Here is a 57,209-nt window from a genome sequence, read left to right on the forward strand (position 1 = left end):
CCCTCCATAGATATAAGGATAGCAAAGATAATAGAATGGCGGCCATGGTAGCTGGCCTGATCACTGACGAGGGTGTGGCGGCACTGCGCCCCAGCCCTCGCGCCTCAGTCCCTTCGCCGGCTCCCCGAGCAGCTTCCAGGTGCGGCGCCGGTCGGCCGTAGCGCCGCACCTCGGCGGCGACGGTCTCCTCTCACCACCCAGTTCCGTCGTGGTGAACACCACCTCCGTCGCCCCGGCCTCGCGGCGGCCACGTAACACGTACCGGTGACGTGGCTCGAAGCGACGCAAGCGGCGGGTCACTCCACCGACGTCAGCCGCTGCAGCAGCCCCCAGGTGAACTCTGCGACGACGTTGCGCCGGGCGCCGTCGCTGTCCGGCGCCGTGAACGCGAGGCGCCAGCGCGTGGGGGCCGTGCCCTCCATCGGCCGGGCGGGCGCGAAGGCCCGGGCCACCTCGTCGACCGTGCAGGACCACGGGGGGAGGTCCGCGATCGTACGAAGGGTGGGGCCCGGAGCGCCGGGGGCCCGGACCAGCCACTCGTTCCACACCGCGCCGTTCGGGGCGACCAGCACCTCGAAGCGGAGGTCGGGCCAGAGCGGGACCGGCCACAGCAGGGCCTCGCATTCGAGGTCGCCGATCCTGCGGACCGCGGTCGACTCGGGGGTGCCGAGGACGGAGCGGTACCGGGACGCCGCGCCACGCGCGCGTGGGGAGCGGACCATCGCCTGCCAGCGCCGATTGGCCTCCCGCATGTCCGCGAGCGAGACCCCCAGCTCGCGGCGGGCGCCCTCCACGAGATCCGGATTGTGGTCCGCCATGCGGCGCAGCAGCACGAGCTGGAAGTCCCGGCGCGTGAAGGGGCTGCCTTTGGGGCGACCGGGCCGATCAGGACGATCAGGATGATCAGGGTGATCAGGACGGTCGGCGTGATCCCGGTGATCCGGGTGCTCTGACTGCGCGGGCATGCCGCCTATCGTTGCGCACGGGCGGGTCCCCCCGGGCCACTCGCCGGGACGGACACCCTGCCGCCCGCCCATTGCCCTGCCAAGAGCGCTGCGCATAACCTGTGTTCGTCATTCCGGTCGACCGTTGAAATTTCGAACATAGAGGGAGGGGTCGTGGGCCGCCTAGTACCCGCCGTGACCCGGGCGCTCGACATACTCGAGCTCTTCCTGGACGGTGACGGCACCCTGTCCGCGCCGGACATCGTCCGTAAGCTACAGCTGCCCCGCACGACGGTGCACGAGCTGGTCACCACGCTCGCCGCCCGTTCCTACATCGTCCCGGTGCAGGGCCAGCCAGGCCGCTACCGGCTCGGTGTGCGCCCGTACCAGCTCGGCAGCCGGTACGCCGAGCAGCTGGACCTCGCGGCCGAGGGCCAGCAGGTCGCCCGCACCGTCGCCGAGACCTGCGACGAGACGGTGCACGTCGCGATCCTCGAGGGCACGGACGTCATCTACATCGCCAAGGTGGACTCCACGCACGCGGTGCGCATGGTGTCCGCCGCGGGCCGCCGGCTGCCCGCGCACTGCACGTCCGTCGGCAAGATGCTGCTGGCCTCCCTTCCTGATGCCGAGCTCGCCTCCCGTGTGCCGGACGACGCGGACCTGGCCGCGATGACCCCCAACAGCATCACCGACCCGGCCGCGCTGCGCGAGGCCCTGGCCGTGATCCGCGAGCGCGGGGTCGCCGTCGAGAGCCGCGAGTCGAACCCGGACGTGAGCTGTGTCGCGGCACCGGTGCGCGACCGGACGGGGCGCGTCGTCGCCGCGCTCTCCATCTCCGTACCGATGATCCGCTGGAGCGACGACCGCCAGGGCGAGCTGGAGCAGCTCGCCGCCAAGGGTGCGGCCGACCTGTCCGAGCGTCTCGGCTACCGGGGGGTGTGATGGGCGTCGAACTTGCGGTGCGCGAGTACGCCGAGCTGGGTGAGGGTCCCACGTGGGACGCCGACGCCGGGCGGCTGATCTGGATCGACATCCTGCAGTCGCGTGTCCACACGTACGACCCGGCCGACGGCCGCCGGACGGTCATGGTCACCGAGCAGCACGTCGGCGCCGCCAAGCCCCGCGCGGGCGGCGGCCTCGTCGTGAACCTGCGGGACGGTGTCGGGCTGTACGGCCCGGACGGCGGCGACTTCCGCTGGCTTCACCGCGACCCCGTCCCCGGCCGCCGCGCCAACGACGCGGCCGTCGCATCCGACGGCTCCCTCTGGGCCGGGACCATGCGCTACGACGAGGCGCCGGGCGGCGGCACGCTGACGCGGATCACCGGCGACGGCTCCACCCAGGTCGTCCTCGACGACGTCGCCGTCAGCAACGGCACCGGCTGGAGCCCCGACGGGCGGCTGATGTACTACATCGACTCGCCGACGCGGCGGATCGACGTGTTCGACGTGGAGGGTGCCGAACGCGTCGTGAACAGGCGTCCGCTGGCCGTCGTCGAGGACGGCGCCGGCTTCCCGGACGGGCTGACCGTCGACGCGGAGGGGTGCGTCTGGGTCGCGCTGTGGGACGGTGGGGCGATCCGCCGTTACACCCCCGACGGCGAGCTGGACTGCGTCGTCGAACTGCCCGTGCGCCGTCCCACGGCGTGCGCGTTCGGCGGCGCCGACCTGACCGACCTGTACATCACCACCGCCCGTACGGGACTTGAGGCAGCGCATCCGCTGTCCGGCTCGCTGCTGGTGGTGCCGGGGGTGGGGAAGGGGCTGGCCCATCCCGTCTTCGCGGGTTAGCCGGGCAGGCATCTGTCCCGGAAGGCCCTCGCCGCGCATGTCGGCGAGGGCCTTTCTGCAGCTCTGACGGCATTTCATCGCCCTGGAAATCCAAGGACCTTGAAAGTTTTGCGCAACCCATTGACGCGAAATCTGTTCGACTCTACGGTCCGGGTTCGAAGTTACGGGCGTTATTCGGAATATCGAACAGTAAGGGTGGGGTATGGGACGACCTTCCCTGAGCCGTAGGCAACTCCTGGCCGGCCTCGGCGGGTTGGGCGTGGCTGGGAGTTTCGCCTTCGCGGCGGGTGGCACGGGCGCGGACGCGCTCGCCTCGAGTGCGAGCACCCGGGTCCGCTACTGGAACCTCTTCAGCGGCGGCGACGGCTACAACATGATCGCGATGCTGGACGCCTTCCGTAAGGCGAACCCCGCCATCGACGTGAAGGACTCCACCCTCCAGTGGGGCAACCCCTTCTACACCAAGCTCGCCATGGCGGCCGCGGGCAACCGTGCCCCCGAGCTCGGCGTCATGCACATGGGACGGGTCACCGGGTTCTCGCCCGGCCGCCTCCTGGACCCTTGGGACGTCGAGCTGCTCGCCAAGTACGGCGTGCGGCAGGAGGACTTCAACCCCGCCCTGTGGAACCGCGGCGTCATCGACGGCAAGCTCTACGCCCTCCCGCTCGACATCCACGTCCAGCTCTGCTTCTACCGCAAGGACGTGCTGAAGAAGGCGGACCTGCTCGGCGACGACGGCAAGATCCTGCCGGTCACGTCCACCGACGAGTGGTTCGACGTCCTGAAGAAGGCGAAGAAGGTCACGAAGAAGGGCCTGCAGACCATCGGCCTGTGGACCAACGACCAGAACTTCCAGTGGTGGTTCTTCGTCGCCTTCTACACCCAGCTCGGCGGCGAGTGGTTCAACGACGCCCGCACCGAGGTCCTCTTCGACGTCGACAAGGCCACCCAGGTCCTGGAGTTCTTCCGGCAGCACGTCACCGACGGCTACGTCATCCCCGGTGCTCCCACCGGCGAGCAGTTCATCAACGGCGCCCCCTTCACCTGGGAGGGCAACTGGTCCGTGCCGGTCTTCTCCGGCGCCAAGCTCGATTACGGGGCGACCCCGCTGCCGCCCGTCTTCGGCAAGCAGGCCACCCACGCCGAGTCGCACGCCTTCGTCCTGCCGCACCAGGCGGGCCGCGGCGGCGCCACCAACGAGGGCGCGCACAAGCTCGCCGCCTACGTCGTCAAGCACGCCCTCCAGTGGGCGGCCGGCGGCCACATCCCCGCCTATACGCCGACCCTGTCCACGCCCGCGTACCAGAAGCTCGAACCGCAGAACGAGTACGTGAGCGCCATGGACCACCAGGCCAACGAGCCGAAGGTCTGGTTCGCGGGCTCCACCGGCGTCCTCGCCCAGGACCTGGGCCCGATCGTCGTCTCCTCGACCATGGGCTCGGCCAAGCCTGCCGCGGCGGCGCAGACGATGAAGAACCATCTCACCAAGCTCCTCGCCTCGAAGAACCCGATGGATGGCAAGACCGCCGCGCAGGGAGGTGCGGTCGCATGACGACCAGTGCTCAGACCGTCGTCGCACCGGCGCGCGCCAAGACCGCGACCGCGACTGCGACCGTCCGCCGCAACCAGGGCTTCCAGCACGGCGGCTGGTTCGTCGCCCCGTTCCTCGTCCTGTTCACGCTCTTCGTGATCTGGCCGCTGCTGCGCGGCATCTACCTCAGCTTCACCGACGCCAACATCTCCGGCGCCGACGCGAGCTTCGTCGGCCTCGACAACTACCGCGAGGCCCTGCACGACTCGATGATGTGGGACGCGCTCGGCCACAGCGCATACTTCACGCTGCTCGTCGTGCCGTGCATCACCGTGCTCGCCTTCCTGCTCGCGATGCTCGCGCACAACATCGAGCGCGGTAAGTGGCTGTGGCGGCTGTGCTTCTTCGTACCGTTCCTGCTGCCGTCGACCGTCGCGGGCAACCTGTTCCAGTGGCTGTTCACCCAGGGCATCGGCATGTTCAACCATGTCCTCGGGATCGACACGCCCTGGCTGACCGACAAGTCGTACGCGATGCTCGCCATCGTCATCGAGACCCTGTGGTGGACGGTCGGCTTCAGCTTCCTGCTCTACCTTGCCGCGCTCCAGGGCATCCCCGACCACCTGTACGAGGCGGCCAAGCTGGACGGCGCCAATGCCTGGCACCGCATGGTCCACATCACGCTGCCGATGCTGCGCAACATCACCGGCCTGGTGATCGCGCTCCAGATCCTCGCCTCGCTCCAGCTCTTCGACCAGGCCGTCGTGATGATGGACTTCACGCCGGGACCGGAGCTCAGCACCAGGTCGTTCGTGCAGTACACCCTCGAACAGGGCTTCACCAGCTACCGCGTGGGCTACGCCTCCGCGATGTCCATCATCTTCTTCGTGATCATCGCAGTCGTCGCCCTGGCGCGGATGTGGCTGCTGCGCAACCGTGAGGAGGGCGGCCGATGACCACCGCCGCGACGACCGTACGCACCAAGTCCCGCAGGCCCTGGACGCCCAGCCAGATCGTCCTCACGCTGATCGGCGTCGTCGTCTCCGCCGTCTTCGTGGCGCCGCTCGCCGCGGCCCTGTTCACCTCGCTCAAGTCCGAGGCGGAGGCGGCCGAGATCCCGCCGCACTGGCTGCCGAAGGTCTGGACGGGCCAGGCGTGGAAGGCCCTCTTCGAGACCGGGAACATCACCAACTGGTTCGTCAACTCCCTGGTCGTCTCCGTCTGTGTGACGTCCATCGTCCTGCTCGTGAGCGCGCTCGCCGGATACGGCTTCGCCCGCACCGAGTTCCGCGGCAAGGCCGTCCTGATGGGCCTCGTGATGAGCGGCCTGATGATCTCCCCGGCCGTCCTCGGCGTCCCCCTGTTCACCACGGTCCAGCAGATGGGGATGGTCGACACCTACTGGGGCATGATCCTTCCGCAGTGCGCCCCCGCCGCGATGGTCTACATCCTCTACAAGTTCTTCCAGGGCATCCCGCGCGAACTGGAGGAGGCCGCCTTCATCGACGGCGCCGGCCGCTGGCGGGTCTTCTTCACCATCGTGGTCCCGCTCGCCCGGCCCTCGCTCGCCGCGGTCGGCATCTTCACCTTCATCGCGTCCTGGAACAACTTCCTGTGGCCGTACATGGTGACCAACAACCCGGACCTGATGACCATGCCGAACGGCATCGCGACCGTCATGAACTCCTACGGCATCCAGTGGGCCCAGCTCATGGCCGGCGGCCTGATGGCCGGACTTCCGCTGATCATCGTCTTCGTCTTCTTCCAGCGCCAGATCGTGGCGGGTGTGGCCCACACCGGCCTCGCCGGCCAGTAACGCCCGAGAGGAACAACGCAGTTGAAGCGCCTCAGATACGCGGCGGTCCTCGCCGCCGCCCTCCTCGCCCTCCTGCCCACCACCGCCCAGGCGGACACCACCTACCCCGACCCCCTGCCCATCACCGGCCAGGAGATCATCCACGACCCGTCGGTCATCCACCTCAAGAACGGCCAGTACGCGGCCTACTCGACGGGTGGCGTCATCGGCGCCCGGCTCTCGACGGACCTCAAGCACTGGGCGGACTCCGGGAACGCCTTCGCCGAGCCCCCGAGCTGGTGGTACGAGTACAACGACACCGGTGACCCGTGGGCGCCCGACATCTCGTACCGCGACGGGAAGTACTGGCTGTACTACGCCGTCTCGTCCTGGGGCTCCAACCACTCCGCGATCGGCGTCGCCACATCGCCGAGCGGCCTGCCCGGGACCTGGACCGACCACGGCAAGGCCTTCAGCTCCGAGCGGACCGACAGCTGGAACGCCATCGACCCGGCGCTGATCAGGGCCGACGGCAGGCTGTGGATGTCCTTCGGCTCGTACTGGACCGGCATCCGCATGGTCGAGCTCGACCCGGAGACGGGCAAGGCGGTGCCCGGCGCGACCGTCCACCACCTGGCGACCCGGCCCGACGCGCCGTACGCGGTGGAGGGCCCGTACATCGTCAAGCACGGCCGCTACTACTACCTCTTCGCCTCGTACGACGCGTGCTGCGCGGGCGTGAACTCCACCTACAAGATCCGCGTCGGCCGGTCGGAGTCCGTCACCGGGCCGTACGTCGACAGCGACGGCACCCCGCTCCTCCAGGGCGGCGGCGACCTGCTGCTCGCCGGGCACGGCCGGTTCATCGGCACCGGGGGCGAGTCCGTGTTCCGCGACAAGGGCCGCGACATCCTCGCGTACCACTACTACGACGCGGACGACAACGGCACACCCAAGCTCGGCCTGAACCCCCTGAGCTGGGGCAAGGACGGGTGGCCGGCCGTTGCGGCCTGGGAGTGATACCGGCCTGGGACTGAGAGCGGCGGATCAGGCGGGCGCGACCCATTGACCAGCGGTCGCGCCCGCCTTAGCGTCTGTCCGACGTCCCGGTCAATGTACGTGATATCGAACTCCCCCAGTGCCTTAAGGGCCTGGGAGGTACCCCCAGAGGGAGAAATGACCACACCCGCACGCTTTACACTGGATCCCGCCTTCGCCGTCGGCGACGTCAACCCCCGTCTCTTCGGCTCCTTCGTCGAGCACCTGGGCCGCTGCGTCTACACCGGCATCTACGAGCCGGGTCACCCGACGGCGGACGAGGCGGGCCTCAGGACGGACGTGCTCGAGCTGATCCGCGAACTCGGCGTCACCGCAGTCCGCTACCCCGGCGGCAACTTCGTCTCCGGCTACAAGTGGGAGGACTCCGTCGGCCCCGCGGACGAGCGGCCGCGCCGTCTCGACCTGGCCTGGCGGTCGACGGAGTCCAACCGCTTCGGGCTCAGCGAGTACATCGCCTTCCTGAGGAAGATCGGGCCGCAGGCCGAGCCGATGATGGCCATCAACCTCGGTACGCGCGGTGTGGCGGAGGCCCTGGAGCTCCAGGAGTACGCCAACCACCCGTCGGGCACCGCCCTTTCGGACCTGCGCGTCACCCACGGCGACAAGGACCCGTTCGACATCCGCCTGTGGTGCCTCGGCAACGAGATGGACGGCCCCTGGCAGACGGGCCACAAGACGGCCGAGGAGTACGGCCGCCTCGCCGCCGAGACCGCCCGCGCGATGCGCCAGATCGACCCGAAGCTGGAGCTGGTCGCCTGCGGCTCGTCCAGCCAGTCCATGCCGACCTTCGCCGACTGGGAGGCGAAGGTCCTCGCCGAGGCCTACGACCTCGTCGACTACATCTCCCTGCACGCCTACTACGAGGAGACCGACGGCGACCGGGACTCGTTCCTCGCCTCCGCCGTCGACATGGAGTCCTTCATCGAGAACGTGGTCGCCACCTGCGACCACATCGGCGCCCGCCTGAAGTCGAAGAAGAAGATCAACCTCTCCTTCGACGAGTGGAACGTCTGGTACCAGAGCCGGCCCAACCCGCACCAGGTCGAGGACTGGCAGGAGGCCCCGCGCCTGCTCGAGGACAACTACAGCGTCACGGACGCCGTCGTCTTCGGCTCGCTGCTCATCGCCCTGCTGCGGCACGCGGACCGGGTGACCGTCGCCTGCCTCGCCCAGCTCGTCAACGTCATTGCGCCGATCCTGACCGAGCCCGGCGGCCCGGCCTGGAAGCAGACGACGTTCTTCCCCTTCTCGCAGGCGTCCCGGTACGGGCGCGGGCAGGTCCTCGACGTACGCGTGGACTCGCCGGCGTACGAGACGAAGAAGTTCGGCGAGGTGCCGCTGCTGCACGCGACCGCCGTCCGGGACCCGGAGACGGGCGCGGTGACGGTGTTCGCCGTCAACCGCAGCCAGACCGAGCCGCTCCCGCTCGAAGTGGCCCTGAACGGGCTCGAGCTGACCTCCGTGGTGGAGCACACCGCGCTGGCCGACGCCGACCCGGAGGCGAAGAACACGCTCGACGAGCCGGAGCGGGTGACCCCGCACGCGGTCGAGGGCACGGCCCTTCAGGACGGCACCCTGACGGCCACCCTTGAGCCGCTGTCGTGGAACGTGATCCGGCTGGCCTGACGAATCGCGGACCGGACGTAGGTATCGGATGGCCGGTCCCAGGCGCGCGCGGGCGGGAATTCCTTCGGGAACTCCCGCCCGTGATTCGCGCCCGGGACCCGGCAACCTTCCCGAGCAACGCGGCGACACGGATATGACGCTGCCTCACTTCGGAAGGGACATCCGGAAATGAGCACGAACCTCAGCAGGCGCCGCTTCATGGTCATGACCGGCGGAGCCGCCGCCGCCATGACCCTCGGCGGCCTGCCGCAAGCCGCATCCGCCGCCGAAACCGCCCCCACAGGCTTCGGCGCCGGCACCACGGGCGGCGGCAGCGCCACACCCGTCACCGTCTCCACGCTCTCCGCCTTCGCGGCAGCCGTGGAGGGCGACGCGGCCAAGGTGGTCAGGGTCTCGGGTCTGATCACACTCAGCGGTCAGGTCGACATCGGGTCCAACACCACGGTCCTGGGCGTCGGTTCCTCTTCGGGATTCACCGGCGGCGGGTTGCGGATCATCGAGGCCACCAACGTGATCGTCCGCAATCTCAACATCAGCAAGCCCCTCGCGCCGGCCGACGGCATCACCGTCCAGGAGTCCACCAGGGTCTGGATCGACCACAACGCGTTCTCCGCGGACCGGGACCACGACAAGGACTACTACGACGGTCTCCTGGACATCAACCACGCCTCCGACTACGTGACGGTGTCCTGGAACACCTTCCGGGACCACTTCAAGGGCTCACTCGTCGGGCACAGCGACAACAACGGTGACGAGGACACGGGCCATCTGCGCGTGACGTACCACCACAACCAGTTCAACAACGTGTACTCGCGCATCCCCAGCCTGCGCTTCGGCACGGGGCACTTCTACAACAACCACGTCGTCGGCGCCGACACCGCCTGCCACTCGCGGATGGGCGCGCAGCTGCTGGTCGAGAACAACGTGTTCGCCTCGACCAAGGTCGCCGTGACCACCAACCGCAGCAGCGACATCGACGGCTACGCCGTGCTCCGCGGCAACGACCTCGGCGGCGCTGCCACCGAGATCTCGCAGGTGGGCTCCTTCACCACCCCGCCGTACTCCTACACCGCGGAGGCCGCGTCGACGGTCGCCGCGTCGGTGGCGGCGGGCGCCGGGGCCGGGAGGATCTGAGGGAGACGGAGGGACGCCCGTCCCCTCACCCGGCCCGTCCCACCCCTGCCGTGGGCCAGTTCGTGGCCTGCGGCAGGGGCTGGGGCGGAGCGGCCAGGCCCGCCGACTGGGCCTGTGCCGCGAGGCCCGCCGACCGGACCTGCGCGGCCAGGCCTGCCAGGCCCGCGCCGTTCGTGGCGCTCACCAGCCGGTCCACCGCCGCCGTGCCCGAGCTGTAGTGGGACCCTTGCCCCAGCTCGGGCACGGCGGCTCCCCTCCCGCTCCCGTAGAGCACCTGTTCCAGCCCTGACACCAGGCGCAGGACGTCCGGCTGGGGGCGCACCACGAGCCGCAGGAAGCGGCTGGAGCTGCCGATCTTGTTGCCGCACTCGCGGACCAGGATCCGGTGCTCGGTCAGCAGCCGGTCCCGTACCGTCGTGCCGTCGGTGCCCACGGGAAGCCGTACGAAGAGGAAGTTGCCCTGGGACGGGTAGACGGTGAGGCCGGGCAGTGCCGCGAGCCGGCGGGACATCTCGATGCGGTCGCGGCGGACCAGGTGGAGGCTCTCCGCGTACTCGCGGCCGTGCTCCTTGAGCATGAACACCACCGTCTCCGCGAAGGAGTTGAGGTTCCACTTCGGCAGGGCGGCGCGCACCTTGCCGGCCAGCGCCGGGTTGGAGACCAGGTAGCCGAAGCGCACGCCGTGCAGCCCGAAGTTCTTGCCGAGGCTGCGCAGCACGATGACGTTCGGGCGGAGCATCGCGTCCTGTACGACGCTCGGTTCCGTCTCCGCGTCGGAGAACTCCAGGAAGGACTCGTCGACGACGATCAGGTCGAGGTCCTGCAGCGCGTCGAGGAGCGACAGGACGGCCCGGCGCGGCTGGTGGCCGCCGTCCGGGTTGTTGGGGTTGCAGAGTACGGCGACGCGGGAGCCTCTGGCGCGTATGAACTGCACGTACGCGGCCGGGTCCAGCGCGAAGCCGTCGGCCTCCGGCAGCGGGAACATGTCGACGCGCTTGCCGGTCTCCATCGGCTGGTCGGTCCAGCGGCCGAAGGTGGGGACGGGCACCGCGAGCGACTCACGGACCAGCAGGTGGTCGATCCAGGTGATGAGTTCGGTCGAGCCGTTGCCCATGGCCACGCACTGGGCGGGCAGCCTGAGCACCGAGCACAGCTCGGCGGTGATGGTGTCCGCGCTGCTCGGGTAGTACGTCAGGATCTCGCGCAGCCGCACCGACAGCTCGTCGAACATGGCGGGCGACGGGAAGTACGGGTTGCACGGGATGCAGAAGTCCGTCGGGCCGTCCCCCTCGCTCTCCCTGGTGAGCGCGGCGTACGACGGGGTGTGCGCCGTGGTGGCGCGGAACAGCGAGGTGACGTTTCCTGCCGGTGCCAAGGGGGCTGCCTCCCGTCCGTGGGCGACCCGCGGAGACGCGGGCCGCCCGTTGGTACGGATACGGAAGGGGGCGCGTTCAACGGGAGGGGCGCATGGGGCGCATCCTTCCCACACCGGTTACGCGCTGAAGGAGTGCACCGTCGTCGACCGGTACGTCTCGCCCGGGCGCAGTACCGTCGACGGGAACGACGGCTGGTTGGGGGAGTCCGGGAAGTGCTGGGTCTCCAGGCACAGGGCGTCGCCCTGCCGGTAGATGGAGCCGCCCGTGCCGACCAGCGTGCCGTCCAGGAAGTTGCCGGAGTAGAACTGCACGCCCGGCTCGGTCGTGGCGATCTTCAGGGCCCGGCCGGAGGACGGGTCCTTCAGGGTCGCGAAGTGCTCGGGCCCTGCCGTCACGCCCTTGTCCAGCACGAGGTTGTGGTCGAAGCCCTGGGCGTACAGCAGTTGCCGGTCGGCGACCCGGACGTCCTCGCCGACGGTCTTGGCGCTGCGGAAGTCGAACGGGGTGCCCGCCACGTCCGTCAGCTCACCGGTCGGGATGAGGCCGGAGTCGACCGGGGTGTAGCGGGACGCGGCCAGCTGCAGCTCGTGGTCGTGGACGGAGCCGCTGCCCTCGCCCGCGAGGTTCCAGTAGACGTGGCTGGTGAGGTTGACGACCGTGGGCCTGTCCGTGGTCGCCTCGTAGTCGATGCGCCAGTCGCCGTCCGCGGTGAGGGTGTACGTGACCTTGGACGTGAGGGTGCCGGGGTAGCCCATCTCGCCGTCGGCGCTGGTGTGGGTCAGGACGAGCCCGACATCGGAGCCCGACGCGAACGGCTCGACGTCCCACACCCGCTTGTCGAAGTCTCCGCCGCCGTGCAGGGAGTTCTCGCCGTCGTTGACGGGCAGCTCGTGTGTCTCGCCGTCGAGCGTGAAGCGGCCCTTGGCGATGCGGTTGCCGAAGCGGCCGATGAGCGCCCCGAAGTACGGGCTGGACGCCACGTAGTCGTCGAGGCCCTCGAAGCCGAGCGACACGTTCGCGTACCGGCCGTGCCGGTCCGGGAGCTCCAGCGACTGGACGATCCCGCCGTACGACAGGACCTTCATCCGCGTGCCGCCGTATCCGAGCGACCAGCGGTGGACCTCGGTGCCGTCCGCGAGCGTGCCGAAGAGTTCCTTCACCGGGATCACCGGGCTCACCGGTTCCCTCCTGTCCTCTGTCCTCGTTGCGTTGCCTTGCGTTGCGTACGTCGTGCGCGCCGCGGCGGCGGCAGCGAGTCCCGCTGCCGCCGCCGCGACGATCACTGTGCGTCTGTACCTTTCCCGTGCGGCTCAGAGGCCGCTGGAGGTCAGGAAACGCCCTTGCGCTTGTTCCACACGTCGAAGCCGACGGCCGCCAACAGGGCCAGGCCCTTGATGACCTGCTGCCAGTCGGTGCCGACGCTGAGCAGGTTCATGCCGTTGTTCAGCACGCCGAGGACGAGACCGCCGATGATCGCGCCGAGCACGGTGCCAACACCGCCGCTCATCGACGCGCCACCGATGAACGCCGAGGCGATCGCCTCGAGTTCGTAGTTCAGGCCTGCCTTCGGAGAGGCCGCGTTCAGACGGGCGGCGATCGTCAGACCCGCCAGGGCCGCGAGCACGCCCATGTTCAGGAAGACCAGGAAGGTGACCTTCTTGTCCTTCACGCCGGACAGCTTCGCCGCCGGCAGGTTGCCGCCGATCGCGTAGATGTGCCGGCCGAAGACGGCGTTGCGCATGACGTAGCCGTATCCGACCACAAGCGCGCCCAGGATCAGCAGGATGATCGGCGCGCCCTTGTAGCTGGCGAGCAGCATCGTGACCACGAGGACCGCGGCGACGATGGCGACGAGCTTGAGCAGGAAGATGTTGCGCGGCACCACGTCCAGCGCGAACTCCTGCTGGCGCCTTCGGTCGCGGACCTCCTGGAGGACCACGAAGGCGATCAGGACGAAGCCCAGCAGCAGCGTGATGTTGTGGTAGTTGGTCTCCGGGCCGACCTCGGGCAGGAAGCCGTTGCCCATCTTCTGCAGCCCGACGGGGAAGGGGCCGAGGGTCTGCCCCTCCAGGAGGATCTCCGTCACACCGCGGAAGACCAGCATCCCGGCGAGGGTGACGATGAACGACGGTATGCCGAGATACGCGATGAAGAACCCCTGCGCCGCGCCCGCCGCCGCGCCCGCCAGCAGACAGAGCACCACGGCGACCGGCCACGACACATGGTGCTGCACCGTCAGCACGGCCGCGAACGCGCCCACGAACGCCGTCAGCGAACCGACCGACAGGTCGATGTGGCCCGCGATGATCACCAGCATCATGCCGATCGCGAGGATCAGGATGTAGCTGTTCTGCAGGACCAGGTTGGAGACGTTGCGCGGCAGCAGCAGGTCGCCGTCGGTCCAGACCGCGAAGAGGGCGACGATCAGGCCGAGGGCGAGCAGCATGCCGTACTGCCGCATGTTGCGGCGCAGGCCGTCCAGCATCAGCTGCACAACGCCCCCGCCCGTACCCGATCGGGTCCCGCCCGGTGGCGCCGGGGCCGGGCTCTTGGCGGTCAGTTCCGTGCTCATCGCGTTACCTCTTTGTCCTTCGTCATCTGGCGCATCAGCGATTCCTGCGTGGCCTCGGCACGCGGGAGCTCACCGGTCAGCCGTCCCGCGGCCATCGTGTAGATGCGGTCACACATGCCGAGCAGCTCCGGCAGCTCGGAGGAGATGAAGACGACCGCCTTGCCCTCGGCCGCCAGTTGGTCGATGACCGTGTAGATCTCGTACTTGGCGCCGACATCGATCCCGCGCGTCGGCTCGTCCAGGATCAGCACGTCCGGACCCGCGAAGATCCACTTGCTGAGGACGACCTTCTGCTGGTTGCCGCCGGACAGCTTGCCCACCGGCTCGAACACGGTCGGCGCCTTGATGTTCATGGACTTGCGGAACCGCTCGGCGACCTGCCGCTCCTCGTGCTCGTCGACGACACCCCGCTTGGCGACCTTGCCGAGGGCGGTCAGCGAGATGTTGCGGTTGATGGTGTCGATGAGGTTGAGGCCGTAGTGCTTGCGGTCCTCGGTGACGTACGCGATCCCGTGCTTGACCGCCTCGGCGACGGTCTTCGTACGGATCTCCTTGCCGTCCTTGAGGACCGTGCCGCCCGTGTACCGGCCGTACGTCCGCCCGAACACGCTCATCGCGAGCTCGGTGCGGCCGGCGCCCATGAGGCCCGCGATCCCGACGATCTCCCCGCGCCGCACATTGATGGACACATCGTCGACCACCTTGCGCTGCTGGTCGATCGGGTGGTGCACGGTCCAGTTGCGGATCTCCAGCGCCGGGGCGGCGCCCGTCTCCGCCTCGTGCGGGGTGCGCTCCGGGAAGCGGTGGTCGAGGTCGCGGCCGACCATGCCGCTGATGATCCGGTCCTCGGTCGTCTCCGGCGCCTTCACGTCGAGCGTCTCGATGGACTTGCCGTCGCGGATGATCGTCACCGAGTCGGCGACCTTGCGGATCTCGTTGAGCTTGTGGGAGATGATGATCGAGGTGATGCCCTGCTTCTTCAACTCCAGGATGAGATCGAGGAGTTTGCCGCTGTCCTCGTCGTTGAGGGCGGCCGTCGGCTCATCCAGGATGAGCAGCTTCACCTTCTTCGACAGCGCCTTCGCGATCTCCACGAGCTGCTGCTTGCCCACGCCGATGTCGGCGACGCGGGTCTCCGGGTGGTCGGAGAGACCGACCCGGCGCAGCAGCTCGGTGGCGTGCCGCAGGGTCTCGTTCCAGTTGATGAGCCCGCGCGTGGCGTGCTCGTTGCCGAGGAAGATGTTCTCGGCGATGGAGAGGTACGGCACCAGCGCCAGCTCCTGGTGGATGATGACGATGCCGTGCTGCTCACTCGCCCGGATGTCCTTGAAGCGGCAGACCTCTCCCTCGAAGAGGATCTCGCCCTCGTAGGAACCGTGCGGGTGGACGCCGGAGAGGACCTTCATCAAGGTCGACTTACCGGCGCCGTTCTCCCCACAGATGGCGTGGACCTCGCCCTGCTGGACGGTCAGCGTGACGTCCGACAGCGCCTTGACGCCGGGAAAGGTCTTGACGATCGAGCGCATTTCCAGGACGGGTCCCGCCATGGTCTTGCCTTCCAATCAGTGGTGAATCGTCGGTCGGTGGCGGCGGTTACTTGAGGTCGCTTGCCTTGATGTAGCCGGAGTCCACGACGATCTTCTGGTAGTTGGTCTTGTCGACGGCGACCGGCTCGAGCAGGTACGCCGGGACGACCTTGGAGCCGTTGTCGTAGGTCTTGGTGTCGTTGACCTCGGGCTTCTTGCCGTTGAGGACGGAGTCGACCATGCTCGAGGCCACCTTGGCGAGCTCGCGGGTGTCCTTGTACACGGTCATCGACTGCTCGCCGGCGATGATCGACTTCACCGAGGCGACCTCGGCGTCCTGCCCGGTGACGACCGGCAGCGGCTTGTCCTTGGAGCCGTAGCCGTCCGACTTCAGCGCCGAGAGGATGCCGATGGAGATGCCGTCGTACGGCGAGAGCACCGCGTTGACCTCGGCGGTCTTGTACGACTTGGTGAGGATGTCGTCCATGCGCCGCTGCGCGGTGGCGCCGTCCCAGCGCAGGGTGGTGACCTGGGTCAGCTCGGTCTGGCCGGACTTGACGACGAGCTGCTTCTTGTCGATGTACGGCTGCAGGACGTTCATCGCACCCTGGAAGAAGTACCGGGTGTTGTTGTCGTCGTTGGAGCCGGCGAAGAGCTCGATGTTGAACGGGCCCTTCTTGCTGCCGTCCTTCAGACCGAGCTTCTCGACCATGTAGGTGGCCTGGAGCTCGCCGACCTTCTCGTTGTCGAAGGACGCGTAGTAGTCGACGTTCTTGGTGCCGAGGATGAGGCGGTCGTAGGAGATCACCGGAATGTCGGCGTCCTTGGCCTGCTGCAGGACGTTGTCCAGCGACTTGTTGTCGATCGCCGCGATGATCAGCGCCTTGACGCCCTGGGTGATCAGGTTCTCGATCTGCGAGACCTGCTGGTCGGGGTCGTCCTCGCCGTAGACCAGCTTGGTCTTGTAGCCCTTGGACTCCAGGTCCGCGACCACGTTCTTGCCGTCGGCTATCCAGCGCTCGGAGGACTTCGTCGGCATCGCGATGCCGATGGTGCCGCCCTTGGCGCTGTCCTTGCTCCCCTCGCTGCCGCCCTCGCTGTTCTGGCCGCAGGCGGTGAGGGTGAGCGCCATGGCTGCGGTGACCGCGGTGGCGAGGGTGACGGCTCTGCGATTGCGCATGATCAACATCCTTGATGTGGGGTGGTGCCCGGTCTGGCGAGAGAGACTGCGACGAGCGAAATGTGACGGACCTGTGCAGGTCGTGTCGGATTCTGCGCGGCGGTGTCTTCTTCTGTGAAGAGGGTTTGGCCGGAACGTTATGTGGGAATCGCGAAACGCTTGAGCTGCCCAGGCAGTCGGGAGCCTAGCGGGGACATGCCACCGTCAGCGCCGTGTCGGGCAAGAAGATCCAGAACGAGGCGGCCGCGCCGTACCCGCTCGCGCGCGGTCGCGAGCACGGTGTCCCGCATATGTGCGCCGTACGGGTAGATACCGGGCGCCTTGGAGAGCCCGAACTTCAGGTAAAGCGGCGCACCGCGCCGGATCAACTCCGCCGCGTCGTACATCCGCACGTAGCCGCCCAGGTCGTCCGGAGCCTCGACATACAGGTCCATGGGGGTGCGGCTCGCCCGCCGGATCTCGGTGAGGTGCTGGAAGGTGAGATCCGAAGGGATGTTGATCGAGTCGGCGCCCAGCTGCTCCCACACGGAGAACGACGCCGGGTTCACGGGCCCGACCAGCGCCGACACCTTGAAGGTCGTGTCGGCGGGCAGCACGCCCTGCTCGCGCAGCTGGTGCAGCAGCCACAGCACGCCCTCGTCGGCGACGAGCAGGCACTTGACGCCCAACTCGGTGGCGCGCAGGGCGTCTTCCACGCAGCCCGCGACGGAGTCGTGGCCGCGCGCCCGCAGACCGGCACCACCGGAATCGGTACGCGTCGCGGCGCCGATGTCCCAGGTGCCGCGCGGCCCGGTGAACAGGCACAGCTCGATGTCGCGTTCGGCGCAGGCCTCGACCATCTCCGTGATCTCGGCGTCGGTCAGCATCCAGATGCCGCTGCCCTGGCTGATGCGGTGGACCGGCACATCGAGCCGGGAGGTCTCCTTGAGGACCACGGCGAGCGCCTCGGGTCCTTCCACGGACGGGACTTCGGTGCGCCAGGTACCGCCGTCCGGGAACGAGTGCGGTGAGGCGTCGGCCGGTTCCGGTGCGGGTGCGCCGAAGCCGAGCTGGCCGAGGGCGCTTTCGCCGGGACGGCGGGGGGCGGTGGGCTCGGGCACGGTTCTCCTCGAAAAGTCGTTCAGCTGTGTTGATAGTCGATCAACGGCGTTGATGCGGCCGCGTTTACGCGTTTGATATCTCGTACGAGGTTCGGGGGTGTGGGTGTACGCCGGTACGGGGTGTCAGGAGCCCCGTACCGGCGTACGGTCTAGGCGGCCGGCTTGAGCAGAACCTTGCCGACCTTGGGGTCGCCCGAGCCCACCAGCTCGATCGCCTCGGCGAAGCCCGTGAGGGGCAGCTCGTGGGTGACCAGCGGCAGCGGGTTCAGCAGCCCGGCGCCGAAGGCCCGTACGGTGTGCGCCCAGGCGGCGGGCGGGGCGCCGAAGACGGTCTGCACCTCGAGCTGGCGCACCACGAGGTCCGTCGGGTCGAGCCCGTCGGCGCCCGGCGCGGGGATGCCGGTGAGGACGAGCCGCCCACCGCGGCGCAGCAGGGCGGCGGAGGTGCGGGCGGCCGAGGCCGATCCCGCGGTCTCGATCACCACGTCGAAGTCGTCGGGAAGCTCCTGGTCCCGGGTCCGGAAGTCCGTGGCCCCGAAGGACAGCGACATCTCGCGCCGGTCCGGGCGGGTTCCGACCACCAGCAGCTCGGCGGGCGAGCCGGCGGCGAGGAACTGCACGGCGAACATCCCGAGCGTTCCGGTGCCCACCACGGCGACCCGCTCGCCGGGCCGCGCGTTCGCTTTCAGCGCAGCCGCGGCGATGCACGCGGCGGGCTCGAGGAGTGCGGCGGCCGTCAGATCGGCGTCGTCGGGCAGGATGTGGAGCAGCCGGGCCGGCAGGGTCAGCGTCGCGGCCATGGCGCCGGGTTGCGTGAACCCGGTCTCCTCGTAGCCCGCGGTGCACAGCGTCGTGTCACCCGCGTGGCACCGGTCGCACACCTGGCAGTTGCGGAAGCCCTCGCCGACGACCTTCCGGCCCACGAGCCCCTCGGGCACGCCGTCGCCGACCGCCTCGACGGTCCCGGACCACTCGTGGCCGGGCGTGAGGGGGAAGCGCACATAGCCCTCGGGCCGGTTGCCCTGGTAGATCTCGCGGTCGCTGCCGCAGATCCCGCTCGCGTGCACGCGGACGAGGGCCTCGCCGGGCGCGGGGTCGCGCGGCGTGTGCGCGACCAGCCGGTAGGAGCCGGGCGCGTCCAGTACGACGGCAGTGCTCACTGCTGCCCCTTCTGCTTCGGGTCCCGCTTCTCCCAGCCCTCGGCCCACAGGTCGAACCGGGCCTGCTGCTGCGGGAACTCGGCGGCCGCGTCCGTGTCGAGCTCGACGCCGAGACCGGGCGCGTCCGAGATGTGGAAGTAGCCGTCGACGACCTGCGGGGCGCCCTTGACGACCTTCTTGATCTCCGCGTCCGCGAAGTCGTTGAAGTGTTCCAGGATCTTGAAGTTGGGCGAGGTGAAGCCCACCTGGAGGCTCGCCGCCGTCAGCACAGAGCCGCCGACGTTGTGCGGGGCGACCAGCATGTAGTGCGTCTCCGCGGTCGCCGCGAGCTTGCGGGTCTCCCAGATGCCGCCGATGTGGCCGACGTCGGGCTGGATGATGTCCACGGCCTGGCTCTCGAAGAGCTCGCGGAACTCGATCCGGTCGTGGATGCGCTCACCGGTCGCGACCGGCATGTCGACCTTCGCGGCGACCTTCTCCAGGGCCTTGAGGTTCTCCGGCGGCACCGGCTCCTCCAGCCACGCGGGCTTGAAGGGGGCGAGCTCGCGCGCGAGGCGGACGGCGGTCGCGGGCGAGAAGCGGCCGTGCATCTCCAGCATCAGCTCGGAGTCCGGGCCGATCGCGTCCCGCACGGCCTCGATCAGCGAGACCGCGTACAGGGTCTGCTCGTGGTCGAGCTCGAAGTGGCCCGTCCCGAACGGGTCGATCTTCAGCGCCTTGTAGCCGCGCGCCATGACCTCCTGCGCGGCCTTGTGGTACGCCTCCGGGGTGCGCTCGGTGGTGTACCAGCCGTTGGCGTACGCCTTGACCTTGTCGGTGACCTTGCCGCCCAGGAGCTGCCACACCGGCACCCCGAGCGCCTTGCCCTTGATGTCCCAGCAGGCCATCTCGATCACGGCGATGCCGGACATCACGATCTCGCCCGCCCGGCCGTAGTCGCCGTACTTCATCCGGCGGACCAGGTCCTCGACAGCGAACGGATCGGAACCGATGATGTGGTTGGCCTCGGCCTCGCGCAGGTAGCCGAGCAGCGCATCGGTGTGGCCCAGCATCCGGGTCTCGCCGACACCTGTGATGCCCTCGTCGGTGTGCACCTGGACGTACGTCAGGTTGCGCCACGGCGTCCCGACCACGTATGTGCTGATTCCGGTGATGCGCACGGCAGTTGCCCCCAGTGCTTGTTCGAAATTTCGGCTCACGTTCGAAATGCTGGCGAGACAGTAAGGACGGCGCAGGTCGAGTGTCAATGGTTCGGGCACATATGTGTTGCGGCGACATGCCGCAGAGACCTCGGGTGACGCGCCGGAACGGGCCATTCCCTACACAACTTTCACACCAGTCACTTTTTCCGTTACTGGTGCTGGATCTAGCCTGCGTGCGTCATGGACTACTGCCACCCGTGCCGAAGGCACCTCAACGGCGCCCTCGCCTGCCCGGGGTGCGGAACGCCCGCCGAAGCCTGCCGTGAGTACGCGGAGGCCGTCGCCGCACAGGAGGCGGCGGACGGGGCGGACGACGCGTACGAAGAAGAGGCGGAGTCCGACGGCGGCGGCCGTCGCGGCCGCGGACGCCGCGCATCGCTGCGGGCGCGCCGCCGAAGGCGCCGCCGAACGCTGTTCATCGGTGCGGGATTTGTGCTGGCCGTCGGCGGGCTGAGCCTGACCGAACTGGGGCTCGAGTCGCCGGGTGACGATCGGACGGCCACTGCGCCCGACGCCGTCGCGGACGACTCCGTGGACGGCTCGCCGACCGGCGCGAGCAGCGCGCGGCCCATCAGTGGGGGGTCGGGCTCATCCGCGGCGGATCGGGAGTCCGCCAGCGCCTCGCCGTCGGCGTCGGAGTCCGAGAAGAGCAAGAAGAAGAAAAAGGACGAAGAGGGTAAGTCGGGGGAGGGGCAGTCCAGCTCGGGGCCCGGCTCGTCGGGCGCGGCGCCGACACCCTCGTCCACGGGCTCGACTGTGATTCGCCCCACGGCGCCCCGGCCGACCGCTTCCGCGCCGACACCGGACCCGGAGCCGTCGGAGACGTGCACTCGCTTTCTGTGGTGGTGCAGCTGAGCTGAGCGCGGGGCGTGCGGCGTCTGACGCCCAGGTCGACGTCCGACGCCGCACGGCTGGGCCTGTCAGCCCTCAAGCGCGACGATCATCTTCCCGGTGTTGTCGCCGCGCAGCACCCCGAGGAAGGCCTCCAGGTTGTTCTCGATGCCCTCGACGACGGTCTCGCGGTACTTCAGCTCACCGGAGCGGACCCAGGCGCCGACCTCCTGTACGAACTGCGGCTGCAGGTCGTAGTGGTCGCCGACGAGGAAGCCCTCGATGCGGCCGCGGGTCTGGATCAGGCGGGCGAGGTTGCGCGGCCCTGCCGCGGGCTCGGTGGCGTTGTAGACGGAGATCATGCCGCAGACGGCGATCCGGCCGCCCCGGTTGAGGGAGCCGATCGCGGCCTCGAGGTGGTCGCCGCCGACGTTGTCGAAGTAGACGTCGATGCCGTCCGGGGCGGCCTCGCGCAGCTGCTGGGAGACCGGGCCGCTCTTGTAGTTGAAGGCCGCGTCGAAGCCGTACTCCTCGACGAGCAGCTTGACCTTCTCGTCCGAGCCGGCAGAGCCGATCACGCGTGCGGCGCCCTTGAGCTTGGCGATCTGGCCGACCTGGCTGCCGACGGCACCGGCCGCGCCGGACACGAAGACGGTCTCGCCCTCCTTGAACTCGGCGACGCGCAGCAGTCCCGCGTACGCGGTCAGGCCCGTCATGCCCAGCACGCCGAGGTAGGTGCTCAGCGGCGCCGCCTCGGGGTCGACCTTCACGGCGTGCTTCGCGTTGACCGCCGCGTACTCGCGCCAGCCCTCGAAGTGCAGGACGTGGTCGCCGACCTCCAGGCCCTCGACGTCCGACGCGACGATGCGGCCGACGGCGCCGCCCTGCATCGGCTCGTTCAGCTCGAAGGGTGCGACGTACGACTTGGCCGTGCTCATCCGGCCCCGCATGTACGGGTCCACGGACAGGAAGAGGTTGCGCACGAGCACCTGGCCCTCGCCAGGCTGCGGCAGCTCGACCTCGCGCAGGGCGAAGTCCTCGGGCTTGGGCCAGCCGTGCGGGTAGCTCAGCAGGTGCCATTCGCGGCTGGTCGCGGGCAGCTGCTGGGGGCTCACGGACATGGGGGCACCTTTCCTGGATGTTTCACGTTCTGAAACAACCATGCTCCTGAATATTTCATGATGTCAAGTAACGCGGTAGCCTGGTGGGCATGGCCGCCCGGAACACCCGCACAGACTCCCTGACCCTCGAGGTCGTCGAACTCATCGGTGCCGTCGTGGCCCGCTACCACGAGGAGTACGAGCAGGCGGCGGGCCGGCACGCGCTGACCGGCGCGCAGGCCCGCGTACTGGGCCTGCTGTCCCTGGAGCCGCTGCCCATGCGCCAGCTCGCACTGAAACTGAAGTGCGAGCCGTCGAACGTCACCGGGATCATCGACCGGCTGGAGGCCCGCGGCCTCGTGGAACGCCGCCCCGACCCCGCCGACCGCCGCGTGAAGCTGGCCGCCCCCACGGAGGAGGGCCTGCGCACGGCACGCAGCCTGCGGGACTCACTGGACTTCGCCCGCGAGCCCCTCGCGGGCCTCACCCGGGACGAGCGGGTGTCCCTGCGGGACATGCTGCGCAGGATGGTGGGCGCCGGGGGCGCCGATGACGGCGCTGTCGTGGGCGCGGACGTCGGCGTCTGAGGGCGCCCCACCAGGGCCGCCGACGATGGCCGGGCTCCCGCGGAGGCCAGTGCTTCGCCCGGGCGGCGGTCACAGGACGGCGGGCCGTGACGCCGACGCCTGAGGGGTCCGGCGGAGGCCGCGCACGGCCGGGGAGGGGGCGCCCCGCCCCGGCGCGGCTGACGCGTTCGGAGGCCGCGCACGGCTGGCCCTGCCGAGAGGGCGCCACGCCCGGGCGGCCTTTCGGCGGGCTCGGAGGCCGGTGGCTGGCGGGTCCCGCCGGGAACGGCTGAGCACCCAGGGTGTGGCGGTCACGTGTCGGCGGGCGTGGGCGCCCGGCGGGTCCCCCGGGTGCGACGTCACGTCGCGTGGACCGCCATGACCACCCCCCGGTCCGCCGCAGGCGAAGCCGCCGCTGTGATGCGGACGGCCGCGGCGCGGGTCAGGCGGCCCGTGTGGGCCGCCGTGGCGAGGAGGAGGGGCTGGAGCTGTTCCAGGCCGGAGACGAGGAGCTCCTCGCCCGCGACGAGGACGGGGCGGAACGTCTTCATGGCCTCGGCCGCGGCCTCCGTGAGGTCCGCGAGGGCCGGGAGCGCGGAGCGGACCACCTCGGCCCCGGCACCCGCCGCCCGCTCGGTCAGCGCGATCTGCAGCGGCAGCAGCGGGGCGAGCGCCGCGGTGAGCGCGTCGGCGATCCGCCGCAGCTCGGGCCCCGAGTCACGCAGTACGTCGGCGGCGGCCAGCAGTACGGGCGTGAGGGCGAGCAGCACCCCGGCCGCCGCCCCCGCCGCGGCCGGCAGCAGCGGCGACGACGCCTCGACCAGCTCACCGATCGCCGCCGCCCACTCTTCGACCGCGGGCTCCATCGCGTCGAGCACCGGCAGCAGACTGTCCCCGAGCGCCGTGAGCAGCGCCTGCGCGGGCTCGCTCACCGGGTGGACGGCCAGGGGCGCACCGGTCGTGCCGAGCCGCGTGAGCGTGTCCACGATCCGGTAGAAGGCCTCCTGCGCCTGCGGCGACCCGCTGGCCTCGGCGAGCTCCGCGGTGGTCTGCTGCAGCATCCGCAGCATCTGGCCGCCCGAACCGTCCCGCGGGTCAAGCGTGTTGGCGACAATCCGCGTGATGTTCCCCGCGGTGTCGAGCACTCGGCCCGAGAGCTCTCCCGTGCTGCGCGCCAAGCGCACCACGGACTCCACACCGGGAACGGACGGTATCCGGGTCTGGATCGGAATCGGGATGGGGTTCGGAATCGGGATCGGGTTCATGACCCTCCTCGTTGCTCCGGTGCGGCCCGCGGCGGCCGGGTCGCCCCACTCAGCATGCCCGCTCCATATGAACGTACGGGTTCTTCAAGGGGCGTGAATCAGGTACCAGTCCGGGCGCCGGCCCACCCAAGGCGCCCGCCCGATAGGGTGCGGCCTATGCACGATCTTGGGGCGGGATTCGCGTACTTGTTCAAAGGGCAGCGCTGGGTTGCCCGAAACGGGCGCCAGTTCGGGTTCGGGCTGCTGCCCGGACTGATCACCCTCCTGCTGTACGCCGCCGCACTGACCGCGCTCGCCCTCTGGGGCGGGGACTTCGTCGGCTGGGCCACGCCCTTCGCAGACGACTGGTCCTCGCCCTGGCTCGGTCTGTTCCGCGGCTTCCTGACCGCCGTCCTGTTCGCGCTCGGGCTGCTGCTCGCCGTCCTCACCTTCACGGCGGTGACCCTGCTCGTCGGACAGCCCTTCTACGAGGCGCTGTCCGAGAGGGTCGACCGCTCCGTGTCGCCCGACGGCACCGCGCCCGAGTCGCGGTTGCCGCTGTGGCGAGAGTTGTGGATCTCCGCGCGGGACAGCCTCCGTGTCCTCGTGCGGGCCGCACTCTGGGGCGTACTGCTCTTCGCTCTCGGGTTCATCCCGGTCGTCGGCCAGACGGTGATCCCGGTGCTCGGCTTCTTCGTCACCGGGTTCTTCCTCAGCCAGGAACTCACGTCGGTCGCGATGCAGCGCCGTGGCGTCGAACTCCGCGACCGCTTCACCCTGTTGCGCGCCCGCAAGCCCCTGGCCTGGGGCTTCGGCGCGCCACTGGCCGTCGCTTTCCTGGTGCCGTTCGTCGCGGTGTTCCTGATGCCGGGCGCGGTGGCGGGCGCGACGCTGATGGCGCGGGATCTGCTCGGTGAGCGCACCCGGGACGACGGCACCGCCGAGGAACAGGGCGAACAGGCCGACGAAGAGATAGCGGAAGGGGAGTCAGCAGTCTCATGACCGAACTGATAGCCGTCGCCGTCATCACCGTCCTCGCCGTGATCAGCCCCGGCGCGGACTTCGCCATGGTCGTCCGCAACAGCTACCTCTACGGGCGCGCGACAGGCGTACTCGCCGCCGTCGGCGTCGCCGCCGGCGTCCTCGTCCACGTCACGTACACGATGCTCGGCGTCGGGCTGCTGATCGCGCACTCCACGGGCCTGTTCACCGTGATCAAGCTGGTCGGTGCCGCGTATCTCGTGTACATCGGCATCCGTACCTTCCGGGCGCGCGGCGACGTGGAGGTGGACCTGGAGAACAAGTCCGCGCTCACGCCCCTGGCCGCGCTGCGTACGGGCTTCCTCACGAACGTCCTGAATCCGAAGACCACCCTCTTCGTGGTCTCCACCTTCACCCAGGTGGTGCGGCCCGACACCCCGGCCGCCCAGCAGGCGGCGTACGGGCTGTTCATGTCGTTCGCGCACCTGGCGTGGTTCGCGCTCGTCGCGGTCCTCTTCTCGCAGGACCGGCTCCGTACGGCGATGCTCAGGGGGCAGAAGGTGATCAACAAGGCGATCGGCTCGGTCCTCGCCGGCCTCGGCATCAGCCTGGCCTTCGCGCCGTCCCACTGACTCCCGGACCCCGGTTTCGCACCCCGGGTTGCGGATCAGGTGCCGCCCAGCAGCCGGAGGAAGTCCCGGAACGCCTCCGGCATGTCCACCGCGTCGGGGTCGAGAAGCCACTGGAACTGCAGCCCGTCCATCACCGCCACCATCAGTGGAGCCGCCTGCTCGGGGGTCAGCCCGCCGGGCAGCCGGTCGCCGTACTCGGCGCGCAGCACCTGCGCCATGTTGCCGCGCACCGCGGCGTACCGCCGTGTGAAGAACTCCCGCGCCGGATGCCCCTCCGCGACGCTCTCGCCCAGCAGGGCCGAGAAGGTCTGCACGATGCCGGGCCGCATCGCGTTGTACTCGACGAGCGAGCCCAGCAGGTCGAGCCGCCACTGCGAGTCCGGCACCGAGTCCCACTGGTCGCGCTCCTCCAGTACGGCGACGAGCAGTGCCTCCTTGGTGGGGAAGTAGTGCAGCAGCCCCTGCTGTGTGAGCCCGACCCGCTCGGCGACCGCGGCCAGGCTGGCGCCCCGGTAACCGCGCTCGGCGATCACCTCCAGGGCGGCGCGCAGGATCTCCGCGCGGCGCTCCTCGCTTCGTGCCCTGGTAGCCATGGCGTCGGTTTCCTTCCTTTCGGCTGCAGCCGTCTCGTCAGCCGGTGGCGGCTCAGCCGGACCAGTAGAACAGCCGCGGTCACCCGGCTGCGGACTCCGGCAGCGCCTCGCCCGTCTCCAGCAGCGTCTTGAGGCTGGACAGCAGCGCGGGCCAGCCGCCGCGGATCATGTCCAGGACGGTGCTCCCGGGGTCGAAGCCGTCGTGCACGACGGTCAGCTTGACCATCTGCCCGAGCGGTTCGATCTCGAACGTCACCTTCGACCGGCGCTCGGCGGAGATCCTTGCGAGCACGTCGTCGCTCACCCCGACGGCCTTCGCCCACTCCGGTGTGAAGGTGTGCCAGGTGTAGGACAGGCGGCGGCCGGGCTCGGCCTCGAGGACGACCTGGGCGGGGTCGGCGGTCTTCTCGCCGCTCTGCTCCCAGACCATCGTCGAACCGGGAGTCCAGTCGGTCTCGAACGCCACGCCCCAGTAGCGGCGGGTGAACGCCGGGTCGGTCAGGGCCTGCCAGAGCCGTTCCGGTGTGGTGTTGATGTAGGTCGTGTAGACGAACTCGTTGCTGGTCATGGGTTCTTGCTCCAATGCTCGCTTGAGGTCGGCGAGCGCGCGCACCCGCTCACGGTCGTACTGGTCGATCCAGCGCTCGGCGATGGCGTTGATCGGTTCCGCGTTGAGGTAGTGCAGCTTCTCGCGGCCGCGCCACACCGTGGTCACCAGGTTCGCCGTCTCCAGTACCGCGAGGTGCTTGCTGACGGACTGGCGGGCCATGGCGAGCCCTGCGCACAGTTCGCGCAGGCTCTGCCCGTTGCGGGCGTTCAGGCTGTCCAGCAGTCGGCGGCGGCTGGGATCGGCCAGTGCCTTGAACACCTCGTCCATCGTCTCTCGCCACCCCATTCATGCAGCCATTCGGCTGCATAAAACATAGGCAGCCGCGTGGCTGCATGTCAACCGTGCCCCGTCACCTGCCGCCTCTGGTCTTCGCCTGACTCTGCCGGTCTTCGCGTAACGAGAAGACGTAACGAGGAAATAACGAAACCTACCGCCCTACAGGACTCCAGGTGCACGATGGGGGACGCCCAAGGGGCTTCAACGAGGAGGTGCCACCGTGGCGGAGACCCACGCAGACCAGGCCCGTGAGGCGGCGGTGCAGGCCGCGCTCGGCAAGCTCGACCTCGACGCCAAGGCGCGGCTGCTCGCCGGACAGGACATGTGGTCGCTGCCCGCGCTGCCGGAGATCGGGCTCGCGTCGCTCGTGATGTCCGACGGCCCCATCGGCGTCCGGGGCGTCCGCTGGACCGCCGACGACCCCTCCATCGCGCTGCCGTCCCCGACGGCGCTCGCCGCCACCTGGGACCCGGATCTCGCCCGCCGCGCCGGCACCCTGCTGGCGCAGGAGGCCCGCCGCAAGGGCGTCCACGTCCTCCTCGCGCCGACCGTGAATCTGCAGCGTTCCCCGCTCGGCGGCCGCCACTTCGAGGCGTACAGCGAGGACCCGTATCTCACGGGCCGTATCGGCACGGGCTATGTGCAGGGCGTGCAGTCCGGCGGCGTCGGCACCACCGTCAAGCACTTCGTGGCGAACGACGCCGAGACCGACCGCTTCACCGTGAACAACGTCGTCTCCGCCCGGGCCCTGCGCGAGCTGTACCTCGCGCCCTTCGAGGCCATCGTCGAAGACGCCCGCCCCTGGGGCATCATGACCGCATACAACGCGGTCAACGGCACGACGATGACCGAGCACCGCCACCTCGTGAACGAGATCCTCCGCGGCGAATGGGGCTTCGACGGCTTCAACGTCTCGGACTGGATGGCCGCCCGGTCGACGACCGGCACCATCGAGGGCGGCCTCGACGTCGCAATGCCGGGCCCGGTGACCGTGTACGGCGAGGCGCTGGCGGCCGCCGTCCGCGCGGGCGAGGTCGAGGAGGCGAAGGTCGACGAGGCCGTACGCAACGTCCTGCGGCTCGCCGCCCGCGTCGGCGCCCTCGAAGGCGCCGAACCGGTGGTGGCCGAGCCGCCCGCCGAGATCGACGGGGAGGCCCTGGCCCGCGAGATCGCCCGCCGCTCCTTCGTGCTCGTACGGAATGAGGCCACGGGCGAAGGGCGCCCCATCCTCCCCATCGATCCGTCCCGCGGACGTAAGATCGCGCTGCTCGGCGCCGCCGCCCGCGACGCGCGCGTGCTGGGCGGCGGCTCCGCGACCGTCTTCCCGAGGCGCATCGTCTCCCCGCTCGACGGCCTCACCGCCGCACTGCCCGCCGGCGCCGTGACGTACGCGCTCGGCGCCGATCCCACCGAGGAACTCGCCGCCGCCGGCAAGGGGTTCGAGCTGCGTGCCGTCTGCCGCGACGCCGCGGGCGAGATCATCGGTACGGCGTCCGTGCCGGGCGGCCAGATCCAGTGGCTCGGCGACGACCTGCCCGAGGGGGTCACCTACGACGCCCTGCACAGCGTCGAACTCAGCGGCACCTTCACCCCGCGTGAGAGCGGCGCCCACTCCTTCGGCACCCGCGGTCTCGGCGGCTTCCGGCTCACCGTCGCGGGCGAGGTGCTCTTCGAGGGTGTGCAGGGGCTCGGGCCGGAGTCGGATCCGTTCGAGGCGTTCTTCGGCGCACCGGTCGAGCGCGGCCGCGCCGAGCTCACGGTGGGCGAGCCGGTCGAGGTCTCCCTCCATCACGTCGTCGCCAAGATCGACGACGCCCCCATCCAAGCCGTCGGCTTCTCCCTCGTCCACCGCGAGCCGCAGCGCGACGCCGACGAGCTGATCGCCGAGGCCGTCGAGGCCGCGCGCAGCGCCGACGCGGCGATCGTGGTCGTCGCCACCACCGACCGTGTGGAGTCCGAGGGCTTCGACCGCACGGACCTGAGGCTCCCCGGCCGCCAGGACGATCTCGTACGGGCCGTGGCCGCCGTCAACCCCAACACGGTCGTGGTCGTCAACTCCGGCTCCCCGGTGGAGCTGCCGTGGCGCGAGGACGTCGCGGCTGTCCTGCTCAGCTGGTTCCCGGGCCAGGAAGGCGGCGCCGCGCTGGCCGACGTCCTGCTCGGCGCGTACGAACCGGGCGGCCGGCTGCCCACCACCTGGCCCGCGACGCTGGAGGACGCCCCGGTCACCCAGGTCACCCCGACCGACGGTGAACTCCGCTACTCCGAGGATGTGTTCATCGGCTACCGCGCCTGGGACAAGACGGGCACGACCCCCGCGTACCCCTTCGGCCACGGCCTCGGCTACACCGACTGGACGTACGAATCGATCGAGGCGGACGGCCCGACGGTGACGGTGCGCGTCCGGAACTCCGGTGAGCGCGTGGGCCGCGAGGTCGTCCAGGTCTACGTCGCGCCGGTCGAGGTCGGCGCGGACAGGCAGGTGCGCCAGCTGGCCGGTTTCGCGGGCGTCGAAGCGGCGCCCGGCGAGACCGCCGAGGTCACCGTCCCACTCCGGCGCCGGGCCTTCGAGATCTGGGACGAGCAGTCCGGCGCGTGGACGGTGGTGAAGGGTGCGTACGAGATCCAGGCGGGCCGGTCGGTCGCCGACCGCTGCCTGAGCGCGACGATCGAGGTGTGAGCGCGACGATCGAGGTCTGAGTACGCGGTGTTGCGGGGTCCGTCAGTCCCGGACCCCGAACCCGAACACCGTTTCCGACCGGAACACCTCGCCCGGCCGCAGCACGGTGCTCGGGAACTCCGGCCGGTTGGGGGAGTCGGGGAAGTGCTGGGTCTCCAGGGCGACACCGGCGCCCGGGGCGTACGGATCGCCGTCGAGGTGGTCCGCCGTGTACAGCTGGAGGCCCGGCTCGGTCGTGGCGACGGTCAGCACCCGTCCGGACGCCGGGTCGTACAGCTCCGCGACCTGCTCGGAAGCGCTGGTGACCCCCTTGTCGAGCACGAAGTTGTGGTCGTATCCGCCGCCGACCTTCCGTGGAGCGCGGAAGTCGAACCGGGTCCCCTCGACGTCCGACAGCTCACCGGTCGGGATCAGGTCCGCGTCGACCGGCGTGTACCGGGACGCCGCGATCTGCACCTCGTGCGCGGCCGCGGCCGCGGAACCGGCGTCGGCCAGGTTCCAGTAGCTGTGGTTCGTCAGGTTCACCACGGTCGGTGCGTCGGTGACCGCCTCGTACGCGATGCGCAGCGCGCCCGACTCGTCCAGCGAGTACGTCGCGGAGACCTCCAGGCGGCCCGGGAAGCCCTCCTCGCCATGCGGGCTCACCCGCGACAGCCGCACTCCGTGCTCCATGGGTTCCGCGTCCCACACGCGCCGGTCGAAGCCCTCCTCGCCGCCGTGCAGGCTGTTCGGCCCGTTGTTCTGCGCCAGGTGGTAGATGTCGCCGTCCAGCGCGAAACGGCCGTTCGCGATCCGGTTCGCATAGCGTCCGACCAGCGCGCCGAAGTACGGCCCGGGGTTCTCCAGATAGCCCTGGAGATCGGGCAGCGCCAGCGCCACCTGGGCACTGCGCCCGTCCCGGTCAGGGACCTCGGCCGACTGCACGATCCCGCCGTACGTCAGGACGCGCACGCGCACACCGCCCCGTTCCAGGGTCCAGCGGTGGACGGGCGTGCCGTCGGGAAGCGTGCCGAAGAGTTCGCTGTGCATGATCAGGACCCTACGCCCGGGCCGGTGGCGGCGCGTGATCAGGGCACCCGGATACGGCCCGTACTACTCGGGCGGGTTCGTCGCCGTCACCGTGCGGTAGGCGATGGCGGCCAGCCGCGCCTGTCCGTCCCTGCTGGGGTGGAACCAGTCCCAGTGGCTCAACTGCTGGGTGCTGAACCGGTACTCGAAGACCGCCCCGCCGTCGAACCGGCAGTGGTCGTCCCGCGCGCAGACGTCCTTCAGCACCTTGTTGTAGGCGACCACGCGCTTCTGCACGGTGTCCCGGCGCTTCATCGCGGCCGCGTCCACCACGTCGGCGTCGCCCAGCATGGACGGGCAGATGCCCAGCTTCCACACCTGCTTGCCCATCGGATTGGTGCGCCCCTGCGACCAGAGCCGCTTCAGGTTCGGCACGCTCGCCACGTACACCTGGGCCTTGGGCAGCTCGCGGCGCAGCGTCCGCATCGCGTCCTCGAACTGGTCGCGGAAGTCGTCCACCGAGGTCATCGCGGACGTCGACTCGCGGCAAGCGTCGTTGGCGCCGGCCATCACCGCCACCAGTTGGGGACGGCGCGCCGCCGCCTTCGCCATCTGCGCGGCCACGTCCGCCATCCGGGCGCCGGTCACGGCGTAGTTCCAACTGTGTGCGGCCGCGCGCTGCTTCCCCAGCAGCCGCACCGCCAGGCTGCGCACCGTCTTGTCACTGCCCGTCGCCCAGGACACCTCGGGACAGTCGGAAAGCACCGAACACGCGTCGAACCCGCGGGTGATGGAGTCCCCCACGGCGGCCACCGAGGACGGGCTGCGGTCCCACGTCGGCGTGGGCTTGGCGGACGCCGTCCCTCGCTTCGAGGAGCCGTGCGGACCGGGGGAGTTGCCACCGGTGATGTCGCAGGCGGCCAGTCCCGCGGCGCCCAGAAGAACCGCCGTCACCCCGGCGACGGCGGCACGCACGCGGTGGCTGCGCTTCCGCATCCCTGCTCCCCTCTGTCGTTCGGGCCACCCCCTGGGAACGTCGCACGCGGGGCGGCCGTTCCCGGGACCGTACGCGAACGGATCCCCGGACCGGACGCGATCGCGGGCGCCCCGGCACCCGGGCGGCGGCACTCGGGGGTCCCGCCGAGTGAATGCCGGGCGTTTCCCGGCAGCGGGACCGACGGTACGTCACACTCCTTGCCCCGCTGCACGGTAGCCTCGGCCCCGTGGCGCCCGGCCACTGCCGGCTCGGCAGCGACAGGGCCGCCGGTCCACCCCGTGGGCACCCCGCTGTACCGGTTCCGCTAAATTACAACAAGTCTGCTCTGTCCCTTTTGAGAAAAATCGCTTGGCACGGGCGCGAGGCCGTCGGCAGACGGCGCACCTCGTCCCACCCTGGAGGTCCCGGTGACGACACGTGGAGTTCTGTACGTGCACTCCGCGCCGCGCGCGCTGTGCCCGCACATCGAGTGGGCAGTCGCGGGCGTGCTCGGCACGCGCGTCAACCTCGACTGGATCAGGCAGCCCGCGTCGCCGGGCACCTGGCGGTCCGAGTTCTCCTGGCAGGGCCAGGTGGGCACCGCCTCCAAGCTCGCCTCCGCGCTGCGCGGCTGGCATCTGCTGCGCTTCGAGGTCACGGCCGAGCCCTGCGCCACGGCCGAGGGCGAACGCTACAGCGCCACGCCCGAGCTGGGCATCTTCCACGCCGTCACCGGCATCCACGGCGACATCCTGATCCCCGAGGACCGGCTGCGCGCCGCACTCGCCCGCGCCCAGCACGGCGAGACCGACCTCGAAGCGGAGATCGCCAAGCTCCTCGGCAAGCCCTGGGACGACGAACTGGAGCCCTTCCGGTACGCGGGCGAGGGCGCACCGGTGCGGTGGCTGCACCAGGTCGTCTGACGGCACCTCACGCATACATCTGACGGGACCTCACCGACACGCCGAAGGGCCCCCACCGCCTGGTGGGGGCCCTTCGACTACGTACGACGCTTACGTACGACCAGCTCAGACCGTACGGAACGCCAGCACCACGTTGTGGCCGCCGAAGCCGAACGAGTCGTTCAGGGCCGCGATCCGGCCCTCGGGCAGGGCGCGGGCCTCGCCGCGGACCACGTCGGCGTTGACCTCGGGGTCGAGGTTGTCGATGTTGATGGTCGGCGGGGCGATGCGGTGCTGGAGCGCGAGGACCGTGGCCACGGTCTCCACGCCGCCGGCGCCGCCCAGCAGGTGACCGGTCATCGACTTCGTACCGGAGATCGCCATGTGGTCGACGTCGTCGCCGAACACCTTGCGCAGCGCCTTGATCTCGGCGACGTCGCCCTGCGGCGTCGACGTGGCGTGCGCGTTGATGTGCACGATCTCGGCGGGCTTGAGGTCGGTCGCGTCGAGGAGGTTCTGCAGGGCGTGCGCGATGCCGTTGCCGGAGGGCTCGGGCTGCGTGATGTGGTGGCCGTCGGCCGAGATGCCCTGGCCGATCGCCTCGGCGTAGATCCTGGCGCCGCGGGCCTTGGCGTGCTCCTCCGACTCGAGGATGACCACGCCGGCACCCTCGCCGAGGACGAAGCCGTCACGGCCCGAGTCGTAGGGGCGCGAGGCGCCCTGCGGGTCGTCGTTGTTCTTGGACATCGCCATCATGTTGCCGAACGCGACGATCGGCAGCGGGTGGATGGCGGCCTCAGTGCCGCCCGCGACGACGACGTCCGCACGGCCGGTGCGGATCATCTCGATCGCGTAGCCGATGGCCTCCGCGCCGGACGCACAGGCGCTCACCGGGGTGTGGACACCGGCGCGGGCGCCCACCTCCAGGCCGACGTTGGCGGCCGGGGAGTTGGGCATCAGCATGGGGACGGTGTGCGGCGAGACGCGGCGTACGCCCTTCTCCCGCAGCACGTCGTACTGGTCGAGGAGGGTCGTCACGCCGCCGATGCCGGAGGCGATGACCGCGCCCAGACGGTCGGGGTTGACGGACGCGTCCTCGCCGGCCTTGCCGGTGAAACCGGCGTCCTTCCAGGCCTCCTGAGCCGCGATCAGCGCGAACTGCGCCGAGCGGTCCAGCTTGCGGGCCTGCGGCCGAGGGATGATCTCACCCGGGTCGACGGCGATCTGCGCGGCGATACGGACCGGGAGGTCGGCGGCCCACTCCTGCTCGAGGATGCTGACGCCGGAACGGCCGGCGACCAGGGCCTCCCAGGTGGAGGCCGCGTCGCCACCCAGCGGTGTGGTTGCGCCGATACCGGTGACGACCACGGTGCGATTGGTCGAGCTCACAGGAATTCTTTCTCCAACGGATACGAAGGTTCAGCGGCGCCACCGCCGGGTGGCGGAGCGGCGGGCACATGGTCCGTGATCCGGGCACACGGCCCGTGATCGCGGACGCAAGCCCTTGATCGGTCGATCAGGCCTGGTGCTTGAGGATGTAGTCGACGGCGTCGCCGACGGTCTTGAGGTTCTTGACGTCGTCGTCCGGGATCTTGACGTCGAAGCGCTCTTCGGCGGCGACGACGACCTCGACCATCGACAGCGAGTCGACGTCCAGGTCATCGGTGAAGGACTTGTCCAGCTGGACGTCCTCGGTGGGGATCCCGGCGATCTCGTTCACGATCTCGGCGAGACCGGCGACGATCTCTTCCTGAGTGGCGGCCATGTTGGCGCTCCTTCGCTGTATCCAGAGGGTGTGGCGGTTTCCGCCCGGAAAAGTCCGGACGGTGCCTAGGGGAGGGTAACGACCGTTGCGGCGTATGCGAGACCCGCCCCGAAGCCGATGACGAGCGCGGTGTCGCCGCTCTTCGCCTCGCCGGTCGCCAGAAGCCGCTCCATCGCGAGCGGAATCGAGGCGGCCGAGGTGTTGCCGGTGGTCTCCACGTCACGGGCGACCGTGACGTGCTCCGGCAGCTTGAGAGTCTTCACCATCGAGTCGATGATCCGCATGTTGGCCTGGTGCGGAATGAAGACGTCCAGGTCGTCCGGGGCGATTCCGGCCGCGTCCAGCGCCTGCTGCGCGACCTTCGCCATCTCGAACACGGCCCAGCGGAACACCGCCTGGCCCTGCTGCGTGATCGCGGGGAACTTGATCTCGCCCTTGTCGTCGAGCGGCAGATTGGCCACGTCGCCGACGCGGAAGCGGTCCCACGGGACGGTCTGCTTGATCGTCTCGGACTTGTCGCCCTCCGAACCCCACACGGTGGGGCCGATGTTGGGCTCCTGGGACGGGCCGACGACGACCGCGCCGGCGCCGTCGCCGAACAGGAAGGCCGTCGCGCGGTCCTCCAGGTCGGTCAGGTCGCTGAGCCGCTCGACGCCGATGACGAGCACGTACTCCGCGGAGCCCTCGACGACCAGGCCCTTGGCGAGCGTCAGGCCGTAACCGAAGCCCGCGCAGCCGGCCGAGATGTCGAACGCGGCGGCCTTGTTCGTGCCGATCTTGTCGGCGATCTCTGTGGCGACGGCCGGGGTCTGGCTGAAGTGCGAGACGGTGGAGACGACTACGGCCCCGATCTGCTCGGCCGTGATCCCGGCATCGGCGATCGCCTTGCCGGAGGCCTCGATCGACATGGCCGCGACGGTCTCCTCGGGGGATGCCCAGTGGCGGGTCGCGATGCCGGAGCGCGAGCGGATCCACTCGTCGGACGAGTCGATCTTCTCAAGGATCACCTCATTGGGCACCACCCGGGTCGGACGGTAGCCGCCGACGCCGAGGATGCGCGCATACGGGGAACCCTTGCTGGGCTTGATCTTCGACATGCTCCGGGGCTCCTTCTCAGGCCGTCTGCGCGCTGTGCTCGGCGATGAGTTCGCGGGCAGCGTCCAGGTCGTCGGGGGTCTTCAGCGCCAGCGTCTGCACACCCGGCAGCGCGCGCTTGGCGAGGCCGGTCAGCGTCCCGCCCGGGCACACCTCAAGGAGCGCGGTCACACCCAGCTTCTGGAACGTCTCCATGCACAGGTCCCAGCGGACCGGATTGGCGACCTGGCCGACCAGGCGCGAGACGACCTCGGCACCGGTCTCGACCGCCTGGCCGTCCTTGTTCGAGACGTACGTGACCGTCGGGTCGGCGGGCACCAGGGCCTCCGCCGCCTCGGCGAGCTTCTCGACCGCGGGCGCCATGTGCCGGGTGTGGAAGGCACCGGCGACCTGCAGGGGAACCACGCGGCGCACGCCTTCGGGCTTGTCCTCGGCCAGTGCGGCCAGCTGCTCGACGGTGCCGGCGGCCACGATCTGGCCCGCGCCGTTCACGTTCGCCGGGGTCAGGCCGAGCTTCTCCAGGTGCGGGACCACGGTCTCGGGGTCCCCGCCCAGCATGGCGGACATGCCGGTCTGCGTGATGGCGGCGGCCTCGGCCATGGCCAGTCCCCGCTTGCGTACGAGCTGGAGGGCGGCAGTGTCGTCCAGGACGCCCGCGAACGCGGCCGCGGTGATCTCGCCGACGCTGTGGCCTGCGACCGCGCCCGGCGTGACCTCCAGGGCGGAGGCCGACAGCAGACCGGCGGCGACCAGCAGCGGCTGGGCCACGGCGGTGTCGCGGATCGCGTCCGCGTCGGCCTGCGTGCCGTAGTGGGCGAGGTCGAGCCCGATGGCGTCCGACCATGCGGCGATGCGGTCGGCGGCGCCGGGAAGTTCGAGCCAGGGGGTCAGGAAGCCGGGCGTCTGGGCGCCTTGGCCGGGAGCGACGAGTACGAGCACTCTCACACTCTCTCTTGCGGACGGCCGCAGCCGCCCGTGGGGACAGGGACGAAGAACCGCAGGGGGAATTGTAGGCCCCCGACAAATGGCTACGACTGAGGATCGCCGTTGGTCAGGCGCCCGAGGATCAGGGCGATGCGCAGCGTGAACGCGGAGCGTACATCGGAGGGCGACCAGCCGGTGACGTCAGTCACACGTCGGAGCCGGTAGCGAACGGTGTTCGGGTGAACGAAAAGCATCCGGGCAGCCCCTTCGAGGGAGCTCGCCTGCTCCAGGTAGACGCTCAGAGTCTCGAGGAGTGCCGAACCGGCCTCCTCCAGCGGTCTGTAGATCTCCTCCACCAGTTGTTCGCGTGCGGAGGGATCCATGGCGATCGCACGCTCAGGGAGCAGATCGTCGGCGAGCACCGGACGGGGAGCGTCCTGCCATGCGGAGCACGCCTTGAGTCCCGCCGCCGCGGCCTGCGCGGATCTGGTGGCGGCCAGCAGGTCGGGGACGATGGGCCCGGCCACCACGGGTCCGGGGGCATACGGCCCGATCAGCGCCTTCGCGACGCGCAGCGGATTGTCGTCGCCGCCCGCGATGACGACCAGGCGGTCGCCCAGCACCCCGGTGAGGACCTGCAGCTTGGCATGGCGGGCCGCGCGGCGGATCGCCTCGACGGTCAGCTCGCTGTCACCGTCCGGTGCCGTGCCCAGCACCACGCACACATGCTCGGGGGAGTTCCAGCCGAGGGCGGCGGCCCGGGAGACGGCGCCCTCGTCGGCCTCGCCGGAGAGCACCGCGTTCACCACCAGCGACTCCAGGCGGGCGTCCCATGCACCGCGGGCCTCGGCCGCCTGCGCGTACACCTGCGCGGTGGCGAAGGCGATCTCCCGCGCGTAGACGAGCAGCGCCTCCCGCAGGACGGACTCGTCCCCGGGCGCCGCGACCTCCTCGATCGCGGACTCCATCACCTCGATGGTCGTACGCACCATCTCGACGGTCTGCCGCAGGGTGATCGCCCTGGTCAGCTCGCGCGGCGCCGTACCGAAGACGTCCGTGGAGATCGCCTGGGGCGCGTCCGGGTGCCGGAACCACTCGGTGAACGCGGCGATACCGGCCTGTGCGACCAGACCGATCCAGGAACGGTTCTCCGGGGGCATCGCCCGGTACCACGGCAGCGTCTCGTCCATCCGCGCGATGGCCTGGGCGGCGAGGCTGCCGGAGGATTTCTCCAGCCGCTTCAGGGTCGCGGCGTGCGGATGCGGGACGGATGCTGAATGCGCAGGGAGCGCGGTTTCTGGTTCGGGCACATGGACAAGACTGCCTCATCCGGACGGACGGGCCGCCAGTCGGGTCTACCGTGGAATCCGTGATGGACGTACGGCGCGCGGGCGAGCGCTATCGAGGAGGGGACCCGGCCACCGGGATCGAGTCCCTGCACGCCTTCTCCTTCGGGCCCCACTACGACCCCGGCAATCTGCGCTTCGGCGCCGTCATCGCCTGCAACGAGGAGCGCCTCGCGCCCGGCGCCGGCTTCACCGAGCACCCGCACAGCCACACCGAGATCGTGACCTGGGTCGTCGAGGGCGAACTCACACACCGCGACTCACAGGGCCACGAGTCCGTCGTACGGTCCGGCGACGTGCAGCGCCTCAGCGCGGGCGGCGGCGTACGGCACGTCGAACGCAACGACGGCGCCGCCCCGCTGGTCTTCATCCAGATGTGGCTGGCCCCCGCGGAACCGGGCGGCGACCCCGCGTACGAGGTCGTGCACGGCATCGCGGACTCGACGCCGTACGCCGTGCCCGAGGCGGGCGCGATGCTGCACGTACGACGTCTGACGGCGGGGGAGCGCACCGCCGTACCGGACGCCGCCTTCGCGTACGTACACGTGGTACGGGGCGAAGTCCGCCTGGACAGCGTGGTGTTGACCGATGGCGACTCGGCCCGCATCGGCGACGCGAAGGGCCTGGAACTGGAGGCGGGGGCGGAGGGCCCGGCGGAGGTCCTGGTGTGGGAGATGGCAGCAGTTGACTGAGTCCGCTACAGCTGTGGGCAGGCGTTCCGCACGGGGCGATGGGGGTCCCCCCTGCTCGAGCGGAGCCGAGAGCTTGGGGGAGGGTGGGCACAGCGGAACCCCGCGACGCCGGGCAACGCCTTGAAACCCCCGAGCAACCCCGTCCAACCTCAGCCGTCAGAGCTCGGCAAGCACCGCATCCGTAAAAGCGGGCCAAGCCTCAACAGCCCAGGGCCCGAACGCCCGATCCGTGAGGGCCACGCAAGCGACCCCCGCGACGGGGTCGATCCACAGGAACGTCCCCGACTGGCCGAAGTGCCCGAAGGTGCGGGGCGAGGACGAACTTCCCGTCCAGTGGGGCGACTTGCCGTCCCGGATCTCGAACCCGAGCCCCCAGTCGTTGGGGTTCTGATGCCCGTACCCGGGCAGGACCCCCTTCGTCCCCGGATACTGCACGGTCATCGCCTCGGCCACCGTCCGCGGGTCGAGCAACCGCGGCGCCTGCACCTCGGCCGCGAACCGGACCAGGTCGTCGACCGTCGAGACGCCGTCCTTGGCGGGAGACCCGTCGAGCGTCGTGGAGGCCATGCCGAGCGGCTCGAGGACGGCCTGCCGGGCGTACTCGGCGAACGGGATCTCCGTCGCCTTCGCGACATGATCGCCAAGCACCTCGAAGCCCGCGTTCGAGTACAGCCGCCGCATCCCCGGCGCCGCCGTCACCCGGTGCTCGTCGAAGGCGAGCCCGGACGTGTGGGCCAGCAGATGCCGCACCGTCGACCCCTCGGGCCCGGCCGGCTCGTCGAGTTCGATCGCACCCTCTTCGTACGCGACCAGCGCCGCGTACGCCGCGAGGGGCTTGGTGACCGAGGCGAGCGGGAAGCGGTGGCCCGTGGGGCCGTGCGAGCCCAGGAGCGCCCCGTCCGCGCGGACGACGGCCGCGGCCGCGGTCGGGACCGGCCAGTTCTCGATCAACGCAAGGCTCTGCATGCGTACGAGCGTAAGTGCCTTACAAGATCAGCCGCATCGAGGGGTCCGGCTTGCGTACGAAACCGAGCGAGGCGTACAGCGGCTCAGCCTCCGCGGACGCGTTGAGGTCCACGCTGCCCGCGCCGCGCTCACGGAACCAGTCGAGCAGCGCGCCCATGCACGCGCGTGCGTACCCCTTCCGCCGCTGGTCCGGGTCCGTGGCGACGCTGAAGACGTAACCCACCGCGCCGTGCGGATTGCCCGCGCGGCCGATCCGGTACTCCATCGTCCCGGCCACCATCGTCGCCAGCACACCCGGCCGGTCCGGATGGTCGACGACGAAGGCCGCGAAGTCCCCGTCGGGGTCCGCGAGTCTGCCGCGTATCGTGATGATCGATGCCGCATGCCAGTCGGTCGGCTCGCCCTTGGCGAAGGCCGAGTCGATCATGATCTGACGCAGCCTCAGTATTTCCTCTGCGTCCTCGGGCCCGGCGCGGCGTACAAGACTCATGATCGGCACCGTAGCGACCGGGGGCTGGGCCGTCCCCCGATTTTTCCCGCGGCTTTGACCGGTTCCGCTTGCTTGGAGTCCACTCCAAGGTCATAGCGTGGAGGACATGACGGTGATGGAAACCACAGCCACACCCATACTGACCACGACCAAGACCAAGAACGCCGCCAAAGCGCGCAGAACCGGCACCTCGGCTGTCGGCGCCTCGGCCGTCGGCAGGAGCGACCCCCAGGGCGACGCCAGGGCCGATGCCTGCGCCTCGGCGCCGCAGGCGCATCCGCGCCCGGACGGTCAGGACCGCTACACGATCAGCGAGGTCGTCGCCTTCACGGGCCTGACCGCGCACACTCTGCGCTGGTACGAGCGGATCGGGCTGATGCCCGACATCAACCGCTCGCACACCGGGCAGCGCCGCTACAGCAACCGCGACCTGGACTGGCTCTCCTTCGTCGGAAAGCTCCGCCTGACCGGTATGCCCGTCGCGGACATGGTCCGCTACGCCGAGCTGGTGCGCGAGGGCGACCACACCTTCCACGAGCGGCAGGAGCTGCTGGAGTCGACCCGCAGGGACGTTCTGTCCCGTATCGCCGAGCTCCAGGACACCCTGGCCGTGCTCGACCACAAGATCCAGTTCTATGGCGGCGCCCGACAGGCGCCGGAGAGGGCTTGAGCCTGATGAGTGGTATGCCGACGACGCAGCTGGGAACCGGCGGACCCGAGGTGGGCGCCCAGGGCCTCGGCTGCATGGGAATGAGCTTCGCCTACGGTCCGACGGACGCGGACGAGGCCCGGGCCACCCTCGAGCGCGCCCTCGAACTCGGGGTCACGCTGTACGACACCGCCGACGCGTACGGCATGGGCGAGAACGAGAAGTTCCTGTCGCCCTTCGTCAAGGCGCACCGGGACGAGCTCGTCATCGCGACGAAGTTCGCCCTGTCCATCCCGCCGGAAGACCCCACGAAGCGGATCATCCGCAACGACGCGCCCTACATCCGCGAGGCCGTCGACGCCAGCCTCCGGCGCCTGGACATCGACGTCATCGACCTCTACTACATGCACCGCCGCGACCCGGACGTGCCGATCGAGGAGACGGTCGGCGTCATGGCCGAACTCGTCGCCGCCGGCAAGGTCAAGCACCTCGGCCTCAGCGAGGTCACCGGCTCGGAGCTGCGCGCCGCCCAGGCCGTCCATCCGATCGCCGCTGTGCAGTCCGAGTGGTCGCTGTTCAGCCGCGACATCGAGGAGGGCGTGGTCCCGGCCGCCGCCGAGCTGGGCGTGGCCCTCGTGCCGTACTCGCCGCTCGGCCGCGGCTTCCTCACCGGCTCGTTCGTCAACGCGGACAAGGACCTCAGCGCCGACGACTTCCGCCGCCAGCAGCCCCGCTTCACCGGCGACAACGCGGCGGCCAACGCCGCTCTGCTGGAGCCGGTGCACGCCGTCGCCGACGCGCACGGTGCCTCGCTCGGCCAGATCGCGCTGGCCTGGGTGCAGCAGCGGGCCGGCGTCCACGGGCTGCCCGTCGTCCCCATTCCGGGCACCCGCAAGCGCACCCGCGTCGAGGAGAACGCCGCCGCCACGCGCATCACCCTCACGGACGACGAGCTCGCGCTTCTGGAGCCCATCGCGGCCAAGGTCGCGGGAGACCGCTACCCGGACATGTCGTTCACGTCGGCGGGGCGGGAGTAACGCGGGCCGCGCGCCGACCGGGGAATGCGTACGCGCCGGGCCGCTTCGGCTCGGCGCGTAGCCGAGGCGGCCGGGCTCCCGCCGTGTGCCACTCCGTGCGCCCGGTTCGAGGCCCGCAGGCGCAGGTCCCGCGGGAACCGCGGACCCGGGGAGACGGGCCCGCTCACAGCTCCGCCAGCAACTCGGCCTTCTTCGTGGTGAACTCCTTGTCCGTCACCAGGCCCGCCTTGTGCAGTTCGCCGAGGTGGCGGATGCGGTCCGCGATGTCGGCCGGGTCGGGCCGCGCGGCCCGCGCCCCGGCGCCCGGCAGGGACCCGGCCGAAGCGGCAGCCGCGGACCCGGCTCCCGTGACCGCGGCCGGCCCGGAGGCCCGCACCGCCGCCAGTACCGACGCGGCGAAGGGCAGCGACTCGTGCACCGGCCCGTAGCCGAGCCCGAAGACCACCGACGCCGGATCCTGGTCCGCCTGCGCCGGCCGCACGCCGGACGACTCGCGGTGCAGCAGCCGCAGATGACCCTCGAAGACCTCGGGGGAGCGCCACTCCACCCCGCTGAGATCCGTCACCCGGAAACTCTGGTCGCCGGCCTTCCACTTCGCCGACGAAGCGCCCGTCCAGAACCACCGGAAGGCCACCGACTCGCCGTCGAACGAGGCCTTCCCGTCGTACGCCTTGAACTGCAGCGGCGGCTCGGGCGCGGACACGAGATAGCGCTCCGGGTATCCGGCGTCGTCGCGTACGTCCTGGGGCACGAGCACGGCCCGCAGTTCGTCCGCGTAGTACTCGGCGAGCGTCTCGCGCTCAGCCGGCAGCACCAGCCGGTACGGGTCGCCGCTCTCCTTGAGCTGGCCCGCGGCCGCCTCCATGAGCGGGTCGGCGCCGGGTCTGGGCACGGCGTGCAGCACGACGGTCCCGCGCTTCCCGGGAGTCAGGGTCACCGCCGCGATCGCCTCGTGGGGGATGCAGCGCTCACCGAGCGCCTGGAAGAGCTTGGGCGCCCTGATCCCCCGTTCGAAGCGGATGAGCACGGAGTCCGACTCGAACTCCCAGGCGGCATGAAATCCGGCCAGTACGTCACCCATGCGGCTCATCGTATGCGGCACGCGTGCGTGCGTCCCTCCCGCGACAGGCCGTTGTTTCTTCGATTTCTACGCGCGTCAGGTCGTCGTACTCCCGGACAGACCGCTCCGGCACGCGTCATCCTCGTGGGCGCACCGCACCGCCGCGTACGCACCGATGCCGATCTCGGCGAAGTTCGCGAGGCTCTGCGTGCCCGGCTCGAAGTAGCCCGCGTGGCCCGTCGCGCCCCGTGCCGACAGCACGCGTGCACCGAAGGCCGCGGAGACCGGATCGGCACCGTGACCGAACCCGCCGACCTCCATGTACGGCACGTCCTGGATCCAGTCGTCGCTGTCCCGCATGGCCCAGACCCGCGCACCCGTGCCCAGCTTCGAGGCCTTGTCCGCACGCATGCCCGGACTGCCCGCGACGGCTATGTCGGTGACCCGGTCCGGCAGGTCGTGGGCCGCGACGCCGCACACCACGGAGCCGTAACTGTGGCAGTACAGGGCGACGGTGGAGCGGCCGGGCAGCGCCCGCACCAGCGCGTTCAGGCGCACCGCCCCGCTCTCGGCCCGCATGGCCGTGGCCGCCTCCACGCCGAGCCCGGCGGGCGCCGTGTAGTCGGCCCAGGCGATCACGGCCGTACGGCTCCCGTGGCCCGCCGAGCGCTCCGCGCGGTACAGGGCCCGGGCCATGCCCACGGGGGCCGTGTACTTGCGGTCGCTCCGCTGGAAGGTCAGCAGATTGGTGTCCACCCCGGGCACCACCACCGACACGCGCTTGGCCTTGTCGAGATTCCCGATGACCTCGGCGACGCGTCCGGCACCCATGGGGTCGAAGGCGAGGATCTTGCGGCCCGGCCGCATCAGCGACTCCAGCCGGTGCATCCGCCGGCCCGCGTCCTGCTGGCCGGCGGCGGAGAGCCTCCTGTCGTGCATACGCCCGTGCTCGATCGTGCGCGCCTGCTCGAGGGCGATGCGGTTCGCGCGATAGCGCAGCTTCACCGGGGCACCGTTCATGTTGCCCACCGCGAGCGGGTAGCGGTGGGCGAGGCCGGTGCGCTGGTGCACGCTGAGCGAGGCGAAGAAGCGGGCGATCCGCTGCGGCGACGAGTCGAGGCCGGGCAGCCGGCGCCCGTCCAGGTGACCGTGGGCCCAGGCCGACCGGGCGGCCTCTATAGGCGACGAAGTGCCCCGGTGGTGGCGCACGGCCGTCCAGCCGGTCGTGGCCAGCATGACGAAAACGACGGCGAGCGCAAGCAGCGCGCGCCAAACGTTGAGTTGCGGGGGCGAGTCCAAAGAAGTCACTGCGGGACACCCTAGGAGAACCGCACCCCAACCCGTGCAACGGGTGAGGCAGATCACGTTTCGCGAGGGGTAATTGGGTTAAACCGGGCGCACCTTGCACGAAGTCATCACAGAGCGTGCGTGCCACTTCAGTCACATGTGTAACAAGAGCCTCTTGGCTCACGCCCTCGGAAGCCCTGACTCCTGGATCCGCCTGACCCTGAATGTCGAAGCCGCGCGGTCGTCTGACGGCGTCACCGCGCGCCCGGTCCCCCGCCCGCGGGTGCCGGCCCCCGGTCGGCGCGGTCCCAGTCCTCCGCCAACGCCGGTCCTATCTGGCCGAGATACGACTCGGTGAGCCCCCGGATCGACTCGATGCTGATGTCCTCGCCCGCGCCCCACAGCCGCCCGGTCAGCCGCATGACCCCGCTGAAGGCGGCCACCACGACACGGGGCCGCGGGTCGGTGTCCACGTCCAGGCCCTCACGCTCGGCGATCACGCGCGCGATCTGCTCCTCCAGCTCCGCGGAGCGGCGCAGATGGGCGGCGAGGAGGACGGGCGTCGACTCGATCAACTGGAAGGTGCGCATGTGCAGTTCGACCGGGACGACCGCCTCGATGGCCTCGCCGAGCGTGTTCCAGCTGTCGAGGACGGCACGGCGCAGCGCCTCCAAATGGGCCTCGTGCGCGGGCCTTTCGCGCACGGCCGCGACGAAGCGGGACTCGACCATGTCCTGGACGGCGAAGGCGGTCTCTTCCTTGTTGGCGAAGTACCGGAAGAACGTGCGCTGCGAGACGTCGACGGCGTCCGCGATCTCGTCCACGGTCGTCTGTTCGTACCCCTGGGTCGTGAAGAGCTCGAGCGCCGCGCGGAGCAGGGCGTCGCGCGTGCGCTGCTTCTTGCGTTCGCGCAGTCCGGGCCGCGCCGCCGCGTCAGCTGGTTCCGCTCGCTCCACGAGGTCCGCCGCCTGTTGCCGCGTCTTCACTCCAAAGGCCCCTTTTCGCCCGTTCGTGCAGTTCAGAATACCTGTGGGCAACGTGACAGTTACCGACTTGTGAAACCGTTTGTCAACTGTCAGTGACTGTCATAATGTCGGCCGCATGACTAGTCAGACCACCGTCGACAAGACCGGTCCGGCGGACGAGGCCCCGGCGGCCGCGCCCGCCCCGGCTCCGGCCACTGGGCTGCGCGGCCACCCATGGCTGACGCTCATCTCCGTCGCGATCGGCGTGATGATGGTCGCCCTGGACGGCACCATCGTGGCGATCGCCAACCCGGCCATCCAGAAGGACCTCGGGGCCTCGCTCGCCGACGTCCAGTGGATCACCAACGGCTACCTCCTCGCGCTCGCCGTCGCACTCATCACGGCAGGCAAGCTCGGCGACCGCTTCGGCCACCGGCAGACGTTCCTCATCGGCGTCGCGGGCTTCGCCCTCGCCTCCGGAGCCATCGGCCTCTCCAGCAGCGTCGCGCTCGTCATCGCGTTCCGCGTGCTCCAGGGCCTGTTCGGCGCGCTCCTCATGCCGGCCGCGCTCGGCCTGCTGCGGGCCACCTTCCCGGCCGAGAAGCTCAACATGGCGATCGGCATCTGGGGCATGGTCATCGGCGCCTCCACGGCAGGCGGCCCGATCCTCGGCGGTGTGCTCGTCGAGCACGTCAGCTGGCAGTCGGTGTTCTTCATCAACGTGCCGGTGGGCGTCCTCGCGCTCGCCCTCGGCCTGTGGATCCTCAAGGACCACCGCGCGGAGAACGCGCCGCGCTCCTTCGACATCCCCGGCATCGCGCTGCTGTCGGCCGCCATGTTCGCCCTCATCTGGGCGCTCATCAAGGCCGGTGACTCCTGGGGCTGGGACAGCGGCAAGACATGGGCGTACCTCGCCGCCTCGGTGGTCTGCTTCGCGCTCTTCGCCTTCTGGGAGACCAGGGTGAAGGAGCCGCTCATTCCGCTGGGCATGTTCCGCTCCGTGGCGCTCTCCGCGGGCACGGTGCTGATGGCGCTGATGGCCTTCGCCTTCATGGGCGGGCTGTTCTTCGTCACCTTCTACCTGCAGAACGTGCACGGCATGAGCCCGGTCGACAGCGGGCTGCACCTGCTGCCGCTGACGGCCATGATGATCGTCTCGTCGCCGCTCGCGGGCGCCCTGATCACCAAGTACGGCCCGCGCGTGCCGCTCGTCGGCGGCATGGTCCTGACGGCCGTCGCGATGTTCGGCATGACGACGCTGTCGACGGAGACCGGCACGCTGCCGATGTCCGTCTGGTTCGCCCTCCTGGGCCTCGGCCTCGCCCCGGTCATGGTGGGCGCCACCGAGGTCATCGTGGGCAACGCCCCGCTGGAGCTCTCCGGTGTCGCGGGCGGCCTGCAGCAGGCGGCCATGCAGGTGGGCGGCAGCCTCGGCACGGCGGTGCTGGGCGCCGTCATGTCGAACAAGGTCAACTCCGAGCTGGCGGACAACTGGAAGAGCGCCGGTCTGCCGGACGCACCGGCCCCCGGCCTCGACAAGGCCGCGGCCATCGGCTACGTCCCGGAGCAGATCGCCAAGGCGCAGGGCATGACGCCCGAGATCCTCGGCAGGATCACGGGAGTCATCCACGACACGTTCATGTCCGGCATGGGCCTGGCCTTCACGGTCGCCGGCATCGTCTCGGTCATCGCGGCCCTGGTCGCCGTGCTCACGAAGCGCGGCGCCAACGCGGAGGCCGGCGCGGGCGGAGTCCACATCTAGCGCGCCTACGCCCTGGCCGAAGGCCCCGCCGGTTCACCTCCGGCGGGGCCTTCGCCCATCTGGGTGATGTGCGTCGAGGCCCCTTCCGCGGGCCGCGCATCGCAGGTCAGAGTGCGGTCAAGTGATCCGCGCGATACGGGGGTTGATGCCCTTCGGGCATGCGGGGTCGAGCGCCGCGCGCTGCTGGAGGGGAGCAGCACACGGGCCCTCGACCGCCCCGGTCGGGCTGATTTTCAGCCCGTCCGGGGGCACCGCCCAGCGTTAGCTGGGGGAGCCTTGAGGGCGAGGCGGCGAAGCTGCCGACAACCGGGGGCCACGCGTTACGCGTCGCCGCCCGCTGCTCCCGGGTCCGCCGCCGACACGTCGAGCAGCTGGTACCGGTCGATCGCCTGCTTGAGTACCGAGCGGTCGATCTTGCCCGCGTTGGCGAGTTCCGTCAGCACCGCGACCACGATCGACTGCGCGTCGATGTGGAAGAACCGGCGGGCCGCGCCGCGCGTGTCGGCGAAACCAAATCCGTCCGCGCCCAGCGACTGGTACGGGCCCGGCACCCACCGCGAGATCTGGTCCGGAACCGACCGCATCCAGTCGGAGACGGCCACGAACGGCCCCTCGGAGCCGGAGAGCTTCTGCGTCACGTACGGGACGCGCTGCTCCTCCTCCGGGTGCAGCAGGTTGTTCCGCTCCGCCTCGACGGCCTCGCGGCGCAGCTCGTTCCAGGAGGTCGCCGACCAGACGTCCGCCCTGACGTTCCACTCCGAGGCCAGGATCCGCTGCGCCTCGAGGGCCCACGGCACCGCGACGCCCGAGGCGAGGATCTGCGCGGGCAGCTCGCCCTGCTCGCCCGCCTTGTAGCGGTAGATGCCCTTCAGGATGCCCTCGACGTCCACGCCCGCGGGCTCGGCCGGATGCTGGATCGGCTCGTTGTAGACGGTGAGGTAGTAGAAGACGTCCTCGCCGTGCGGATGCTCGGGCGACGACCCGTACATCCGGCGCAGACCGTCCTGGACGATGTGCGCGATCTCGAAGCCGAAGGCCGGGTCGTACGCGACGCAGGCGGGGTTGGTCGATGCCAGCAGCTGCGAGTGGCCGTCGGCGTGCTGCAGACCCTCACCGGTCAGCGTCGTACGTCCGGCGGTCGCACCCAGGACGAAACCGCGCGCCAGCTGGTCACCCATCTGCCAGAACTGGTCGCCGGTCCGCTGGAAACCGAACATCGAGTAGAAGACGTAGACCGGGATGAGCGGCTCGCCGTGTGTCGCGTACGCCGAGCCCGCCGCGATCAGCGACGCCGTGCAGCCCGCCTCCGAGATGCCGTCGTGCAGCATCTGGCCGGTCGGCGACTCCTTGTATGCGAGCAGCAGATCGCGGTCCACCGCCTCGTACTGCTGGCCGAGCGGGTTGTAGATCTTCGCGCTCGGGAAGAACGAGTCCATTCCGAAGGTGCGGTACTCGTCGGGTGCGATCAGCACGAAACGCCTGCCGATCTCCTTGTCCCGCATGAGGTCCTTCAGCAGCCGGACGAACGCCATGGTCGTGGCGATCGACTGCTGACCGGTGCCCTTCTTCACGCTCGCGTACGTCTTGTCGTCGGGCAGGTTCAGCGGCTTCGACCGCACCACCCGGGTCGGGACGTAGCCGCCCAGACCCTTGCGGCGGTCGTGCATGTACTGGATCTCCTCCGATTCGCGGCCCGGGTGGTAGTACGGCGGCAGGCCGCCTTCGAGCTGCTTGTCGGAGATCGGCAGGTGCAGCCGGTCGCGGAAGCGCTTGAGGTCGTCGACCGTCAGCTTCTTCATCTGGTGGGTCGCGTTGCGGCCCTCGAAGTTCGGGCCGAGCGTCCAGCCCTTGACCGTCTGCGCGAGGATCACGGTCGGCTGGCCCTTGTGGGCGCGCGCCGCCGAGTACGCCGCGAAGATCTTTCGGTGGTCGTGACCGCCGCGGCCCAGGTGCAGGATCTGGTCGTCGGTCATGTTCTCGACCATCTTGCGCAGCCGGTGGTCGTCACCGAAGAAGTGCTGCCGGATGTACGCGCCGGTCTCCGTCGCGTACGTCTGGAACTGGCCGTCGGGCGTGGTGTTCAGCTTGTTGACCAGCACGCCGTCGCGGTCCTGCGCGAGCAGCGGGTCCCAGGAGCGGTCCCAGACCAGCTTGATCACGTTCCAGCCGGCGCCCCGGAACTGCGACTCCAGCTCCTGGACGATCTTGCCGTTGCCGCGCACCGGACCGTCGAGGCGCTGCAGGTTGCAGTTGACGACGAAGGTCAGGTTGTCCAGGCCCTCCCGCGCGGCGATGGACAGCTGGCCGAGAGACTCGGGCTCGTCCATCTCGCCGTCGCCGAGAAACGCCCACACATGCGACTTGGAGGTGTCGGCGATGCCGCGCGCCTCCATGTAGCGGTTCATCCGCGCCTGGTAGATCGCGCTGATCGGGCCGAGGCCCATGGAGACCGTCGGGAACTCCCAGAAGTCCGGCATCAGCCGCGGATGCGGATACGACGACAGGCCGTACGGAGCCTTCGACTTCTCCTGGCGGAAGGCGTCGAGCCGCTCCTCCGAGAGACGGTCGAGCATGTACGCGCGCGCATAGATGCCCGGCGACGCGTGTCCCTGGAAGAACACCTGGTCGCCGCCGTCGCCCTCGTCCTTGCCGCGGAAGAAGTGGTTGAAGCCCACGTCGTACAGCGACGCCGAGGAGGCGAACGTGGCGATGTGGCCGCCGACCCCGATGCCGGGCCGCTGGGCGCGCGAGACCATCACGGCCGCGTTCCAGCGGGTCGCGTTCAGGATCCTGCGCTCGATCTCCTCGTTGCCGGGGAAGAACGGCTCGTCCCTGGTGGCGATCGTGTTGACGTAGTCCGTGCTGCGCATCTCGGGCACGGCCACGCGCCGCTCCCGTGCCCGCTCGATCAGCCGCAGCATCAGATAGCGGGCGCGCTCACGGCCCCGCTCGTCGACGGCGGCGTCAAGGGAGTCGAGCCATTCCTGGGTCTCTTCGGGGTCAAAATCCGGGACCTGGCTGGGAAGGCCACCAATGATGATCGGGGTGCGATCTGATCCGGAAGCCACGCTGTTCCTTCACTGTCTGGGAGCCACTGTCTGGAGGCCACTGCTGGGGCATGGTGCTGCTGGTTGCGCCGTTCCCCATCGTGTACCTAGGGGACGGAAACGTCATCTCTACCGAGAGGTAACCGAGGCGGTTCGTCGGCACCCCGGGGCGTGGTCGTCCAAATCGCAACGATACGCCCGTCTGTGCCGCCGATCCGTAGAGGAGTCGGCCCTCTCTGGCACTCGTGGGGGCGAAGTTGGCAAACTCGGACAGAACAGTGAGCCATGGGCCGGCGGGTGGCGCGATTTCCTGCCTGGAGTTGCGGCGAGACGGCCCGGAACGTCACCGTTTCGGCGGTCTCGACGGCCGGGTACTTGCGCGATCCGTCCGGCCCGTGTGGACTACGGCCAATGCTTCGCGTACGCGCGTGGCTGGAAGACTACCCTCAGGCTCACAACGAGCCAGGGGAAACCCCCCATACGAAACATGATCAGGAGGCAACCCGTGAGCGCGACCGCGGACCACGCGGAGGAGCGGACGAACCCTGCCGCGAGGCTGGGGTTCCAGCCCGAGCAGGTGGTCCAGGAGATCGGCTACGACGACGACGTCGACCAGGAGCTCCGCGAGGCCATTGAGGAAGTCATTGGCGGCGAGCTCGTGGACGAGGACTACGACGACGTCGCGGATGTCGTACTGCTGTGGTTCCGCGAGGACGACGGCGACCTGACGGACGCGCTGGTCGACGCCACCACGCTGATCGACGAGGGGTCTCCGGTGCTGCTGATGACGCCGAAGACCGGCCGTGACGGCTATGTCGAGGCCAGCGACATCAACGAGGCCGCGCAGACCGCGGGTCTGTCCCAGACCAAGAGCGTCAGCGTTGGCAAGGACTGGATCTGCAGCCGTCTGGTCACGCCCAAGGCGGCGGCCAAGAAGCGCTGAACCGGTCCCGGCCCGGGCAGCTCGCCCTGCCAGGGCCGGGCACGGCCGCTGCGAGGCCCCCATCGACGCATGTCGGTGGGGGCCTCGCGCATCGCGGGGCAAGGGCCACTGCGTAGGGTGGGCGTCATCTGAACAGCCCATGGAAGGGATGCGTGACTATGGCGATCGAGGTCGGCACCAAGGCCCCGGACTTCGAGCTCAAGGACAACCACGGCCAGACCGTGAAGCTCTCCGACTTCCGTGGCGAGAAGAACGTGGTGCTGCTCTTCTACCCGTTCGCTTTCACGGGCGTGTGCACCGGCGAGCTGTGCGCCCTGCGCGACGAGCTGCCGAAGTTCGTCAACGACGACGTCCAGCTGCTCGCCGTCTCCAACGACTCCCCGTTCACGCTGCGCGTCTTCGGCGAGAAGGAGGGCCTGGAGTACCCGCTGCTGTCCGACTTCTGGCCGCACGGCGAGGTCTCGCGCGCGTACGGCGTCTTCGACGAGGAGAAGGGCTGCGCGGTGCGCGGCACCTTCATCATCGACAAGGAGGGCGTGGTGCGCTGGACCATCGTCAACGGGCTGCCGGACGCCCGCGACCTGAACGAGTACGTCAAGGCCCTCGAGACGCTCTGACGCGCCCCGGGCGCGACTGCCCGACGGCTCCCCGGACCGTCCCGGCCCCTGGTTTCCGGCCCGACACCCTGTCACTGTTCGGGGTCAAGGCCTGCGGGGGCCGGGAACCCGTCACTAGGATCCACTCGTTGATCCGATGCCAACGCACGACGGGGGCTCCCCGCCCCTGAACACCATTGGGAGGACTCGTGGGAGTCAGCCTCAGCAAGGGCGGCAATGTATCGCTGACCAAGGAGGCGCCGGGCCTGACGGCGGTCACGGTCGGCCTGGGCTGGGACGTCCGCACCACTACCGGTACGGACTTCGACCTGGACGCCAGCGCCATCCTGACGAAGGAGGACGGCAAGGTCCGCAACGACCAGGACTTCGTCTTCTTCAACAACCTCAAGAGCGCCGACGGCTCCGTGGAGCACACCGGCGACAACATCACGGGTGAGGGCGAGGGCGACGACGAGCAGATCAAGGTGAACCTCGCCGGCGTGCCGGCCGACGTCTCCAAGATCGTGTTCCCGGTGTCGATCTATGACGCCGAGAGCCGCCAGCAGTCGTTCGGCCAGGTGCGCAACGCGTTCATCCGCGTGGTCAACCAGGCGGGCGGCGCGGAGATCGCGCGGTACGACCTCTCCGAGGACGCGTCGACGGAGACGGCGATGGTCTTCGGCGAGCTCTACCGCCACGGCGCGGAGTGGAAATTCCGGGCCATCGGCCAGGGCTATGCGTCGGGCCTGCGCGGCATCGCGCAGGACTTCGGCGTGAACGTCTGAGCCAGGGCACGTCTGCTATCCCGACCGGCGCCGCACACCGAGTGCGGCGCCGGACGGCTTCGGAAACTCAAGCGATCGGCAAACGCCCCCGGTCGGGGGTCCGGGGGGCCTGCGGCGGACGGCCGCCGATGTCACGCCTCCGGTACATGCAGCAGCTCGGGGAGGACCAGATCATGGGCGTCACGCTAGCCAAGGGGGGCAATGTCTCCCTCTCCAAGGCCGCACCGAACCTCACGCAGGTGATGATCGGGCTTGGCTGGGACGCACGCTCCACCACCGGAGCCCCCTTCGACCTCGACGCCAGCGCCCTGCTGTGCAGCGGCGGCCGCGTGCTGGGCGACGAGTGGTTCATCTTCTACAACCAGCTCAAGAGCCCCGACGGCTCGGTCGAGCACACCGGCGACAACCTGACCGGTGAGGGCGACGGCGACGACGAGTCGATCCTGGTGAACCTCTCCAAGGTGCCGCCCGGCTGCGACAAGATCATCTTTCCGGTCTCCATCCACGAGGCCGACAACCGCGGGCAGACCTTCGGCCAGGTCAGCAACGCCTTCATCCGCGTCGTCAACCAGGCGGACGGCCAGGAGCTCGCGCGTTACGACCTCAGCGAGGACGCCTCCACGGAAACGGCGATGATCTTCGGCGAGCTTTACCGGTACGGCGGAGAATGGAAGTTCCGGGCCGTGGGGCAGGGGTACGCGTCCGGACTTCGGGGCATCGCTCTAGACTTTGGGGTCAACGTTTCGTAAAGCCGGGTACGGCGGGGGGAGACCCGCTCCGGATTTCGTCCGGGGGTAGCCCCCCAACACACGATTGGGTAGCCAGTGGTTCTGAAAACCTTCGGCTGGTCGTTCGCGGTCACCGCGCTCGGCTTGGTCGCAGCGGTGTTCTACGGGGGGTGGACCGCGTTCGGGATCGTGGCGATCCTGTCCATCCTCGAGATCTCGCTGTCCTTCGACAACGCGGTGGTCAACGCCGGAATTCTGAAGAAGATGAATGCCTTCTGGCAGAAGATCTTCCTCACGATCGGTGTGCTGATCGCCGTCTTCGGTATGCGACTGGTCTTTCCCGTCGTGATTGTCGCCATCAGCGCCAAGATCGGTCCGATCGACGCGGTCAACCTCGCACTGACCGACAAGGACCACTACCAGGAGCTGGTCACCGACGCCCATCCGGCGATCGCCGCCTTCGGTGGCATGTTCCTGCTGATGATCTTCCTCGACTTCATCTTCGAGGACCGTGACATCAAGTGGCTGGGCTGGCTGGAGCGGCCGCTGGCCAAGCTCGGCAAGATCGACATGCTGTCGGTCTGCATCGCCCTGATCGTGCTGATGATCTCCGCGATGACCTTCGCGACCAACGCCCACCAGCACGGCGGCGCGCATGTCGACAAGGCGGAGACAGTACTGCTCTCCGGAATCGCTGGTCTGATCACCTACCTCGTCGTCGGCGGTCTCTCCGGTTACTTCGAGGACAAGCTCGAGGAAGAGGAGGAGCGCGAGCACGAGGAGGAGGAAGAGGCCAAGCGGGCCGGCAAGCCGGTCTCGGCCGTGAAGCTCGCCGGCAAGGCCGCGTTCTTCATGTTCCTCTACCTCGAGGTCCTGGACGCGTCCTTCTCCTTCGACGGCGTCATCGGCGCCTTCGCGATCACCAACGACATCGTGCTGATGGCGCTCGGCCTCGGCATCGGCGCCATGTACGTCCGGTCGCTCACCGTCTACCTGGTCCGCCAGGGCACCCTCGACGACTACGTCTACCTGGAGCACGGCGCGCACTACGCGATCGGCGCCCTCGCCGTGATCCTCCTCGTGACCATCCAGTACGAGATCAGCGAGATCATCACCGGCCTCGTCGGCGTCGTCCTGATCGCCTGGTCCTTCTGGTCGTCGGTGCGCCGCAACCGGGCATTGGCGGCGGCCGAGGGAAAAGCTGAGGGCTCCGACGAGAAGGCCGAGGTCTCGTCCGGGGTCTGAGCCGACCGGCCGGGTCTGACCTCTCAACGGTCCGACCCGCGGTCCGACCCGGCCGACACCGGCTGCGGCCGGTGCGTGTCCGGTTCCCGGGTGTGACCCGGGCCGGAGTGAGGAACGCTCACTTGCGGGGCGGCCATCGAGGACGAGTCCTCGGGGCCGCCCCGCGGTCATGTGCATGAGGCGCACATGCGTACGAGACGCATGCGGCGCATAGAACGTGGGGGGCGGTATGTCCTTCTGGGACGATCTCTGGCGCGGGCGCTCGACGCAGTTCGAGTCGGGCAGTGCGGCGACCAACTCCATCGAACTCACCAAGCGGCATCCGACCGTCTCGCTCACCCAACAGGGCGCGGCCACCGGCAATCTGCGTGTCAACCTGTCCTGGCAGATGCGTACGTCCGACATCATCGGCAAGCCGCGAGGGAGCGGGGGCCTGCTGAGGCATCCCTTCAAGTTGTTCCAGCCCGATGTGGTGCAGGCACACACCCAGGGCGTGGTCAACGTGGACCTCGACATCGGCTGCCTGTACGAGCTGGTGGACGGGGAAAAGGGCGTGGTACAGCCGTTGGGCAGCTTCTTCGGCGCGCTCAACTCCCCGCCGTTCGTGAAGCTCAGCGGCGACGACCGGTTCGGTTCACCCTCGGGCGAGACGATCTACGTCAATCTCGACCACCGCGAGTCCATCAAACGTCTGCTCGTGTTCGTCTACATCTACGACCAGACCCCGGCCTTCGACCGTACGCACGCCAAGGTGACGCTCTACCCCAGCAACGGGCCCCGGATCGAGATCAACCTGGACGAGCGCGCCCCCCAGGCGCGCTCCTGCGCCGTGGTCTCCATAGAGAACATCAAGGACGAACTCGTCGTGCGGCGCGAGGTGAAATTCGTCTACGGCTTCCAGGCCGAGCTGGACCGGCTCTATGGGTGGGGGCTGCAGTGGGGGCGGGGGTACAAGTCGAAGGCTGGCGGCCGCTGACGGCGGTGGGCGGTTCGCCCACCGCCGGTGGCGGGCTGGTGCGCCTCCCGCTGGTGGCGGGTGGGGGGGCTGGTGCGTGGGTCGACGCATTCGCGTCTGCGGGTGCGCTGCCGGTGTGCCATGTGCCGGTGGGCGGGTCGGCGCGTACGCGGCTGCGGGTGCGCGCCGCTGCGCCACCTGCCGGTGGGTGGGTCGGGGCCGCGCCGGGATGTACGTCCTCGGTCTGGTGCCGAGCCGTACGTCGTCGGGCGAGCCCGGAATTCGCGCCAGCCGCTGCGGGCGCACATCCCGCCACGTCCCCTTCGGTCGCATGGCGCATGCGGGTGGGCTGGGGGGCTGGGGGTCGCTGTGGTGGGCAGGCGCGCCGCTGACCGTTGTGGCAAGCGCGCCGCCACCGTTGTGGGCAGGGTTGTGGGCAGGCGTTCCGCAGGGCGATGGGGGTCTCCCCTGCTCGAGCGAAGCCGAGACCTTGGGGGAGGGTGGGCACAACCCACGACGTACGGTGCCTCGCGAACGGCCTGTGCAACGGTCCCCGGCCGCTCAGCGGCCGAGGAACTGCGGCCCCTGAGGGGGCAGCCGGAAGTTCGGATCCGGAGCCGGGGCGACCGGGTGCGGATACCCGTACGCGGGCCCCGTCTGCGCGGCGACGGGCTGCGCGGCCACAGGCCCGGGATAGCCGTAGGCGGGCTGCGGCGCCGGCACCGGAGCGGCCGGCTGCGGCGGATAGCCGTACGCAGGCTGGGCCGTCGGCTGCGGCGCAGGCTCCGCTCCTGTCGGCTGCGGCGCATGCTGCACGGTCGCCTGCTCCGGCGGCAACGGCTGCGAGGCCCCCGCTTCCGGCTCGGCCACCCCGCCGCCCTCCGACTCGTCCACGGAGATCCCGAAGTCCGTGGCCAGCCCCACCAGCCCGTTCGAATAGCCCTCACCCAGCGCGCGGAACTTCCAGCCGTCCCCGCGCCGGTAGAGCTCTCCGCAGATCAGTGCCGTCTCCGCACCCGTCTCCGGCTTGACGTCGAAGTACGCGAGCGGCTGCCCGTCCGCGTCGGCGGCGTCGTGCAGCAGTATGCGCAGCGCCCGTACGCGGTCGAAGGGCACATCGTCCGCCGACGCCACGACCAGCACCCGGCTCACTTCGGCGGCCATCCCCGCCAGGTCGGCCTGGATCGTGTCGGTCAGGCCCTCGGCCACGCGCTTCTTGCCGAGCCGCCAGACCTTGCCCGAGGGGTGGCGGGGCTGGTTGTAGAAGACGAAGTCCTCGTCGGACTGCACGCGGCCGTCGGGGCCCAGCAGCAGTGCCGAGGCGTCCACGTCCGGGACACCCTGGCCCGGGGCCCAGCGCAGCACGGCGCGCACCGCCGTGGCCTTGATCGGGACGTTCGACCCCTTCAGCATCGCGTGCGTCATGCGGTCATCCTGCCCTCCCGGTGCGGGTGGGGACAACGTGGGGGTTCCCGTTACGACGGCCGTCTTGCGCACTTCCGACATGGGCGGGTTACCTGAATTTCATAGCCGGTGGGAACGTCTGACACGGGTCTCTACGTACTATTACCGGCCACCAATCAACGAGCCACCTTGGTGATACGGGGAGTCACATGCGTCATTTCGGGCACATCGCCCCTGAGGTGCGTCAGCGCCTCTTCCACCAGGAGCCATGCGTCTTCACCGCCGGCTCTCCGGCGCGGATCCTCTCCGTGGCCCTCGGTGCGACCCTGTACAGCCCGGCGACCAGACCGCGCCTGGCGGACGACATCGTCAAGCAGGCGGGCCGGGGTGTGGTCTCCATGGTGGTGTGCCTCGAAGACTCGATCGGCGACGCGGACGTGCGTGACGCCGAGGAGAACCTCGTACGTCAGTTCACGGACCTTTCGGAGCGGGCCTCGGCCGCGTCCGGCGGCCCTGACGCGGGCCTGGAGCTGCCGCTCCTGTTCATCCGGGTCCGCGCCCCGGAGCAGATCGCGGACCTTGTGCAGCGGCTCGGTGCCGCGGCCCGCCTGGTGTCCGGCTTCGTCCTCCCCAAGTTCACCGAAGAGCGCGGCGTGCCCTTCCTCGAGGCGCTCGCCGCGGCGGAGGCCGCGAGCGGGAACCGGCTGTTCGCGATGCCCGTGCTGGAGTCTCCCGAGCTGCTGCATCTGGAAACGCGCGTAGAGACCCTGACGGGCATCTTCCGCACCGTCGACAAGTACCGGGACCGCGTGCTCGCCCTGCGACTCGGCGTCACCGACTTCTGCTCGGCGTACGGACTGCGTAGATCGCCCGACATGACGGCGTACGACGTGCGGATCGTCGCCTCCGTGATCGCGGACGTGGTCAATCTGCTGGGCCGGGCCGACGGCACGGGATTCACCGTGACCGGGCCGGTGTGGGAGTACTTCCCGCTCCAGGAACGCATGTTCAAGCCCCAGCTGCGCCGCAGCCCCTTCCTCGAGGGTCGCGCGGAGGACCTGCGCGAGTCCC

The 57,209-nt window shown here is 69.8% G+C and carries 51 protein-coding genes and 1 pseudogene (1 of these 52 running past the window's edge); 25 read left to right on the forward strand and 27 right to left on the reverse strand.

Annotated elements, in window-relative coordinates; translation table 11 throughout:
* Positions 1–296: 296 nt before the first annotated feature.
* Entirely contained in the window at positions 297–965 is a 669-nt protein-coding gene (locus tag ABT009_RS23330) for a hypothetical protein (protein WP_502989941.1), read from the reverse strand.
* A 153-nt stretch (positions 966–1,118) separates the two neighbouring features.
* Between ABT009_RS23330 and ABT009_RS23335 the strand changes: the two genes are divergently transcribed.
* From ABT009_RS23335 to ABT009_RS23370, 8 genes are all read left to right on the forward strand, one after another.
* On the forward strand, positions 1,119–1,889 hold the full coding sequence (locus tag ABT009_RS23335) for an IclR family transcriptional regulator (protein ID WP_351298083.1): 771 nt from the start codon (positions 1,119–1,121) through the stop codon (positions 1,887–1,889).
* Positions 1,889–2,737 carry an SMP-30/gluconolactonase/LRE family protein gene (locus tag ABT009_RS23340; RefSeq protein WP_351298086.1) on the forward strand — a complete coding sequence of 283 codons (849 nt, stop codon included), beginning with the start codon at positions 1,889–1,891 and terminating at the stop codon, positions 2,735–2,737. The genes ABT009_RS23335 and ABT009_RS23340 overlap by 1 nt, the downstream gene beginning before the upstream one ends.
* 202 nt (positions 2,738–2,939) lie before the next feature.
* Positions 2,940–4,289: an extracellular solute-binding protein gene (locus ABT009_RS23345; RefSeq protein ID WP_351298089.1), complete on the forward strand. Its 1,350-nt coding sequence runs from the start codon at positions 2,940–2,942 to the stop codon at positions 4,287–4,289.
* The gene (locus ABT009_RS23350) at positions 4,286–5,224 is read left to right on the forward strand and encodes a carbohydrate ABC transporter permease (protein ID WP_351298092.1); all 939 of its coding nucleotides are present in this window, start codon (positions 4,286–4,288) and stop codon (positions 5,222–5,224) included. Before ABT009_RS23345 ends, ABT009_RS23350 begins: the two co-directional genes overlap by 4 nt.
* Positions 5,221–6,084 carry a carbohydrate ABC transporter permease gene (locus tag ABT009_RS23355; protein WP_351298095.1) on the forward strand — a complete coding sequence of 288 codons (864 nt, stop codon included), beginning with the start codon at positions 5,221–5,223 and terminating at the stop codon, positions 6,082–6,084. Before ABT009_RS23350 ends, ABT009_RS23355 begins: the two co-directional genes overlap by 4 nt.
* A 21-nt stretch (positions 6,085–6,105) precedes the next feature.
* Positions 6,106–7,083, forward strand: coding sequence for an arabinan endo-1,5-alpha-L-arabinosidase (locus tag ABT009_RS23360; RefSeq protein ID WP_351298098.1), 978 nt, complete (start codon positions 6,106–6,108; stop codon positions 7,081–7,083).
* A 156-nt stretch (positions 7,084–7,239) separates the two neighbouring features.
* The gene (gene arfA, locus ABT009_RS23365) at positions 7,240–8,748 is read left to right on the forward strand and encodes an arabinosylfuranosidase ArfA (protein ID WP_351298101.1); all 1,509 of its coding nucleotides are present in this window, start codon (positions 7,240–7,242) and stop codon (positions 8,746–8,748) included.
* A gap of 168 nt (positions 8,749–8,916) precedes the next feature.
* Positions 8,917–9,882 (forward strand): pectate lyase family protein, encoded by a 966-nt coding sequence (locus tag ABT009_RS23370; protein WP_351298103.1) that lies wholly within the window; start codon positions 8,917–8,919, stop codon positions 9,880–9,882.
* Positions 9,883–9,931: 49 nt separating this feature from the next.
* Here ABT009_RS23370 and ABT009_RS23375 read toward each other — a convergent pair.
* The 8 genes and pseudogenes from ABT009_RS23375 to ABT009_RS23410 form a co-directional block, all read right to left on the reverse strand.
* Positions 9,932–11,257 (reverse strand): annotated as a pseudogene (locus ABT009_RS23375) (pyridoxal phosphate-dependent aminotransferase); the annotation flags it as partial.
* 117 nt (positions 11,258–11,374) lie between these two features.
* Positions 11,375–12,436: an aldose epimerase family protein gene (locus tag ABT009_RS23380; RefSeq protein ID WP_502989942.1), complete on the reverse strand. Its 1,062-nt coding sequence runs from the start codon at positions 12,434–12,436 to the stop codon at positions 11,375–11,377.
* Positions 12,437–12,585: 149 nt separating this feature from the next.
* The gene (mmsB, locus tag ABT009_RS23385) at positions 12,586–13,830 is read right to left on the reverse strand and encodes a multiple monosaccharide ABC transporter permease (RefSeq protein ID WP_351298109.1); all 1,245 of its coding nucleotides are present in this window, start codon (positions 13,828–13,830) and stop codon (positions 12,586–12,588) included.
* The gene (mmsA, locus tag ABT009_RS23390) at positions 13,827–15,377 is read right to left on the reverse strand and encodes a multiple monosaccharide ABC transporter ATP-binding protein (protein WP_351298112.1); all 1,551 of its coding nucleotides are present in this window, start codon (positions 15,375–15,377) and stop codon (positions 13,827–13,829) included. Before mmsA ends, mmsB begins: the two co-directional genes overlap by 4 nt.
* Positions 15,378–15,423: 46 nt before the next feature.
* Entirely contained in the window at positions 15,424–16,536 is a 1,113-nt protein-coding gene (chvE, locus tag ABT009_RS23395) for a multiple monosaccharide ABC transporter substrate-binding protein (RefSeq protein ID WP_351298115.1), read from the reverse strand.
* 137 nt (positions 16,537–16,673) lie between these two features.
* Positions 16,674–17,636 carry a hypothetical protein gene (locus ABT009_RS23400; protein WP_351298117.1) on the reverse strand — a complete coding sequence of 321 codons (963 nt, stop codon included), beginning with the start codon at positions 17,634–17,636 and terminating at the stop codon, positions 16,674–16,676.
* A 149-nt stretch (positions 17,637–17,785) separates the two neighbouring features.
* Positions 17,786–18,796, reverse strand: a complete 1,011-nt coding sequence (locus tag ABT009_RS23405; RefSeq protein WP_351298120.1) for a zinc-dependent alcohol dehydrogenase — start codon at positions 18,794–18,796, stop codon at positions 17,786–17,788.
* A complete protein-coding gene (locus tag ABT009_RS23410) occupies positions 18,793–19,956 on the reverse strand; it encodes a mandelate racemase/muconate lactonizing enzyme family protein (protein WP_351298731.1) in 1,164 nt (387 codons plus the stop codon). Before ABT009_RS23410 ends, ABT009_RS23405 begins: the two co-directional genes overlap by 4 nt.
* 222 nt (positions 19,957–20,178) lie before the next feature.
* Between ABT009_RS23410 and ABT009_RS23415 the strand changes: the two genes are divergently transcribed.
* Positions 20,179–20,853 (forward strand): SCO2400 family protein, encoded by a 675-nt coding sequence (locus ABT009_RS23415; RefSeq protein WP_351298122.1) that lies wholly within the window; start codon positions 20,179–20,181, stop codon positions 20,851–20,853.
* Between the two features lie 65 nt (positions 20,854–20,918).
* On the opposite strand, the gene ABT009_RS23420 is transcribed toward ABT009_RS23415, so the two are convergent.
* On the reverse strand, positions 20,919–21,950 hold the full coding sequence (locus tag ABT009_RS23420; RefSeq protein WP_351298125.1) for an NADP-dependent oxidoreductase: 1,032 nt from the start codon (positions 21,948–21,950) through the stop codon (positions 20,919–20,921).
* Positions 21,951–22,039: 89 nt separating this feature from the next.
* Here ABT009_RS23420 and ABT009_RS23425 point away from each other — a divergent pair, with 89 nt between their 5' ends.
* Positions 22,040–22,516, forward strand: a complete 477-nt coding sequence (locus tag ABT009_RS23425; RefSeq protein ID WP_351298128.1) for a MarR family winged helix-turn-helix transcriptional regulator — start codon at positions 22,040–22,042, stop codon at positions 22,514–22,516.
* 338 nt (positions 22,517–22,854) lie between these two features.
* Here the strand turns inward: ABT009_RS23425 and ABT009_RS23430 are convergent, their stop codons facing one another.
* Positions 22,855–23,760, reverse strand: a complete 906-nt coding sequence (locus ABT009_RS23430) for a hypothetical protein (RefSeq protein ID WP_351298131.1) — start codon at positions 23,758–23,760, stop codon at positions 22,855–22,857.
* 156 nt (positions 23,761–23,916) lie between these two features.
* Here ABT009_RS23430 and ABT009_RS23435 point away from each other — a divergent pair, with 156 nt between their 5' ends.
* Together ABT009_RS23435 and ABT009_RS23440 are read left to right on the forward strand one after the other, a co-directional pair.
* Positions 23,917–24,741: an EI24 domain-containing protein gene (locus ABT009_RS23435; RefSeq protein ID WP_351298134.1), complete on the forward strand. Its 825-nt coding sequence runs from the start codon at positions 23,917–23,919 to the stop codon at positions 24,739–24,741.
* Positions 24,738–25,352, forward strand: a complete 615-nt coding sequence (locus ABT009_RS23440) for a LysE family translocator (protein ID WP_351298137.1) — start codon at positions 24,738–24,740, stop codon at positions 25,350–25,352. The genes ABT009_RS23435 and ABT009_RS23440 overlap by 4 nt, the downstream gene beginning before the upstream one ends.
* A gap of 35 nt (positions 25,353–25,387) precedes the next feature.
* On the opposite strand, the gene ABT009_RS23445 is transcribed toward ABT009_RS23440, so the two are convergent.
* Positions 25,388–25,945, reverse strand: coding sequence for a TetR/AcrR family transcriptional regulator (locus tag ABT009_RS23445; protein ID WP_351298140.1), 558 nt, complete (start codon positions 25,943–25,945; stop codon positions 25,388–25,390).
* 79 nt (positions 25,946–26,024) lie between these two features.
* On the reverse strand, positions 26,025–26,822 hold the full coding sequence (locus ABT009_RS23450) for an ArsR/SmtB family transcription factor (RefSeq protein WP_351298143.1): 798 nt from the start codon (positions 26,820–26,822) through the stop codon (positions 26,025–26,027).
* Positions 26,823–27,051: 229 nt separating this feature from the next.
* Here ABT009_RS23450 and ABT009_RS23455 point away from each other — a divergent pair, with 229 nt between their 5' ends.
* Positions 27,052–29,511 (forward strand): glycoside hydrolase family 3 protein, encoded by a 2,460-nt coding sequence (locus ABT009_RS23455; protein WP_351298146.1) that lies wholly within the window; start codon positions 27,052–27,054, stop codon positions 29,509–29,511.
* A 42-nt stretch (positions 29,512–29,553) separates the two neighbouring features.
* Here ABT009_RS23455 and ABT009_RS23460 read toward each other — a convergent pair whose 3' ends face one another.
* Together ABT009_RS23460 and ABT009_RS23465 are read right to left on the reverse strand one after the other, a co-directional pair.
* On the reverse strand, positions 29,554–30,540 hold the full coding sequence (locus ABT009_RS23460) for an aldose epimerase family protein (protein WP_351298149.1): 987 nt from the start codon (positions 30,538–30,540) through the stop codon (positions 29,554–29,556).
* 63 nt (positions 30,541–30,603) lie between these two features.
* On the reverse strand, positions 30,604–31,515 hold the full coding sequence (locus ABT009_RS23465; protein ID WP_351298152.1) for an SGNH/GDSL hydrolase family protein: 912 nt from the start codon (positions 31,513–31,515) through the stop codon (positions 30,604–30,606).
* A gap of 408 nt (positions 31,516–31,923) precedes the next feature.
* On the opposite strand from ABT009_RS23465, the gene ABT009_RS23470 reads away from it, so the two are divergent.
* Positions 31,924–32,418 carry a DUF3145 domain-containing protein gene (locus ABT009_RS23470; RefSeq protein ID WP_351298154.1) on the forward strand — a complete coding sequence of 165 codons (495 nt, stop codon included), beginning with the start codon at positions 31,924–31,926 and terminating at the stop codon, positions 32,416–32,418.
* Between the two features lie 105 nt (positions 32,419–32,523).
* Here ABT009_RS23470 and fabF read toward each other — a convergent pair whose 3' ends face one another.
* The 5 genes from fabF to ABT009_RS23495 all read right to left on the reverse strand — a co-directional run bounded on the left by fabF (position 32,524) and on the right by ABT009_RS23495 (position 37,491).
* Positions 32,524–33,786, reverse strand: a complete 1,263-nt coding sequence (gene fabF, locus ABT009_RS23475; protein WP_351298157.1) for a beta-ketoacyl-ACP synthase II — start codon at positions 33,784–33,786, stop codon at positions 32,524–32,526.
* Between the two features lie 127 nt (positions 33,787–33,913).
* Positions 33,914–34,162 (reverse strand): acyl carrier protein, encoded by a 249-nt coding sequence (locus ABT009_RS23480; protein WP_351298160.1) that lies wholly within the window; start codon positions 34,160–34,162, stop codon positions 33,914–33,916.
* Between the two features lie 65 nt (positions 34,163–34,227).
* Positions 34,228–35,259 carry a ketoacyl-ACP synthase III gene (locus ABT009_RS23485; RefSeq protein WP_351298163.1) on the reverse strand — a complete coding sequence of 344 codons (1,032 nt, stop codon included), beginning with the start codon at positions 35,257–35,259 and terminating at the stop codon, positions 34,228–34,230.
* Positions 35,260–35,275: 16 nt separating this feature from the next.
* Positions 35,276–36,196 carry an ACP S-malonyltransferase gene (locus ABT009_RS23490; RefSeq protein ID WP_351298166.1) on the reverse strand — a complete coding sequence of 307 codons (921 nt, stop codon included), beginning with the start codon at positions 36,194–36,196 and terminating at the stop codon, positions 35,276–35,278.
* Positions 36,197–36,285: 89 nt separating this feature from the next.
* Positions 36,286–37,491 carry a PucR family transcriptional regulator gene (locus ABT009_RS23495; protein ID WP_351298168.1) on the reverse strand — a complete coding sequence of 402 codons (1,206 nt, stop codon included), beginning with the start codon at positions 37,489–37,491 and terminating at the stop codon, positions 36,286–36,288.
* A gap of 62 nt (positions 37,492–37,553) precedes the next feature.
* Between ABT009_RS23495 and ABT009_RS23500 the strand changes: the two genes are divergently transcribed.
* Entirely contained in the window at positions 37,554–38,219 is a 666-nt protein-coding gene (locus ABT009_RS23500; RefSeq protein ID WP_351298734.1) for a pirin family protein, read from the forward strand.
* A gap of 156 nt (positions 38,220–38,375) precedes the next feature.
* Here ABT009_RS23500 and ABT009_RS23505 read toward each other — a convergent pair whose 3' ends face one another.
* Positions 38,376–39,185, reverse strand: a complete 810-nt coding sequence (locus ABT009_RS23505; protein ID WP_351298171.1) for a serine hydrolase domain-containing protein — start codon at positions 39,183–39,185, stop codon at positions 38,376–38,378.
* 19 nt (positions 39,186–39,204) lie between these two features.
* On the reverse strand, positions 39,205–39,675 hold the full coding sequence (locus ABT009_RS23510) for a GNAT family N-acetyltransferase (RefSeq protein ID WP_351298173.1): 471 nt from the start codon (positions 39,673–39,675) through the stop codon (positions 39,205–39,207).
* Positions 39,676–39,781: 106 nt separating this feature from the next.
* On the opposite strand from ABT009_RS23510, the gene ABT009_RS23515 reads away from it, so the two are divergent.
* Together ABT009_RS23515 and ABT009_RS23520 are read left to right on the forward strand one after the other, a co-directional pair.
* Positions 39,782–40,345 carry a MerR family transcriptional regulator gene (locus tag ABT009_RS23515; RefSeq protein ID WP_351298176.1) on the forward strand — a complete coding sequence of 188 codons (564 nt, stop codon included), beginning with the start codon at positions 39,782–39,784 and terminating at the stop codon, positions 40,343–40,345.
* Positions 40,346–40,350: 5 nt separating this feature from the next.
* The gene (locus tag ABT009_RS23520) at positions 40,351–41,361 is read left to right on the forward strand and encodes an aldo/keto reductase (RefSeq protein WP_351298737.1); all 1,011 of its coding nucleotides are present in this window, start codon (positions 40,351–40,353) and stop codon (positions 41,359–41,361) included.
* Between the two features lie 163 nt (positions 41,362–41,524).
* Here ABT009_RS23520 and ABT009_RS23525 read toward each other — a convergent pair whose 3' ends face one another.
* From ABT009_RS23525 to ABT009_RS23535, 3 genes are all read right to left on the reverse strand, one after another.
* Positions 41,525–42,451 carry a DUF4429 domain-containing protein gene (locus tag ABT009_RS23525; protein WP_351298740.1) on the reverse strand — a complete coding sequence of 309 codons (927 nt, stop codon included), beginning with the start codon at positions 42,449–42,451 and terminating at the stop codon, positions 41,525–41,527.
* Between the two features lie 66 nt (positions 42,452–42,517).
* Positions 42,518–43,729, reverse strand: coding sequence for an alpha/beta hydrolase (locus tag ABT009_RS23530; RefSeq protein WP_351298179.1), 1,212 nt, complete (start codon positions 43,727–43,729; stop codon positions 42,518–42,520).
* A gap of 233 nt (positions 43,730–43,962) precedes the next feature.
* Entirely contained in the window at positions 43,963–44,664 is a 702-nt protein-coding gene (locus ABT009_RS23535) for a TetR family transcriptional regulator (protein WP_351298743.1), read from the reverse strand.
* A 145-nt stretch (positions 44,665–44,809) separates the two neighbouring features.
* Between ABT009_RS23535 and ABT009_RS23540 the strand changes: the two genes are divergently transcribed.
* Positions 44,810–46,435, forward strand: coding sequence for an MFS transporter (locus ABT009_RS23540; protein WP_351298181.1), 1,626 nt, complete (start codon positions 44,810–44,812; stop codon positions 46,433–46,435).
* 320 nt (positions 46,436–46,755) lie between these two features.
* Here ABT009_RS23540 and aceE read toward each other — a convergent pair whose 3' ends face one another.
* On the reverse strand, positions 46,756–49,503 hold the full coding sequence (gene aceE / locus ABT009_RS23545; protein WP_351298184.1) for a pyruvate dehydrogenase (acetyl-transferring), homodimeric type: 2,748 nt from the start codon (positions 49,501–49,503) through the stop codon (positions 46,756–46,758).
* A 484-nt stretch (positions 49,504–49,987) separates the two neighbouring features.
* Between aceE and ABT009_RS23550 the strand changes: the two genes are divergently transcribed.
* The 6 genes from ABT009_RS23550 (at position 49,988) to ABT009_RS23575 (ending at position 54,755) form a co-directional block, all read left to right on the forward strand.
* Positions 49,988–50,425, forward strand: a complete 438-nt coding sequence (locus ABT009_RS23550) for a DUF3052 domain-containing protein (protein WP_181659752.1) — start codon at positions 49,988–49,990, stop codon at positions 50,423–50,425.
* 158 nt (positions 50,426–50,583) lie between these two features.
* Complete coding sequence (locus tag ABT009_RS23555) at positions 50,584–51,042, forward strand: peroxiredoxin (protein WP_351298746.1); 459 nt, start codon at positions 50,584–50,586, stop codon at positions 51,040–51,042.
* 188 nt (positions 51,043–51,230) lie between these two features.
* A complete protein-coding gene (locus ABT009_RS23560; protein ID WP_351298188.1) occupies positions 51,231–51,806 on the forward strand; it encodes a TerD family protein in 576 nt (191 codons plus the stop codon).
* A 173-nt stretch (positions 51,807–51,979) separates the two neighbouring features.
* Positions 51,980–52,555: a TerD family protein gene (locus ABT009_RS23565; RefSeq protein ID WP_351298748.1), complete on the forward strand. Its 576-nt coding sequence runs from the start codon at positions 51,980–51,982 to the stop codon at positions 52,553–52,555.
* A 75-nt stretch (positions 52,556–52,630) separates the two neighbouring features.
* Complete coding sequence (locus tag ABT009_RS23570) at positions 52,631–53,779, forward strand: DUF475 domain-containing protein (RefSeq protein ID WP_351298191.1); 1,149 nt, start codon at positions 52,631–52,633, stop codon at positions 53,777–53,779.
* A gap of 229 nt (positions 53,780–54,008) precedes the next feature.
* Positions 54,009–54,755 (forward strand): TerD family protein, encoded by a 747-nt coding sequence (locus ABT009_RS23575; protein ID WP_351298194.1) that lies wholly within the window; start codon positions 54,009–54,011, stop codon positions 54,753–54,755.
* Positions 54,756–55,295: 540 nt separating this feature from the next.
* Here ABT009_RS23575 and ABT009_RS23580 read toward each other — a convergent pair.
* The gene (locus ABT009_RS23580) at positions 55,296–56,159 is read right to left on the reverse strand and encodes a TerD family protein (protein ID WP_351298197.1); all 864 of its coding nucleotides are present in this window, start codon (positions 56,157–56,159) and stop codon (positions 55,296–55,298) included.
* A gap of 188 nt (positions 56,160–56,347) precedes the next feature.
* On the opposite strand from ABT009_RS23580, the gene ABT009_RS23585 reads away from it, so the two are divergent.
* Positions 56,348–57,209: the 5' portion of an HpcH/HpaI aldolase/citrate lyase family protein gene (locus tag ABT009_RS23585; protein WP_351298200.1), read on the forward strand. Its footprint extends 332 nt past the window's final position; the window shows 862 of its 1,194 coding nt (coding positions 1–862); it begins with the start codon at positions 56,348–56,350; its stop codon lies beyond the right edge, outside the window.

Source organism: Streptomyces sp. NPDC002896 (genome assembly GCF_040295225.1).
Classification (GTDB): domain Bacteria; phylum Actinomycetota; class Actinomycetes; order Streptomycetales; family Streptomycetaceae; genus Streptomyces.

Bases quoted from the DNA above. Each gene is read 5' to 3' on its own strand.
- ABT009_RS23330 (WP_502989941.1), bottom strand. From the start codon at position 965: ATGCCCGCGCAGTCAGAGCACCCGGATCACCGGGATCACGCCGACCGT.
- ABT009_RS23340 (WP_351298086.1), top strand. From the start codon at position 1,889: ATGGGCGTCGAACTTGCGGTGCGCGAGTACGCCGAGCTGGGTGAGGGT.
- ABT009_RS23345 (WP_351298089.1), top strand. From the start codon at position 2,940: ATGGGACGACCTTCCCTGAGCCGTAGGCAACTCCTGGCCGGCCTCGGC.
- ABT009_RS23350 (WP_351298092.1), top strand. From the start codon at position 4,286: ATGACGACCAGTGCTCAGACCGTCGTCGCACCGGCGCGCGCCAAGACC.
- ABT009_RS23355 (WP_351298095.1), top strand. From the start codon at position 5,221: ATGACCACCGCCGCGACGACCGTACGCACCAAGTCCCGCAGGCCCTGG.
- arfA (WP_351298101.1), top strand. From the start codon at position 7,240: ATGACCACACCCGCACGCTTTACACTGGATCCCGCCTTCGCCGTCGGC.
- ABT009_RS23370 (WP_351298103.1), top strand. From the start codon at position 8,917: ATGAGCACGAACCTCAGCAGGCGCCGCTTCATGGTCATGACCGGCGGA.
- mmsB (WP_351298109.1), bottom strand. From the start codon at position 13,830: ATGAGCACGGAACTGACCGCCAAGAGCCCGGCCCCGGCGCCACCGGGC.
- mmsA (WP_351298112.1), bottom strand. From the start codon at position 15,377: ATGGCGGGACCCGTCCTGGAAATGCGCTCGATCGTCAAGACCTTTCCC.
- chvE (WP_351298115.1), bottom strand. From the start codon at position 16,536: ATGCGCAATCGCAGAGCCGTCACCCTCGCCACCGCGGTCACCGCAGCC.
- ABT009_RS23415 (WP_351298122.1), top strand. From the start codon at position 20,179: ATGGACTACTGCCACCCGTGCCGAAGGCACCTCAACGGCGCCCTCGCC.
- ABT009_RS23420 (WP_351298125.1), bottom strand. From the start codon at position 21,950: ATGTCCGTGAGCCCCCAGCAGCTGCCCGCGACCAGCCGCGAATGGCAC.
- ABT009_RS23425 (WP_351298128.1), top strand. From the start codon at position 22,040: ATGGCCGCCCGGAACACCCGCACAGACTCCCTGACCCTCGAGGTCGTC.
- ABT009_RS23430 (WP_351298131.1), bottom strand. From the start codon at position 23,760: ATGAACCCGATCCCGATTCCGAACCCCATCCCGATTCCGATCCAGACC.
- ABT009_RS23435 (WP_351298134.1), top strand. From the start codon at position 23,917: ATGCACGATCTTGGGGCGGGATTCGCGTACTTGTTCAAAGGGCAGCGC.
- ABT009_RS23440 (WP_351298137.1), top strand. From the start codon at position 24,738: ATGACCGAACTGATAGCCGTCGCCGTCATCACCGTCCTCGCCGTGATC.
- ABT009_RS23445 (WP_351298140.1), bottom strand. From the start codon at position 25,945: ATGGCTACCAGGGCACGAAGCGAGGAGCGCCGCGCGGAGATCCTGCGC.
- ABT009_RS23450 (WP_351298143.1), bottom strand. From the start codon at position 26,822: ATGGACGAGGTGTTCAAGGCACTGGCCGATCCCAGCCGCCGCCGACTG.
- ABT009_RS23460 (WP_351298149.1), bottom strand. From the start codon at position 30,540: ATGCACAGCGAACTCTTCGGCACGCTTCCCGACGGCACGCCCGTCCAC.
- ABT009_RS23465 (WP_351298152.1), bottom strand. From the start codon at position 31,515: ATGCGGAAGCGCAGCCACCGCGTGCGTGCCGCCGTCGCCGGGGTGACG.
- ABT009_RS23480 (WP_351298160.1), bottom strand. From the start codon at position 34,162: ATGGCCGCCACTCAGGAAGAGATCGTCGCCGGTCTCGCCGAGATCGTG.
- ABT009_RS23485 (WP_351298163.1), bottom strand. From the start codon at position 35,259: ATGTCGAAGATCAAGCCCAGCAAGGGTTCCCCGTATGCGCGCATCCTC.
- ABT009_RS23500 (WP_351298734.1), top strand. From the start codon at position 37,554: ATGGACGTACGGCGCGCGGGCGAGCGCTATCGAGGAGGGGACCCGGCC.
- ABT009_RS23505 (WP_351298171.1), bottom strand. From the start codon at position 39,185: ATGCAGAGCCTTGCGTTGATCGAGAACTGGCCGGTCCCGACCGCGGCC.
- ABT009_RS23510 (WP_351298173.1), bottom strand. From the start codon at position 39,675: ATGAGTCTTGTACGCCGCGCCGGGCCCGAGGACGCAGAGGAAATACTG.
- ABT009_RS23515 (WP_351298176.1), top strand. From the start codon at position 39,782: ATGACGGTGATGGAAACCACAGCCACACCCATACTGACCACGACCAAG.
- ABT009_RS23520 (WP_351298737.1), top strand. From the start codon at position 40,351: ATGAGTGGTATGCCGACGACGCAGCTGGGAACCGGCGGACCCGAGGTG.
- ABT009_RS23525 (WP_351298740.1), bottom strand. From the start codon at position 42,451: ATGAGCCGCATGGGTGACGTACTGGCCGGATTTCATGCCGCCTGGGAG.
- ABT009_RS23540 (WP_351298181.1), top strand. From the start codon at position 44,810: ATGACTAGTCAGACCACCGTCGACAAGACCGGTCCGGCGGACGAGGCC.
- ABT009_RS23555 (WP_351298746.1), top strand. From the start codon at position 50,584: ATGGCGATCGAGGTCGGCACCAAGGCCCCGGACTTCGAGCTCAAGGAC.
- ABT009_RS23565 (WP_351298748.1), top strand. From the start codon at position 51,980: ATGGGCGTCACGCTAGCCAAGGGGGGCAATGTCTCCCTCTCCAAGGCC.
- ABT009_RS23575 (WP_351298194.1), top strand. From the start codon at position 54,009: ATGTCCTTCTGGGACGATCTCTGGCGCGGGCGCTCGACGCAGTTCGAG.
- ABT009_RS23580 (WP_351298197.1), bottom strand. From the start codon at position 56,159: ATGACGCACGCGATGCTGAAGGGGTCGAACGTCCCGATCAAGGCCACG.